Annotated in this window: 56 protein-coding genes, 1 pseudogene and 3 riboswitches (1 of these 60 only partly in view); of the genes and pseudogenes, 19 read left to right on the forward strand and 38 right to left on the reverse strand. The window is 52.7% G+C overall.

The features are described 5' to 3' along the window. The 5 genes from MHH82_RS27580 to MHH82_RS27600 form a co-directional block, all read right to left on the reverse strand. Positions 1-214, reverse strand: the 5' portion of a protein-coding gene (locus tag MHH82_RS27580) for a DMT family transporter (RefSeq protein ID WP_009594607.1). Its footprint begins 146 nt before the window's first position; only the first 214 of its 360 coding nucleotides appear in the window; it begins with the start codon at positions 212-214; its stop codon lies off the left edge, out of view. Between the two features lie 4 nt (positions 215-218). Beyond that, positions 219-788 carry a TetR/AcrR family transcriptional regulator gene (locus tag MHH82_RS27585; protein WP_009594579.1) on the reverse strand — a complete coding sequence of 190 codons (570 nt, stop codon included), beginning with the start codon at positions 786-788 and terminating at the stop codon, positions 219-221. A gap of 148 nt (positions 789-936) precedes the next feature. After that, positions 937-1,743, reverse strand: a complete 807-nt coding sequence (locus MHH82_RS27590; protein WP_192570610.1) for an energy-coupling factor transporter transmembrane component T family protein — start codon at positions 1,741-1,743, stop codon at positions 937-939. Beyond that, complete coding sequence (locus MHH82_RS27595; protein WP_340968834.1) at positions 1,740-3,416, reverse strand: ABC transporter ATP-binding protein; 1,677 nt, start codon at positions 3,414-3,416, stop codon at positions 1,740-1,742. Before MHH82_RS27595 ends, MHH82_RS27590 begins: the two co-directional genes overlap by 4 nt. Next, positions 3,409-4,038 carry an ECF transporter S component gene (locus MHH82_RS27600; protein WP_015737384.1) on the reverse strand — a complete coding sequence of 210 codons (630 nt, stop codon included), beginning with the start codon at positions 4,036-4,038 and terminating at the stop codon, positions 3,409-3,411. The genes MHH82_RS27595 and MHH82_RS27600 overlap by 8 nt, the downstream gene beginning before the upstream one ends. 91 nt (positions 4,039-4,129) lie before the next feature. Continuing rightward, positions 4,130-4,242: riboswitch (TPP riboswitch) on the reverse strand. 165 nt (positions 4,243-4,407) lie between these two features. Here MHH82_RS27600 and asd point away from each other — a divergent pair. After that, on the forward strand, positions 4,408-5,211 hold the full coding sequence (gene asd / locus MHH82_RS27605) for an archaetidylserine decarboxylase (protein WP_015737385.1): 804 nt from the start codon (positions 4,408-4,410) through the stop codon (positions 5,209-5,211). A gap of 63 nt (positions 5,212-5,274) precedes the next feature. Here the strand turns inward: asd and MHH82_RS27610 are convergent, their stop codons facing one another. The 3 genes from MHH82_RS27610 to pdxR form a co-directional block, all read right to left on the reverse strand. Then, positions 5,275-6,171 (reverse strand): SDR family oxidoreductase, encoded by an 897-nt coding sequence (locus tag MHH82_RS27610; RefSeq protein WP_340970171.1) that lies wholly within the window; start codon positions 6,169-6,171, stop codon positions 5,275-5,277. A gap of 684 nt (positions 6,172-6,855) precedes the next feature. Beyond that, the gene (locus MHH82_RS27615) at positions 6,856-7,641 is read right to left on the reverse strand and encodes a helix-turn-helix domain-containing protein (RefSeq protein WP_009594561.1); all 786 of its coding nucleotides are present in this window, start codon (positions 7,639-7,641) and stop codon (positions 6,856-6,858) included. A gap of 59 nt (positions 7,642-7,700) precedes the next feature. After that, entirely contained in the window at positions 7,701-9,167 is a 1,467-nt protein-coding gene (pdxR, locus tag MHH82_RS27620) for a MocR-like pyridoxine biosynthesis transcription factor PdxR (RefSeq protein WP_015737387.1), read from the reverse strand. A gap of 127 nt (positions 9,168-9,294) precedes the next feature. On the opposite strand from pdxR, the gene MHH82_RS27625 reads away from it, so the two are divergent. The 3 genes from MHH82_RS27625 (at position 9,295) to MHH82_RS27635 (ending at position 11,624) form a co-directional block, all read left to right on the forward strand. Next, positions 9,295-9,909 (forward strand): pyridoxamine 5'-phosphate oxidase family protein, encoded by a 615-nt coding sequence (locus MHH82_RS27625; RefSeq protein ID WP_340968839.1) that lies wholly within the window; start codon positions 9,295-9,297, stop codon positions 9,907-9,909. A gap of 125 nt (positions 9,910-10,034) precedes the next feature. Beyond that, entirely contained in the window at positions 10,035-11,333 is a 1,299-nt protein-coding gene (locus MHH82_RS27630) for an aminotransferase class I/II-fold pyridoxal phosphate-dependent enzyme (protein WP_009592117.1), read from the forward strand. 168 nt (positions 11,334-11,501) lie between these two features. Next, positions 11,502-11,624: a hypothetical protein gene (locus MHH82_RS27635; protein ID WP_009592125.1), complete on the forward strand. Its 123-nt coding sequence runs from the start codon at positions 11,502-11,504 to the stop codon at positions 11,622-11,624. Between the two features lie 139 nt (positions 11,625-11,763). Here MHH82_RS27635 and MHH82_RS27640 read toward each other — a convergent pair whose 3' ends face one another. From MHH82_RS27640 to MHH82_RS27655, 4 genes are all read right to left on the reverse strand, one after another. Next, positions 11,764-12,987, reverse strand: coding sequence for an ABC transporter permease (locus tag MHH82_RS27640; protein WP_340968842.1), 1,224 nt, complete (start codon positions 12,985-12,987; stop codon positions 11,764-11,766). Next, entirely contained in the window at positions 12,984-13,736 is a 753-nt protein-coding gene (locus MHH82_RS27645; RefSeq protein WP_015737390.1) for an ABC transporter ATP-binding protein, read from the reverse strand. The genes MHH82_RS27640 and MHH82_RS27645 overlap by 4 nt, the downstream gene beginning before the upstream one ends. A gap of 127 nt (positions 13,737-13,863) precedes the next feature. Further along, complete coding sequence (locus MHH82_RS27650; protein WP_015737391.1) at positions 13,864-15,210, reverse strand: DEAD/DEAH box helicase; 1,347 nt, start codon at positions 15,208-15,210, stop codon at positions 13,864-13,866. 253 nt (positions 15,211-15,463) lie between these two features. Beyond that, positions 15,464-16,348, reverse strand: a complete 885-nt coding sequence (locus MHH82_RS27655; protein WP_340970174.1) for a LysR family transcriptional regulator — start codon at positions 16,346-16,348, stop codon at positions 15,464-15,466. A 217-nt stretch (positions 16,349-16,565) separates the two neighbouring features. On the opposite strand from MHH82_RS27655, the gene MHH82_RS27660 reads away from it, so the two are divergent. Beyond that, positions 16,566-17,846: an adenylosuccinate synthase gene (locus tag MHH82_RS27660; protein WP_340968845.1), complete on the forward strand. Its 1,281-nt coding sequence runs from the start codon at positions 16,566-16,568 to the stop codon at positions 17,844-17,846. Here MHH82_RS27660 and MHH82_RS27665 read toward each other — a convergent pair. After that, complete coding sequence (locus tag MHH82_RS27665; protein ID WP_015737394.1) at positions 17,833-18,594, reverse strand: alpha/beta fold hydrolase; 762 nt, start codon at positions 18,592-18,594, stop codon at positions 17,833-17,835. The two genes, MHH82_RS27660 and MHH82_RS27665, sit on opposite strands and share 14 nt — an antisense overlap. A gap of 147 nt (positions 18,595-18,741) precedes the next feature. Between MHH82_RS27665 and MHH82_RS27670 the strand changes: the two genes are divergently transcribed. Next, complete coding sequence (locus MHH82_RS27670) at positions 18,742-19,683, forward strand: helix-turn-helix transcriptional regulator (RefSeq protein WP_015737395.1); 942 nt, start codon at positions 18,742-18,744, stop codon at positions 19,681-19,683. Positions 19,684-19,727: 44 nt separating this feature from the next. Then, positions 19,728-20,561, forward strand: coding sequence for a nucleotidyltransferase domain-containing protein (locus MHH82_RS27675; RefSeq protein ID WP_015737396.1), 834 nt, complete (start codon positions 19,728-19,730; stop codon positions 20,559-20,561). Positions 20,562-20,573: 12 nt separating this feature from the next. On the opposite strand, the gene MHH82_RS27680 is transcribed toward MHH82_RS27675, so the two are convergent. After that, the gene (locus MHH82_RS27680) at positions 20,574-21,347 is read right to left on the reverse strand and encodes an SDR family NAD(P)-dependent oxidoreductase (protein ID WP_313958358.1); all 774 of its coding nucleotides are present in this window, start codon (positions 21,345-21,347) and stop codon (positions 20,574-20,576) included. Between the two features lie 94 nt (positions 21,348-21,441). Then, positions 21,442-21,900: a chemotaxis protein CheX gene (locus MHH82_RS27685; protein WP_009593072.1), complete on the reverse strand. Its 459-nt coding sequence runs from the start codon at positions 21,898-21,900 to the stop codon at positions 21,442-21,444. A 419-nt stretch (positions 21,901-22,319) separates the two neighbouring features. On the opposite strand from MHH82_RS27685, the gene MHH82_RS27690 reads away from it, so the two are divergent. Both MHH82_RS27690 and MHH82_RS27695 read left to right on the forward strand, forming a co-directional pair. Then, positions 22,320-23,222 (forward strand): LysR family transcriptional regulator, encoded by a 903-nt coding sequence (locus MHH82_RS27690; RefSeq protein ID WP_009593067.1) that lies wholly within the window; start codon positions 22,320-22,322, stop codon positions 23,220-23,222. A 53-nt stretch (positions 23,223-23,275) separates the two neighbouring features. Beyond that, entirely contained in the window at positions 23,276-24,085 is an 810-nt protein-coding gene (locus MHH82_RS27695) for a histidinol-phosphatase (protein WP_090908850.1), read from the forward strand. Positions 24,086-24,328: 243 nt separating this feature from the next. Here the strand turns inward: MHH82_RS27695 and MHH82_RS27700 are convergent, their stop codons facing one another. Then, the gene (locus tag MHH82_RS27700; RefSeq protein ID WP_036665082.1) at positions 24,329-25,237 is read right to left on the reverse strand and encodes a metallophosphoesterase; all 909 of its coding nucleotides are present in this window, start codon (positions 25,235-25,237) and stop codon (positions 24,329-24,331) included. Positions 25,238-25,334: 97 nt separating this feature from the next. Between MHH82_RS27700 and MHH82_RS27705 the strand changes: the two genes are divergently transcribed. Continuing rightward, positions 25,335-26,714: an aldehyde dehydrogenase gene (locus MHH82_RS27705; protein ID WP_340968849.1), complete on the forward strand. Its 1,380-nt coding sequence runs from the start codon at positions 25,335-25,337 to the stop codon at positions 26,712-26,714. A gap of 74 nt (positions 26,715-26,788) precedes the next feature. On the opposite strand, the gene MHH82_RS27710 is transcribed toward MHH82_RS27705, so the two are convergent. The 5 genes from MHH82_RS27710 to MHH82_RS27730 all read right to left on the reverse strand — a co-directional run bounded on the left by MHH82_RS27710 (position 26,789) and on the right by MHH82_RS27730 (position 31,834). Further along, positions 26,789-27,475: a potassium channel family protein gene (locus MHH82_RS27710; RefSeq protein WP_015737401.1), complete on the reverse strand. Its 687-nt coding sequence runs from the start codon at positions 27,473-27,475 to the stop codon at positions 26,789-26,791. 213 nt (positions 27,476-27,688) lie between these two features. Then, entirely contained in the window at positions 27,689-28,489 is an 801-nt protein-coding gene (locus MHH82_RS27715) for an aminoglycoside N(3)-acetyltransferase (RefSeq protein WP_015737402.1), read from the reverse strand. Between the two features lie 132 nt (positions 28,490-28,621). Continuing rightward, a complete protein-coding gene (gene sdhB, locus MHH82_RS27720; RefSeq protein WP_015737403.1) occupies positions 28,622-29,386 on the reverse strand; it encodes a succinate dehydrogenase iron-sulfur subunit in 765 nt (254 codons plus the stop codon). A 19-nt stretch (positions 29,387-29,405) separates the two neighbouring features. Further along, on the reverse strand, positions 29,406-31,148 hold the full coding sequence (gene sdhA / locus MHH82_RS27725) for a succinate dehydrogenase flavoprotein subunit (protein ID WP_340968851.1): 1,743 nt from the start codon (positions 31,146-31,148) through the stop codon (positions 29,406-29,408). A 17-nt stretch (positions 31,149-31,165) separates the two neighbouring features. Then, on the reverse strand, positions 31,166-31,834 hold the full coding sequence (locus MHH82_RS27730) for a succinate dehydrogenase cytochrome b558 subunit (RefSeq protein ID WP_145040738.1): 669 nt from the start codon (positions 31,832-31,834) through the stop codon (positions 31,166-31,168). 275 nt (positions 31,835-32,109) lie between these two features. Here MHH82_RS27730 and MHH82_RS27735 point away from each other — a divergent pair, with 275 nt between their 5' ends. Continuing rightward, positions 32,110-33,027: a LysR family transcriptional regulator gene (locus MHH82_RS27735; RefSeq protein WP_015737406.1), complete on the forward strand. Its 918-nt coding sequence runs from the start codon at positions 32,110-32,112 to the stop codon at positions 33,025-33,027. A 36-nt stretch (positions 33,028-33,063) separates the two neighbouring features. Here the strand turns inward: MHH82_RS27735 and MHH82_RS27740 are convergent, their stop codons facing one another. Together MHH82_RS27740 and MHH82_RS27745 are read right to left on the reverse strand one after the other, a co-directional pair. Next, positions 33,064-33,738 carry a potassium channel family protein gene (locus MHH82_RS27740; protein ID WP_009592874.1) on the reverse strand — a complete coding sequence of 225 codons (675 nt, stop codon included), beginning with the start codon at positions 33,736-33,738 and terminating at the stop codon, positions 33,064-33,066. Between the two features lie 16 nt (positions 33,739-33,754). Beyond that, entirely contained in the window at positions 33,755-35,095 is a 1,341-nt protein-coding gene (locus MHH82_RS27745) for a TrkH family potassium uptake protein (protein WP_015737407.1), read from the reverse strand. Between the two features lie 63 nt (positions 35,096-35,158). Then, a riboswitch (cyclic di-AMP (ydaO/yuaA leader) is annotated at positions 35,159-35,303 on the reverse strand. 290 nt (positions 35,304-35,593) lie between these two features. On the opposite strand from MHH82_RS27745, the gene MHH82_RS27750 reads away from it, so the two are divergent. Further along, the gene (locus MHH82_RS27750) at positions 35,594-37,282 is read left to right on the forward strand and encodes a CPBP family intramembrane glutamic endopeptidase (protein WP_036665072.1); all 1,689 of its coding nucleotides are present in this window, start codon (positions 35,594-35,596) and stop codon (positions 37,280-37,282) included. Here the strand turns inward: MHH82_RS27750 and uvrC are convergent. Together uvrC and trxA are read right to left on the reverse strand one after the other, a co-directional pair. Further along, entirely contained in the window at positions 37,254-39,257 is a 2,004-nt protein-coding gene (uvrC, locus tag MHH82_RS27755) for an excinuclease ABC subunit UvrC (RefSeq protein ID WP_015737409.1), read from the reverse strand. The genes MHH82_RS27750 and uvrC overlap by 29 nt on opposite strands. 137 nt (positions 39,258-39,394) lie before the next feature. After that, positions 39,395-39,712, reverse strand: a complete 318-nt coding sequence (gene trxA / locus MHH82_RS27760) for a thioredoxin (protein ID WP_009592891.1) — start codon at positions 39,710-39,712, stop codon at positions 39,395-39,397. 251 nt (positions 39,713-39,963) lie between these two features. Between trxA and MHH82_RS27765 the strand changes: the two genes are divergently transcribed. Further along, entirely contained in the window at positions 39,964-40,119 is a 156-nt protein-coding gene (locus MHH82_RS27765; protein ID WP_006212594.1) for a hypothetical protein, read from the forward strand. A gap of 126 nt (positions 40,120-40,245) precedes the next feature. Here MHH82_RS27765 and dnaI read toward each other — a convergent pair whose 3' ends face one another. The 3 genes from dnaI to MHH82_RS27780 form a co-directional block, all read right to left on the reverse strand. Next, complete coding sequence (dnaI, locus tag MHH82_RS27770; RefSeq protein WP_009592849.1) at positions 40,246-41,199, reverse strand: primosomal protein DnaI; 954 nt, start codon at positions 41,197-41,199, stop codon at positions 40,246-40,248. 34 nt (positions 41,200-41,233) lie between these two features. Continuing rightward, entirely contained in the window at positions 41,234-42,739 is a 1,506-nt protein-coding gene (locus tag MHH82_RS27775) for a helicase DnaB (RefSeq protein ID WP_015737410.1), read from the reverse strand. Positions 42,740-42,939: 200 nt separating this feature from the next. Beyond that, positions 42,940-43,239 carry a YuiB family protein gene (locus MHH82_RS27780; RefSeq protein ID WP_015737411.1) on the reverse strand — a complete coding sequence of 100 codons (300 nt, stop codon included), beginning with the start codon at positions 43,237-43,239 and terminating at the stop codon, positions 42,940-42,942. Positions 43,240-43,489: 250 nt separating this feature from the next. On the opposite strand from MHH82_RS27780, the gene hemQ reads away from it, so the two are divergent. Further along, complete coding sequence (gene hemQ / locus MHH82_RS27785; protein WP_015737412.1) at positions 43,490-44,239, forward strand: hydrogen peroxide-dependent heme synthase; 750 nt, start codon at positions 43,490-43,492, stop codon at positions 44,237-44,239. A gap of 69 nt (positions 44,240-44,308) precedes the next feature. Here hemQ and MHH82_RS27790 read toward each other — a convergent pair whose 3' ends face one another. Continuing rightward, entirely contained in the window at positions 44,309-44,569 is a 261-nt protein-coding gene (locus MHH82_RS27790; RefSeq protein ID WP_009592851.1) for a hypothetical protein, read from the reverse strand. After that, positions 44,570-45,763 (reverse strand): NAD(P)/FAD-dependent oxidoreductase, encoded by a 1,194-nt coding sequence (locus MHH82_RS27795; protein WP_009592911.1) that lies wholly within the window; start codon positions 45,761-45,763, stop codon positions 44,570-44,572. It lies immediately after the preceding gene. Between the two features lie 479 nt (positions 45,764-46,242). On the opposite strand from MHH82_RS27795, the gene MHH82_RS27800 reads away from it, so the two are divergent. Continuing rightward, positions 46,243-47,244: an NAD(P)/FAD-dependent oxidoreductase gene (locus MHH82_RS27800; protein WP_015737413.1), complete on the forward strand. Its 1,002-nt coding sequence runs from the start codon at positions 46,243-46,245 to the stop codon at positions 47,242-47,244. A 193-nt stretch (positions 47,245-47,437) separates the two neighbouring features. Here MHH82_RS27800 and MHH82_RS27805 read toward each other — a convergent pair whose 3' ends face one another. Together MHH82_RS27805 and MHH82_RS27810 are read right to left on the reverse strand one after the other, a co-directional pair. Then, on the reverse strand, positions 47,438-47,581 hold the full coding sequence (locus tag MHH82_RS27805; protein ID WP_006212600.1) for a sporulation histidine kinase inhibitor Sda: 144 nt from the start codon (positions 47,579-47,581) through the stop codon (positions 47,438-47,440). A 297-nt stretch (positions 47,582-47,878) separates the two neighbouring features. After that, entirely contained in the window at positions 47,879-48,541 is a 663-nt protein-coding gene (locus MHH82_RS27810; RefSeq protein WP_009592895.1) for a YheC/YheD family protein, read from the reverse strand. A 222-nt stretch (positions 48,542-48,763) separates the two neighbouring features. On the opposite strand from MHH82_RS27810, the gene MHH82_RS27815 reads away from it, so the two are divergent. Next, positions 48,764-48,973 carry a hypothetical protein gene (locus MHH82_RS27815; RefSeq protein ID WP_009592898.1) on the forward strand — a complete coding sequence of 70 codons (210 nt, stop codon included), beginning with the start codon at positions 48,764-48,766 and terminating at the stop codon, positions 48,971-48,973. Positions 48,974-49,136: 163 nt separating this feature from the next. Here MHH82_RS27815 and MHH82_RS27820 read toward each other — a convergent pair whose 3' ends face one another. Beyond that, positions 49,137-49,496: a HesB/IscA family protein gene (locus MHH82_RS27820; RefSeq protein ID WP_009592872.1), complete on the reverse strand. Its 360-nt coding sequence runs from the start codon at positions 49,494-49,496 to the stop codon at positions 49,137-49,139. A gap of 392 nt (positions 49,497-49,888) precedes the next feature. On the opposite strand from MHH82_RS27820, the gene mqnE reads away from it, so the two are divergent. After that, a complete protein-coding gene (gene mqnE / locus MHH82_RS27825) occupies positions 49,889-50,995 on the forward strand; it encodes an aminofutalosine synthase MqnE (protein WP_009592862.1) in 1,107 nt (368 codons plus the stop codon). 155 nt (positions 50,996-51,150) lie between these two features. Then, positions 51,151-52,209, forward strand: a complete 1,059-nt coding sequence (locus MHH82_RS27830) for an NAD(P)/FAD-dependent oxidoreductase (protein ID WP_009592908.1) — start codon at positions 51,151-51,153, stop codon at positions 52,207-52,209. A 65-nt stretch (positions 52,210-52,274) separates the two neighbouring features. Here the strand turns inward: MHH82_RS27830 and MHH82_RS27835 are convergent, their stop codons facing one another. Then, positions 52,275-52,523, reverse strand: coding sequence for a YuzB family protein (locus MHH82_RS27835; protein WP_015737415.1), 249 nt, complete (start codon positions 52,521-52,523; stop codon positions 52,275-52,277). 118 nt (positions 52,524-52,641) lie between these two features. Here MHH82_RS27835 and MHH82_RS27840 point away from each other — a divergent pair. Then, positions 52,642-52,851, forward strand: a pseudogene (locus tag MHH82_RS27840) (NifU family protein); the annotation flags it as partial. 184 nt (positions 52,852-53,035) lie between these two features. Here the strand turns inward: MHH82_RS27840 and MHH82_RS27845 are convergent. From MHH82_RS27845 to MHH82_RS27860, 4 genes are all read right to left on the reverse strand, one after another. After that, positions 53,036-53,809, reverse strand: a complete 774-nt coding sequence (locus MHH82_RS27845) for an SDR family oxidoreductase (RefSeq protein WP_015737416.1) — start codon at positions 53,807-53,809, stop codon at positions 53,036-53,038. A 206-nt stretch (positions 53,810-54,015) separates the two neighbouring features. Then, the gene (locus tag MHH82_RS27850; protein ID WP_015737417.1) at positions 54,016-54,858 is read right to left on the reverse strand and encodes a MetQ/NlpA family ABC transporter substrate-binding protein; all 843 of its coding nucleotides are present in this window, start codon (positions 54,856-54,858) and stop codon (positions 54,016-54,018) included. Between the two features lie 66 nt (positions 54,859-54,924). Next, the gene (locus tag MHH82_RS27855; RefSeq protein WP_009592866.1) at positions 54,925-55,593 is read right to left on the reverse strand and encodes a methionine ABC transporter permease; all 669 of its coding nucleotides are present in this window, start codon (positions 55,591-55,593) and stop codon (positions 54,925-54,927) included. Beyond that, a complete protein-coding gene (locus MHH82_RS27860) occupies positions 55,593-56,609 on the reverse strand; it encodes a methionine ABC transporter ATP-binding protein (protein WP_015737418.1) in 1,017 nt (338 codons plus the stop codon). Before MHH82_RS27860 ends, MHH82_RS27855 begins: the two co-directional genes overlap by 1 nt. A gap of 107 nt (positions 56,610-56,716) precedes the next feature. Next, positions 56,717-56,863: riboswitch (SAM riboswitch) on the reverse strand. Positions 56,864-56,898: the final 35 nt, after the last annotated feature.

Here is a 56,898-nt window from a genome sequence, read left to right on the forward strand (position 1 = left end):
GCGTAATGATCATGATGCCGAGTCCCGACCAGATCGCGTAAGCCACGGATATTTCAATCTGCTTCAGGCTCAATGTCAGGAAGCTCAAGCTGCAAATATAGAACACGACCAGCAGCACGCTTGGCAGCGGTTTGCTGAATCCTTCCGACAGCTTCATGTTCAGCGTGCCCGCCACCTCGAACAGAATAGCCAAACTTAGATAGACCCAATGCATAATCTCAAGACCCCTTCCGTTTCTCAGCGGCAATGCCGAACAATAAAATATCCATGACGGACTGCAGCAGCTCCCCCAGCGGCAGTTGATGCTTCACCGTCGCCCTCGAATCGTAAATCTGATGGAGCGACCCAAGGTACAGGTCGATGAACAGCGGCATATGAATCCGTTTGATGCTGCCCTCGGCCATGCCCTGCTCCATCAGCTCGGTGACAATGCCCCATTCTTCTCGGAAAAAGGTGTCCAGCTTCTCCCACTGCGGATAATGCGACCGCTTCAGATCCGGCAGCATCCCCAAATCCATCTTCTCCATCTCCTGAGGCAGGCAGATCAGGATCTGATGGATTTTCTCCAGAACGGTAAGTGTCTCGTCCGCCGCAATTTCGCGTTCGCGCTGCTGGATGTGACGAATCATCCCGTCAATGATATGCTCAACGATTTCTTCCTTGGATGAAAAATGCTCATATATCGTCCGTTTGCTAATCGCAAGGCCGCGGGCCAGATCACTGACCGTAAACGTAAACCCCTGCCGCTGAATCAAACGGATCGTTTCATTCAATATTCGCTCGCGCAAGTGACCAAACCCTCCTTTTGGTACTGAAAATACTTCATCGGTACCATTAGTATTATAACGCCTCAATCAGTATAAAATCCAGAGTTTTCTATAAAAAAAGAGCCTGCTTACAAGCCGTAAGCAGGCTCTTTATCCAGAGAACAACCGTTTAATCAAACCGCACGTCGCCAATGCCGAACCAAGGAAAATATCCGGCCGCAATATAGGCGCAGCAGGCGGCGGCTGCCAGTAAACCGACGACCAGAAGATCGTAGCGGGAATATCGTGACGGGTAATAATACGTTCGGGCCTTCGCCCGGTCCCCGTCAAATTGCTTCGCCTCCATCGCAGCAGCCACCCGGTGTGCCCGGCGGATGCTTTGCGCCAGCAGCGGCACCACATACATGCCTGCGCGGTTCACCATGCCGCGAACTCCCCGAATCGGGCGGACTCCCCGTACCTTCAAAGCCTGGCGGCGGATCACATATTCCTCCCAGACCATGGGCAGCAGCCGGATCGAGGCCATGAAGCTGTACGCATACTTCGGCGCAAGCCTCAGCTTCTGCATCAGGCTGTAGAACAAATCCACCGAGGACGTTGTCGTGACGAGCAGCAGCCCCTCCGATGCAAAGGCAATCCCCTTAAAGCCCAGATGCAGCCCCCGATAGAAGCTTTCTTCCGATACCCGGAACAATCCCCATTCCCACCAGATCGTCTCCCCCTTACCGAACAGCATCATGGAAGAGGCGGACGATATAAAGGCAAGCAGGAACGGAATGAAGAACAACAGCATCTTCCACGGCTTCACCCCGCTGAGCACCACGAGGCAAATCATAAAGATAAAGGCCTGATACATGACAAAATCAAGATCATGGGTCAGCACCGTCATAAAAAACAGCGCACAGATCAGTCCCAGCTTCACCACCGGATTCGCCCGGTGCAGCCAAGTGATCCGCACAGGATTCCATATATTCATGCGTTCACCCCCGTATGGAGATGACCGGATGCAGCCAGCGTATCCCGCGACGCATCGGCGTGATTCGCTTTGCCCGTCTCCCCTCCGGATTCCGTCCCGCTACACCAGCGCGGGGAAGGCAAACTTGACGTCAACCGCCCCTCCCGAATCTCCCAGATGTGCGTGGCCGCCCGCTGCGCGATCTCCATTTCATGGGTCACCATGAGAATGGCGGTTCCGGCGCGGCGCAGCCGTTCGCACATCTCCAGAATCGCGAACGTGTTCCGCGCATCCTGTCCGAAGGTCGGTTCATCCAGGAGCAGGACGGCCGGCTGCCTTGCCATGGCCGTGGCAACGCTCAGCCGGCGCTTCTGGCCTGTCGACAGCTGGTACGGGTGCCTGTTATCCATGCCGTCCAGCCCAAAGCGTTCCAGGCAGCGGTCGGTCCGTGCCTTCGCTTCATCCGGCGGCATATGGTCCACCAGCAGCGAGTACATCACCTCATCGCCGATACGTTCCGTCAGAAACTGAAGCTCCGGATTCTGAAACACGAATCCGATTGGGCGAAGCTGCCGCTCTCTCTTCTTCCGCACTTTCCTGCGCTTGCCCTGGATGACCTCCTCCCCGCAGAGCACATAGGTCCCTTCGGCACGCAGGAGCCCCATCAAACTGAGCAGCAGCGAGCTTTTGCCTGCGCCGTTCGGCCCGATCACCGCAATGAAATCTCCGGGGTATACCTCAGCCGAAGGAAGAGAGACGACCGGTTTCTCCCATCGCAGTCCCCGGAAATCATCTAACCGAATGACAGGCTCCCCAAGGTGGGCATACGATGAGTCTGCCTCAGGTATGAGACTTCCCAGCTCATCGCCTGGCGCGTCTACCGGAGCAAACAGCTTCCGTCCTGCCCGAGACTCCGCATAATCCTCCCATACGCCGGGATACCAGATGCCATACGCCTGAAGCTCGCGCGCATACTCGGCGAATATCGCTGCCGGCGGACCATCGCCCAGAATGGCGCCATCCGGGGTGAACAGCACCACGCGGTCCACGTATTGGGCCATTTCTTCAATCCGGTGCTCCACGATAATCAGCGTACGCCCTTCCGATACGGCCTTCACCGCTGACCAGATTTGCTCCCTGCCTTCCGGGTCGAGCAGGGCGGACGGCTCATCGAGGAACAGCACCTCCGGCTCCAGCAGAAGGGCCGAAGCCAGCGCAAGCCTCTGCTTCATCCCCTGCGACAGATGACCGATCGGCATATGCAGCTCCTGAAGGTCAAGCCCAACCTCATGCAGGACGGCTTGCATTCGCTCCTTCATCTCGTCGCGGGGAACGCTGAGGTTCTCCAGCACGAAGGCCAGCTCTTCATCCACGTACGGCATGCAGAACTGGGTATCCGGATCTTGAAATACATACCCCCAAGAGCGAGGCACCAGCTGGGCTTCGCATTTCATCGGCACCTCCGTGGCGCGGGGAATCATCCCGCTAAGCACCTGAAGCAGCGTGGATTTGCCGCAGCCGCTCGGACCGAGCAGCAGCACCTTTTCCCCGCGGGCAGCCGAGAAGGACAAGTCCTTAAACATCAAACGCTCCTCGCCCGGATACTTCAGGCGCAATCCCTCCACATGCACGGCCTGCTCCGTAACCACCTCGGCGGTTGAAGACGAAACCAAGCGGGCGGCGGTTTTAGACATGGCGCGGATCATCCAGTGCTTCATAATCCTTCTTGGACGCAGGGCGCAGCAGGGATGTGACGCCCGTACGGTCCAACGCTTTGGCCAGCAGCAGCATGAGCAAGCCGGCAATGACGGCGCCGCTGAGAATCCGCATGCCATACTTGGCGAGGAACATCCAGGTCTGCAGATCATCGGTATAACTGTAATAGAAGTCCATCACCATCGAGCCGACCGCCGCGCCGGCCCCGGCAATCGCCACCGTCCACGCCGAGGTGCTCCGGTAACGGAACGCCGCGAATACCAATTCCGCGCCCAGCCCTTGAATGAGACCGTACAGCAGCAGCGTCAGTCCCCAGCCGCTCCCGAACAGCACTTCCACGTGGGCCGCCGCCACCTCCGCGATGATGGCCACTCCCGGCTTGCGGATCAGCAGGTAAGCGAGCGTGGCCGCTGCGAACCACATGCCGTATAACAGTTCATCCGCTTCGAAGAACAGCGGTTTCAGCAGATTGTAAACCGATCCCCAGAAGTGATAAATGACGCCAAGCACCAGCGATACCAGCACCGTCACCAAAATATCGCTTAAACGCAGCCCTTTTCTAGGCTGTACCCCCAATTTCTCTTGCACTGACGTTCCCATAACAACACATTCCCCTCTCCACCGCTATTTTTGTATAAACACAACAAAAAACCGTCTGGAAAAACGCGCAGACGGAAAAATAGGCCCTATGTAGGCAGGGTCGGATATTCTCTACGCTGGCATTACCCAGTTCAGATTAACGGTCAACAGCGGATAGCAGCTGCAATCTCAGCCTGATTCACTCAAGCCCCCGTATTCCCTATTCGGTTTCATGTTAATCTTAAAATACACATTCGTTCCCCAATTAGCAAGAACCTTTTTTCAAAAATGGCTATTTATTGATTTCCGGCTCATTCTATGTCAATATCAGAGTGATTGGCTTTTCCACCAACGTTTTATTGCCGACACCTATGCACAAAGGAGAATGACATGGCTAAACAATTGCTGCGTCTGATGACCGAGCTGTCCTCCCGCAAGTGGCTGTCCCGCATCATGGGGCATTGTTCCCACAGCCGGCTGAGCCGTCATCTAATACCTGCATTTATACGAATCTACCAAATCCCGGCGCATGAAGCGGAGAAGGAGATCCACGAATACCGTTCGCTGAACGAATTCTTTTCCCGCCGGTTAAAAATAGGCCTCCGCGCCATAGACGACACCGCCGATGCCATGGTAAGCCCCGTCGATGCCACGATTTCGGCGATGTGCGCCGTCAACGCCGGCACCATCCTCAGCGTCAAGGGACAGGATTATACCCTGAGCGAGCTGCTCGCCAAGTCACCGAGAATGGAGAATTATATCAACGGTTATGCATTCGTATTGTATTTAAGCCCCACCGACTATCATCGCATACATTCCCCGGTAACCGGCATTCAAGCGGAAAGCGAGCATTTGAAGGGCCGGGTATACCCCGTGAACGATTTTGCGATGACCCATATCCGGAACGTGCTCAGCCGCAACGAGCGCCTCATTACCTATATTGCCCATGAATTCGGCGAAGTTGCGGTCGTGAAGGTCGGAGCCATGAACGTAAGCAGCATCCGTTATGCCGACGAGAGCGTGAAGAAATACGACATTGGCGACGAACTTGCGTACTTTGAATTCGGCTCTACCGTCGTGCTCTTGACGGAGAACGGCACGTTTACACCCCGCGGTGACTTGGAACCGGGCTCCAAGGTGAAGATGGGAGAACTGCTCGGTTTGCTGCACCCTTCCACAGCCCGAAAAGGGTAATTCCTTTCAGCTTCCAAGCATGCGCTTTAAGCTAAGTCCATGAAACATTCGACGGATGAAGGATTACCGCCTGCTCAGCAGCCGGTAAATGATCCGCTGAAACAGCCGATCCGGCAGCAGTCCCTTGATCCGCGCGGTCAGCCGCGTGCCTCGGGGCAGCGTATAGCGGAACCTCGGTTTGGTCATGGACGATATGCTTGCCACAAGACGGGCTACCTCCTGCGGATCTCCGCTTTCCCTGGCCGTCCGCTCGGAATAGTCCAGCACGCCCTTCAGCAGACCGCTGTAGGGTGATCCTTCCTTGACCGCCAGCTCCCCAAAACTCTTATTCCAGATCGGCGTGCCGTAGGCACCGGGCTGGACCAGCACGACATCGATGCCAAAGGGCATCAACTCCATGGACAGGCTCTCGCCGAACCCCTCCAACGCAAATTTGGACGCCGCATAGGGACCATAACCCGGAAAGCCGACCCTGCCGCTAATGCTGCTCATGAGAATGATTTTGGACCGTCCGGTCTTGCGCAGCAGCGGGAGCATATGCTGCGTCACCGATACGGTCCCGAAGAAATTCGTCTCCATCTGCTTTCGCCAGCCCCCCAGCGGCACTTCCTCCACCATGCCGCCCACCGCCTCGCCGGCGTTGTTCACCAGCACGTCCAAGCGGCCGAACTTCTGCTCCAGCGCCGAAGCAGCAGCCTTGACCTGCTCCTCGGCACATATATCCAGTCGGAAGATGTGAATACGCCCGGTAACATCTGCTTGTTCAGCCTGAGCCAACAGCTCTGCCGCCGCCTCAGGTCTGCGAAGACCCGCGGCCACGTCATAACCTGCTTTTGCCAGCTCCAGACTGATCAGCAGTCCGAACCCGCTCGACGCGCCCGTGACCAGCGCAACCTTCCCTGCTCCCGCCGTTACCACCGGATCACCGCCGATGCCGTTATTCCTCTCACATGCCAACATCCTTCCTTTATCCAAAATGCCTAATCTCTTACTTTTTCGAGCTCTGCTCTTAAGCGTTTTATGTATATTCCCAATATAACAAATGTTTGCAATGTCAACAGAGTCTATCGCAGCTGCATCCCTTTACAACGTAATCAGACAAACTCCCTGTCCGTATAGGCACCCACTAAATAGCCCCACAAAGCGGAGCCTATGCTTCGATGCTTATTCCAAATACTTTGCGGGGACTCCAAAACATATCGAAAAAAAGGGAGCTTGTCAGCTCCCTTTTGCGTGTTTCCAGCGAAATGCGTATATGATAACGGGATTCAACGTCACCCGTATGTAGGCCAAGGTCCTTTAAAACCAAACGTCCTGATGATTCGGATTCGTTGTCTTCATGCGACGCAAGCGATTTCTGAAAATACCGCAGCCGCCACGACTGAAGAAACGTCCACGCACCCGTCTTCTTGGGCTCATTCCCCTCTCCCCCCTTCATAAGAAAAACGTCTATCGACGTACTCGCATAGAAGACAGACCGCATTTAGCGGAAGTTTTTCTTGCGATATCAGGAAGGCTCATGCTTCGAATTTATACTTTCTGATATCTTAAAATGAAACTGTACGTCGTTTTTACCCTAAATCGCTTGCTATGAAACCCATAGGCCCCTTCCACCAAGCAGGTAAGTTATGGAAGGGCGGGGAATCACCGAATTTCGGATGGGCTCTTGCCCGTATACTGCTTAAATTGTCGGCTGAAGAAGAAAATATCCCGATAACCCAGCGCGTCGGCCACTTCCGTTACGTTCATCCCTTGATGCAGCAGCAGATGCTGCGCCCGCTCGATCCGCATCTGAATGATATAGGATTGCACCGGCGTGCCGATCAGCTCCTTGAACTTGATCGAGAAGTAGCGGGGAGACAACCCCGCTCTGGCCGCCAAATCCTCGACCCGATGGGGAACCCCCGGGTGCTGGCGGACGTAATTCGCGATTTCATGGATCGCCTCGGACAGCTGATTGCTTGCTTTTTTGACCACCGGCGCATCCAGATCCGAGCGCAGCAGATGAATCATCAGCTGCTTCAGAATGAGCTGGCCCTCTTCCAGTGAACCATAGGGCTTGTCCAGATACAAACGCACATAGCGTGCAAGCAAATATTCGAAATCCATCGTTTCCGTCAGCTTGCGATAAGATGCCGGAATCTCTTCGACCGGGTCGGTCACGTCAAAATGGATATATGTCAATACGAGCGGCTTCTGCGGATTGTGCGTCGCGCTCGTATGATCTCCGGGTCGGAACAGGAAGCAGCTTCCCTTTCCCACGGTAAAGGGCTCGTCATTTAGCTCGACCGTGCCTTCGCCGCTCCATACATAGAACAAATCGTAGTTCTGCATGGGCCTTTCGCGTTTTTGCCATTTCCAGCCCGGCTCGCAAACGATTTTGGCAAGCGCAGGCATGATTATAAACGAAGACGGCGATGCATTCAGCATCTCGTCATAACCCCCTCATCTCATTCAAAAATTGACCTCTTTCCCATCATACCCGTTTTTTATGTTTTTTGCATGTCCCGCCATGCCTGCGCCATCCGGGCAACCCCTTCTTCGATGCTGGATATGCCGAGATGCGAGAAGCCGAAGCAGGCGGCAGGCGGCCCGGGCGTACGATGATAGGCCGCCGCATCCCGAAACATGACGCCGCGCTTGCGGGCAGCCTCCTGGAACAGGGCGTACTCTTCCGCGGAGCGCAGCCAGTTCGCGTAAACGTGCAGGCCGGCATCGCCGGGGTGAAGGCGAAACAAGCCCGAGGCGTGGGTTTCCATCCCATGGCGAAGCGCCTCATACCGCGCGCCGTACAGCCGGGTCATTCTTCTGAGATGCCGCCCGTAACCTCCCCTTACAATAAAGCGGGCCAAGGCACGCTGCTCCAATACGGCTGGCGAGATCGGCTCGTACAGAGCCTTGGCCTGAACGACCGCCTCAACCAGGCTCGGGGGAAGCACGGCATAACCGATGCGGAGGCCGGTGAACATCGTTTTGGAGAATGAACCGACAAAGATGACGCGCCCCTCGTCGTCCAGCATTTTCAGAGGTTCGATCGGCTTGCCGCCCCAGCGGAATTCGCTGTCGTAATCATCCTCGATAATGAAGGCCTGGCGGCTTCGCGCCCAATTCAGCAGCGCCCTTCTTCGCTCCAGCGGCAGCACCGCGCCGGTCGGGTATTGACGGCTGGGGCTTACGACAAGCAGGCCGGCGTCCCATTCGCACGGAATCAATCCGGCATCGTCGACAGGGGACGGCAGCGGAATCCCGCCGCTCAAGCTTATGCCCCGGTGGATTCCCTGATAACCCGGATCCTCCATCACCACGTGATCGCCGGGATCAACCAGCAGCTGAAACATCAGGACAAGCCCCTGCATGGAACCGCTGAAAACCACGATATGCTCGGGATCCGCCTGTATGCCCCGCGTGAACCGGAGGTGTCCGGCTATCGCCCGGCGCAGTTCGATATCCCCCTCCGGCGGCGCTCCGTTCTGCAGCTCGGCTCCCCCGCTTCCGCCTGCATAGGATAACGCGCTCCGCCACTCCGAATAAGGGAAATCCTCCATGGGCATCCTCGCATTCGCGAAAGAGATCGTACCCGGGGGAGGCTCCTTCAGCAGCAGCTGTGCCGAGACATATTCCCCGCTCTGGCTCATCAGTCGCTGCCCCCAAGCGGAGAGCGCCGGCGCCCGCTCGGCCAATGGCGGCTGGCCTGCCGTGGCAGCTATTCCCTCGGCCACGTATGTTCCGCTGCCCTGCCGGGATACGACGTAGCCCTCGGCCATGAGCATGTCATAACACTGCGCGGCCGATCCCCTGGACACCCCGTAGAGCCTGGCCAGCTCGCGGGTTGCGGGAAGCCTCGTGCCTTCCGGCAGCTTGCCGCTATGAATCGCGGCGCGAATCGCGTGGTACAGAGCCAAATATTTATATCGATATTGTTCCACATAGGTCTCGAACGGCAATCCAAGCTCCATGACGATGTCTCCTCTATTTTGGGATTACGATCAAATTGGACTATACAAATTACTCTAAATTGGCGCTTTTTCCTTGTCAATGAACATCGTATGCTGTTATTCAAAATGATAGGGGGAGCATGTAACCATGAGAAGAGACGAATTTGCGATGGAGGATCCCCAAGAGATCGAGGACTTCCTTCGCGGGATGAGCTTTGGTTTCCTTGGAACAGCCGATGAAGAGGGAATCCCGCGTGTAACGCCTTTGAATTTTGCCTATGTCAACGGAGCGTTCTATTTTCACGGCAGCCGGATGGGTGAGAAAATGGACCATCTCCGCCGGACGCCCGCCGTATGCTTCACCATTGCGGATGAGTATGCCCTCATCCCTTCCTATTTCTCCGACCCCGAGATGGCATGCCCGGCCACGGCCTATTTCAAAAGCGTAACCGCTATCGGCGAGGCCGTGATCGTAGACGATCTGGAGGAAAAAGCGCTTGCGATGGAAGAGCTGATGCAAAAGCTGCAGCCTGAAGGCGGATACCGCGCCATCGACGCGAACGACCGGGCTTATATCTCCAGGCTGAAAGGGGTAGCCGTCATCCGGCTGACTCCGCAGCGAATGAGCGCCAAGTTCAAGTTCGGCCAGAACCTGAAGCCCGATCGGCTCCAAGCCGTCATCGAAGGCCTGGAATGCCGCGGCAAGAATCGGGACGAGGAGACGGCAGGACTGATTTGCAAGTATCACCCTGGACCGCGTTAAAGCATTACATTTATCCGTGACGGTTCCTGGGGTAGGTGGTATAATGTTAGGCAATGAAAACGTAAAGGCAACTTGTCACCTGCTCTTACCTTAACCAAAAGTATTCGGAAGGAAGGAATCAGTTCATGAACCCATTGGTTGGTCAATTGAATGGAAAAATGCAAGCTGGCAATCCGCATGTGTACGACATGCTCTCCACACTCGGCAGGGAAATCTACTTCCCGAAGGAAGGCATCCTGAGTCAATCCGCGGAAGCGACGAGCCATGCGAAAAAATATAACGCTACGATCGGCATTGCAACCGAGGGCGGAATCCCGATGCATCTGGGCGTCATCCAAGACAAACTTTCGGCATACCAGCCGAAGGATCTGTACCCGTATGCCCCTCCGGCCGGCAAGCCGGAGCTTCGCTCCGTATGGCGGAACAAGATGATCCAGGAGAATCCTTCGCTTGAAGGCAAGAGCTTCAGCAATCCGATCGTCACGAATGCGCTGACGCATGGACTTAGCATCGTAGCCGATTTGTTCGTGGATGAAGGGGATGCCGTCATTTATCCCGACAAAAACTGGGAAAATTACGAGCTGACCTTCGGCATTCGCCGCCATGGCATTCATGTAACCTATCCTCTCTTCACGGACGATATGAAATTTAACGCCGACGGACTTCGTCAGGCTCTGCTGAGCCAGAAGGATAAAGGCAAAGCCGTCGTTCTGCTGAACTTCCCGAACAACCCGACGGGTTACACGCCCGGCGCGGAGGAAGGTGCGGCCATCGTGTCCGCGATTCAGGAAGCTGCCGAGGCCGGCATGAACGTTGTCGTCGTAACGGATGATGCGTATTTCGGCTTGTTCTTTGAAGATTCGCTGAAGGAATCGCTCTTCGGACGCCTGGCGGGCCTTCATCCTCGCGTGCTTCCCGTGAAAGTCGACGGTGCTACGAAGGAAGAATTCGTATGGGGATTCCGGGTCGGCTTCATTACGTATGCGGCTGAAGATAAAGACGTGCTGGACGCTCTGGAGCAGAAAACGCTCGGCATTATCCGCGCAACGATATCCAGTGCCTCCCACCCTTCGCAGACCTTTGTTCTGGAGGCGCTGAAATCGCCGGAATTCCACGAGCAGAAGGAAGAGAAATTCGTCATCATGAAGGGCCGAGCCAACAAAGTGAAGTCCATCCTCGACAGCGGCAAATACGGCGATGTTTGGGAGTACTATCCGTTCAACTCCGGCTACTTCATGTGCCTTAAGCTGAACACGGTAAACGCCGAGGAGCTCCGCTCCCATCTCATTCATGAGTATGGCGTAGGAACCATCGCCCTCGGCGAGCATGATCTCCGGATCGCCTTCTCTTGTATTGACGAGGAGTATTTGGAGGATCTGTTCGACCTGGTCTACAAAGGGATTCAGGATCTGCAGAAGGCTTGATGATCCATGCATCCGAATATATAAACGTTTAGGTAAAATAAAGACCGGGAATTCTCCCCGGTCTTTATTTTTTCTTCTGCCATATCTAAACGCTCGCCCATACACATAGACCAATAGCTACATACAATACCGTGTACTATAAATCATCGAACTGAAAGGGGAATGAACATGGGTGCAGTTGAAGAAGTAAGACACGGTGGATACGGCGGATACGGCGGTGGATACGGAGTCGGAGCAATCCTGGTTCTCTTTATCCTGCTCGTTATCATCACTCGTTCTTTCTGGGTGTAATGACAACCAGATAACAGCTATACTAGAAATCGCAGGTCGCCAGACGACGCACTGCGATTTCTGCAGCCAACCCTAACCCATACGATAACCACCGATAGAAGGCCGGGACGCTAACGTCCCGGCCTCTTCCCGTTATATTCTATTCGTCGTCGTCATCGTCTTCGCGCCGGCTCTTTCGGGCAGCGGCGCTTCGGAACAGGAACACAATCGCGATGCCTGCAGCCATCGTACCGAGTATCCGCCCTGGCGCGCTAAGGATGCCCGGAACGAGCGGAAGCCACAGCAGTACGGCCCAGAACAGCTGTACCTGGAAGATCAGCTTGCCTTCATTGTCGCGGCGAGTTCCTTCCGGAAGCGGATAGACGTGCAGCCAGAACGATTCCGGATGCAGCTTGCGCAGCGCAGACAATTGGAGCCCGACAATCATCAGGCTGATCAGATATACAAGCGCAGATACCAGGCTATCCCGGGTGGCCCATACGATAAAGGCTCCAAGCAGTCCGACACGGATCAGAATGCCCAGAATATCGCTGCGTGTCAGGCTCTTGATAAGAAGAAAGCGATAGGCGCTCTCCTTCTTCCACGCCAATCCTTTCCCCCATCCGGACAGCCATTTCCGCGCATGGACGCGCTGCTCCCGCTGAGGCACATTCACGAACCAGCTCAGCACCATCATAACCCGGCTTGCCTGCCGCTGCTCAACGGCGATTAATCGCTCCCAGGCGACCAAGTGTTTGACGGGAACGGATAACGCGGCAACATACGTGAGGCCGAGCAGCGCCATGAACAGGAGGGCACGGCCCGTTGGATGCCATAGCCAGGCAGCCAGGCTCAGTGCCGGAACGATCCAGCGGAGTGCCCGATAGGCTGCTGCCGCGTTCCGTGACACCATAAGCTGCTCCTTCCAGCTGCCATAGCTGGACAGCAGCTGGAACACGGTCAGGACAGCAAACGTAGCCAGCAGCGTCTTTGGCGAAACATCGCTGCGTATGTATAGAGGCCATAGAATGAGCAGGACCAATCCCAAGCCGATGATTTTATATATGACTCCGCTAAACCATGCTTTGCGGAAATATTCCTTCATTCGGGATTCCAGCGGAATGAGGAACACCGTATCCGCCGTGCGCAGATACGTGCGAATGCTGCTGTTGATCATGAGGGGCGCAAGGAAAATCAGCATGATCCAGCGTATCGGCAGATCTGGCGGAACTTGCTGCAGAAGTGCGGTATACCATGCCGCGAATGCAATCAGCAGGAACAGGAATACGACGGCGACCCCGCTCTGTATGACATAACCCAGATAGGGAAGGATTTCACCCCAGAACTGCCCGCGTCGTTTGACATACAGCTCACGCAGATTCATTCGCCCTTACCGTCCTGAATCAGCACATTGAACAGCTCTTCCAGGGACATGCCCGGTCTTCCCGCTTGATCCTGGATTTCCTTCAGCGTCCCCTGAGCAATGATGCTGCCGCGGTGCAGCACGATGAACCGGTCGCAATAATTCTCGATCGTCGAGAGAATATGGGAGCTTAGCAATACGGAAGCACCGGATGCTTTCAATTCCAGCATAAAGTCAAGCAGCGAGCGGATCCCGAGCGGATCAAGCCCAAGGAAGGGCTCGTCGATGATGTACAGCGACGGTCTCGCGACGAATGCGCACATGATCATCACTTTTTGGCGCATGCCCTTGGACAAATGCGTGGACAGGCTGTCCATCTTTTCTTCCATTCGGAACATCTTCGACAGCTGCGCCGAGCGCGTCTCATAATCCTCGCGGGACACGCCGTAGGAACGAGCCGTAAATTCCAAATGCTCGCGCACCGTCATTTCCTCATACAGCAGCGGGGATTCGGGAACGAAAGCCAAGGCGCTGTGATACGCTTCCGAATGCTCCGAGCGGCTCTTCCCCTGGACCTGGATGATCCCCTTTTGCGGATTCATCAGACCCAGGATATGCTTCATCGTCGTACTCTTGCCCGCGCCGTTCAGGCCGATCAAACCTACCATTTCCCCCGGTTCCACCTGAAAGGTTACGTCATGCAGAACCGGTCGGTTTATGCTATATCCGCCGCTTAATCCTTGAACAGACAATACCGGCTGTTCGCTCATTATCGATCACCTCTTATTCTGAAAAGAGTCCAATCCACACGGATGATGACCTTACCGAATCCGCATAAATCGGACCCAAAAAACAACATCATCGCTGCAAGCCCCTACGCTCGCGGAGGCCTCAGCTTTAGCCCCGTGGAGGCTTGTTCTTCAACCATTTCGGAGCGCCCTTGTTCTTGCGGTCACGCTCCCGTTCACTTTGACGCTCGCCCGATGCCTTGCCGTTTCCGGACTTGCCATTGACGCTGATGGAAGCGGGCTTTCGGGCAGGCTTGTCTTTGCGGGCAGCCCCCGCAGCCGACCCGCGGGGACCTTGACCCCGATCGGTTGGAGCGGAACGCGGGGTTCTTACCTTGCCGCCATACAGGGCGCGTTCTTCGATCGATATGCCCAGCTCGCGATTGAACTTGCGCATGATGAACGTTTGACGGTCCGTGACAAGCGTAATCGCCATGCCGCTCCGCCCCATGCGTCCCGTGCGGCCTGCGCGGTGCGTGTAATGCTCGGCATCAATAGGCGGATCGTAATTGATCACCATGCCGAGCCCTTCAATATCGAGCCCCCGGGCGGCGACATCGCTAGCCACCAGAAGCTTGGTGCGCCCTTCTCTAAACGCGTTCAAAACCCGACTCCGGGTCATCTTGTCGGCGTCCCCGTATAGGGCAGCTGCGTTTAATCCAAGGTAATTCAGCTTCGCCTCCACCTCTGCCAAGTCCTCGGTGGCATTGACGAACACGATCGCACGGTCGGGATTGTAATGCCGTACCACGCGGCGAAGCATGTCCAGCTTGTCGCGCTCTTCCGAGACGAAATAATAATGCTCCAGCGCGGACGGCGTCCGACGCTCCGGATCGATCCCGATTTCAACGGGCTGATCCATCTCCTTCTTCACGAGCTCGGCCGTCTCCGGACTCACCGTTGCGGATAAGAATACCAATTGACGGTCGCGCAAGGCACTGCGCAGGATGCGATCCACATCGCCGGCGCCGCCCAGATTAAACACCTGGTCCACCTCGTCAACCACGATCGTGGTCACTTGGTGCATTTTCAGCTTCCGGATTTCGATCAGTTCCCGCACGCGTCCCGGCGTTCCCACGATCAGCTGCGGATGCAGCCGCAGCTTCTCAATCTGACGCTTGGCCGCGGCACCGCCGATCAGGCCGAGCACGCCGATTCCGCGGGCTTCCCCGTAGCGCTCGCTCTCTCTCACGATCTGAACGGCGAGCTCCTGCGTCGGAGCGAGAATCAATTTCTGGGCTCCCTTGATCTCCGGATCGATGCCCTGAAGAACGGGCAGCAAATAAGCAAGCGTCTTTCCCGTGCCCGTCTGGGAAGTCGCCAGCACGTCCTTGCCTTCGAGTATGGGAGGAATCGCCTCAGCCTGAACGGGAGAAGGCGTGGCAATGCCGAACTCCGCCAATCGGGAGGACAAATCCTCCGCTATTCCTAATGTATGAAATGTAGTTCCAGTCATATGTTAGTCCATCCTTTTTTTAGATATCAGAAGTCTATGATTCCAAAGCGCGTCTGCCTGATATCGCTGGAGAAACTTCCGTTACGTGCAGTTTGTTTGCTTTATTGAAAGTACAGCAGGCGTTTTTTCGAACGAGTCTTGTTCACTCTTTCTCATTATATGCCAAAACAGGAGTTGCCACCAAATCAAACATGAGAAATGGCCTTACTCTGCGTTTCATGCAGGTTATTTCTGCTATGCTTGATGGTCATGCCTAGGGCAGTAGAGCGAGAAACGACTTGGCCGCTGCAGATAGCGGAATGCCTCGAAGCGTTGCAATTCCGATGCTGCGCTCGGGAATCGGCGGATCGAGCGGCACCTCGATCAGCTGGCCTGTTTGCATTTCGTCTTTGGCATAGTCGCGAATGACAAAAGCCAGTCCGAAGCCGCTTCGGGCAAACTGTACCAGCAGCTCGATGCTGCCAAGCTCGAACTCCGGTTTTAGCTTTACGCCCTGGAGCTCGGCGTATTGATCCACGTACATCCTCGTGCTTCCGCCAGTCTCCAGCATAAGCAGCGGGTAGTTCCCGATATCGTGAAGGGACAACGGGTGCGGTAATCCGGCCCGCTCCGCATACGACCTGCCAGCCACTAAACAATCATGGATCGGCGAGCTTGGGCGAAAGTCGATTTGTTTATCGGAAGCCGGTAAATGGACGATGCCGAAATCAATCTTCCCTTCCTTAAGAAGCGACAGCGTTTCCGGGGTGGTGCGGTTGGTGATGCGGATGCGAATATCCGGATAGGCGGCGTGGAAATACTCCAAATGAGGCAGCAGGTAATACTTGCACAGCGTATCGCTTGCCCCGATATTGATTTCGCCGCTGTGCAAATTATGCATGTCCGCGATCGCCTTCTCGCCGATTTCGATCAAACCGAAGGCTTGCTCGATATAGCGAAACAGCACATCGCCCTCGGACGTGAGTTTCACTCCCTTGGTGGTCCGAAAGAATAGCGGACCTCCGATCGTTTCCTCCAAATGCTTAACGGTATGGCTGACGGCTGGCTGGGTGATATGCAGATGATCCGCTGCCCTCGATAAACTGCCGAGCCGCGCAGTCCAATAAAAGACGCGATACCACTCCATATTGATTTCCATCATGATGACCTCGATTTTATCAAATGATAACAGGAACCTTGGATCGAAATTCGAGAGTTCATCTTCGAATCCCTCCGTTACCCGTATTCTTCTCTAAAGAATCGTATAACATAAGTGAAACTAATGTCTACTATTACAAATATCAATTTTATTTATAATCAAGCAGCTCATATAATGAGCCATGTACAAGAAAATGATCGTAGGAGGCGAACATGTTTTGACAGTCACAGCCATTGTAGGAGCCAATTGGGGAGATGAAGGCAAAGGTAAAATGACGGATGTTCTTGCGGCGCAATCGTCGTATGTCGTTCGATTTCAGGGAGGGAGTAACGCGGGGCATACCATTATCAACGATTACGGGAAATTTTCGCTGCATATGCTGCCATCGGGTGTATTCTATCCAAACGTAACGAATATCATCGGTCCGGGAACGGCTTTGGATATGGAGGTTTTGATCGGGGAGCTTCAGGAACTGGAAGCCAGACACGTTCCCGCTCCGAAGCTGTTTATATCCGAGCGCGCCCAGGTCGTGCTTCCCATTCATCGGCTGCTGGATGAACTCGAGGAAGAACGGCTCGGCGCCCGGGGATTCGGTTCCACGAAACGCGGAATCGCGCCCTTCTACGCGGATAAATATGCCAAGCTGGGCATTCAGGTCGCTGATCTGTTACACCCCGATCGGCTTCGTGAACGGCTCGAGCAGATGCTTGACATCAAGAATGTGCAGCTGCAGCATCTTTACGGAAGGGACCCGCTGAACGTTGATGAGATGGTCAAGCAGCTATTGGAGCCCTTCCAGTTCCTGTCCCCGTATATTCAGGATACGACCACGCTGCTGCAGCAAGCTTATATGAAAGGCGATCCGATCCTTGTGGAGGGCCAGTTAGGAGCCCTGCGCGACCCGGATCACGGGATCTACCCGTTTTCCACCTCCTCCTCCACGCTGGCAGGCTATGCACCGGTCGGGGCAGGACTTCCGCCGTACGCTATCAGCCAAGTCATTGCCGTTGTTAAAGCATACTCAAGCTGCGTCGGCGCAGGCCCCTTCGTGACCGAACTGCATGGGGATGAGGCGGATGAACTCCGCCGCCTTGGCGGCGATGCAGGCGAATACGGAGTTACGACCGGCCGGCCAAGACGAATGGGATGGTTTGATACGGTAGCCACCCGTTACGGCTGCATGATTCAGGGAGCTACCGAAGCCGTTCTCACCAACCTTGACGTACTGGGGTATCTGGATGACATTCCGGTATGCGTCGGCTATGAATTAGAGGATGGAAGCATCATTGACCATTTTCCGGTAACGGCCGATCTGCATTCCGCAAAGCCTGTCCTGCGAACGCTGAAGGGCTGGAAATGCGACCTGTCGCACATCCGCTCCTTCGACGAGCTCCCGGAAGCCGCGCAGCGATACGTGCAGTTTATTGAATCGTCCATTGGCGTACCCGTCAAGACGATCTCCGTCGGCCCGAGACGGGATCAGATTATGATGAGATAGCTGATTCACGGCTTGTTTTCACTTGGCCAACGAAGCCTTCCAGAATCCGCCGGACACCAAGGGGATCGCTCAGCATCGGCAGATGGCCGGTGCTGAGGCTCTCCACCCTGTCCGCCGACAGATTGGCTGCCATGCGCTCTTGCAAGGATTCTCCGAACTCCTTGTCTTGGGTGAGCTTCACGTAAAGCTTAGGCACTTGGGGTGCGGATGCTTGAACGCGATCCGTATAGACCCTACGGGATTCCGGGATGAACTCTGCTGCGATGCGGGAGGCCTGCTCCTCCGGCAAATCGCTGCACAGCCCCTTGCGGATCACGGATTCAGGCGGCTTCGTTCCGGCCATTTTTAATAAAACCGGCATGATGATCCTCTGGGGAAACGGAAGCGCCGAAACAAACGAACCGCCGCTCTTAGGTATGGCGGCACCGATGGCAACGAATCCGGCTACCCGTTCGGATAACCTGGCAGCCAGCTCCATGGCCAACACCCCGCCCAGGGAATGCGCCACAAGGACGAACTTGTCCGTATCCCATCTTCTCACCTGCTCCGCCATATGGGTTACATAATCCTCCAGCGTCAAATGATGCCCGGGCATCCCTGCAGCCTCTTCCCGCGACGGGTAATCAACCTTCAAACACGGATAGCCCAGTCCTTCCGCAACGATATCCCACACGCCTCCGTTCATTCCGGCCCCATGTAAAAAAACAAACCCCAGTTCTTCCTGCATCATTTTTTGTTGTTTAGTCATGCATATTCCCCTTTCATAATGTACCTCTGTTCCAAGGATTCAATGGAACCCTTGCTGCTTGAGAACATCATATCCGTTAAATAAGACAAATGTTGTCTTATTTAGAGAATAAGATAAAATAAATAATCAAGAGACTGGGGGTTCGTAATGCAGAAATCGCAGCGCCTGATTCAATTAATGATGATGATCAATGCAAAAAAGTCGTTTACCGTAAGAGAGCTGGCCGACGAATTCGGACTCTCCGTTCGAACGATATCAAGAGATCTGGATGAGCTGAGCGGGCTCGGCGTCCCCATTTACTCTGTGCAAGGACGAGGCGGCGGCTACAGATTGCTGCAGGAACGGATGCTGCCACCGATCAGTTTCACGGAAAGCGAAGCGATTGCCGTCTTTTTTGCCTGCCAATCCCTGAGCTACTTCAGTACGCTGCCCTTCGGTGAGGGAGCCGCCACGGCGCTCCATAAGTTCTATCATTACTTGCCGGCAGATATTAAGGAGCAAATCGAACGTCTTAAGGATCGCGTCATGATTCACAGCCCGTTCCGGCCGATGTCGGCCGATATTTTACAAACGTTAATGCAAGCCGTCATGGTCCGGCAAGCGGTCACGATCTCCTATCGTTCTTCCGCCGGAAGCAGCCAGCGGCATATTCAGCCGATCGGGCTGTATGCAAGCTCGGGGTACTGGTATTGTCCCGCCTACTGTTTTACGCAAGAGGACATCAGGCAATTCAGGGTAGACCGGATGACGGCGGCCAGCCCCAATGAATCCTTATCGATCCGTGAAGATATCGCGAGCCAAACGCTGCAGGACATGCCCGGGATCGGGGATGTCGAGATGAAGTTTTTTGAGGTAGAATTAACTTCCAAAGGGGTCTGGCTGCTTGAGACGGATACACGGCTCGGTCCCCATATCCATCGGAACACGGACGGCAGCGGCGTCGTTCGGCTTGAAATACCGGCAACCGACGTCAACTTTTATGCGGACTATGTGTGGCGTCTCGGAGAGGAGGCAGTCATCACCTCGCCAGCCGAAGCGGTTCAATGGACCCGGGAGAAAATTGAATCCATGAGATTAAGGTATACATAAGGACAACTCAATCCCAGTTGGGAGAAATGAAGGAGAGAATATGCATGACTTCACAAGTGGATCACTTAATTGAGCGGATAACGGAAGAGCTTCGCGGGGTACCCGGCGTTACAGGAGTCGTTCTCGGGGGATCCAGGGCCAAAGGAACCGCCAGACCGGATTCCGATATCGATATCGGCATTTATTATGATGAAGCCCAAGGTTTCAAGGTGGAGGACATCGCCAAAATCGCGAAGAAATTAGATGATGAGCATCGGGACGGGATTATCACTTCATTGGGCGAATGGGGAGCCTGGGTTAACGGGGGCGGATGGTTAGTGATCGAGGGGTATCATGTGGATTTCTTATTCCGGGATGTGCACCGCGTGTCTAGCATCATCGACGACTGTTCGGCAGGAAAGGTGTCCGCGCATTACCAAACCGGACATCCGCATGCCTATCTGAATGTAATGTACATGGGGGAAATTGCGATCTGCCGCATATTATGGGACTCGGATAACCGCATACAGACTCTGAAAGCCAAAACGTCTCCCTATCCGAAGCCTCTGCAGGATGCGATGATCGGCTATTTCACTTTCGAGGCATCTTTCTCTTTGATGTTGGCGAATAAAACGGCTTCCAGCGATGACATCACGTATGTTACAGGTCACTGCTTCCGCTCCATTTCGTGCTTGAACCAAGTGCTCTTTGCCAAAAATGAAATGTACTGTATCAATGAGAAGCGTGCGGTGGCCATGATCGAGACCTTCTCCCGCAAACCGGCGAATTACAAGGAACGCCTGGACCAAGTGATCACGCTGCTCTCATCGGATACAGAAAAAACAAAACAAGCCACTGCGCTGCTTCAGGACCTTATAGCTGAAACGGAAGCTTTGTAGCGCGCATAGTCCTCATTTCTTATTCATCCATTTGTAAGACACACGGTCTGCAAACCGCGGAAACAGCTGATACAGCCTTATGCCAAAGGAGGCCAGTCTCGGAAGATTCAGTTCTTCCTTGCGTTTATGAACCAGCTTTACTACCTGATCCGCAACATAATCCGCCTTCATCATGAACCAGCTTACATTCTTGACATACCCGCCGGTCGGATCGGCCAAGGAAAAGAACGGCGTATCGATCGGCCCGGGGTTTACGGTCGATACGGTTATGCCCGTGTTCCGCAGCTCCTGGCGGAGTGAATTGCTGAACCCTAGCACGGCATGCTTGGTAGCCGAATAAGCCGTGGATTTGGCCGTTCCGATCTTCCCCGCCATGGATGCAATGTTGACGATTTGACCGTCCCCTTGCTTCAGCATGCCCGGCAGCACCGCTTGCGTACAGCGTACAATGCCCATATAGTTGACGTCCATCATATCCTGAAACTCTTCCTGTGGCATGTCCATAATACTTTCAAACTTGCCGTATCCGGCGTTGTTAATCAGCACATCGATTCTGCCGTGCCGATGAAATACGGCCTCCATGACAGACGATACCTGATCAGAGTTCTGAACATCCATGGTTGCCAGCTCGTGGGGACCGGATAAACGCGCACCTACCTCCTGCAGACGATCGGCCGAACGGGCGCACAGAACAACGTAAGCCCCCTGAGCGGAGAGCTTCTCCGCGATCAAGGCACCGATTCCGCTGGATGCTCCCGTAACAACTACAACTTTATGATTCAGCATGATTTCATTATCCCTTTCCTCACCGGCGCAGCCCTCCATTCTAAAATATCCATAGAGCAGCTTTACGCACGGAATTGGGTTCATTACTTCTATTTTATGAAATCATGACTTGAATATCCAGCTCTCCGATTCCTTCCATTCGAAGCGGAATACATAGCGCCTTCTTCTGAATAAGACTAGAGGTGCTATCCGACTTCATTACCTTGGGAGGTGTGATATCCACGCTGACGCCCTGGTTCGATAAAATGGTGCTGGCATTGCCGCTGATCATGTTGCCGAGCTCTGAAATCGCGCTTTGCCCCATCTCATCCATTTCGGTAATGACATAGCCGCCCATCATCACCGATACCATCTGCAGCGCTACCTGCTCCTGAATTCCAAATACGATGTCACCGTTCATTTGGCCTGTCATGCCGATTTGGATCCAGATATGATTCTCCATATATCCGATCTCTTTGACCCCAAGATTCCCCGTGGAGGGTGAAACCTGTATGACTTGTTCGATAACGTGTCGTGCGGACTCTAAAAAAGGATTGATGACTTCCGCTTTCATTCCTCATTACGCCCCTTTCACTGGGTTGTTGGTCAGGGTCCCAAAGTCCCACCTATATATTTAAACATTATAATGGATACCTTGTAATAAATCATCACAAAATAGCGACAGCACTCATTCCGACCACTGTCTTACAATGTCAGCTATCGCTTGAAACGCTTTAGTACGAAGATATTCCTTTCGCTTAAACGGGCCTTAGGTCTCACCTTTTTTCTATGTCTACTTTACTATTATCGGATGGTTTCCCCATCTTTTAATAATAATTAAAATGAAAATAAAAATGTTTTTCATCTTTTTCGGCCGAAAACCATCCGGTTTGCTCCCTTCGTTGCTCCACCGGGGAGAATAACCTATAATTTATAACATACAGGTTGCACGCGATAGATGAGCGGAAGAATATATCAAGAAGGAGGAAGGCTATGAACATCAGCCAATTGGAAACGCTTATTACCATCTCCAAAACGATGAGCTTTCGCAAAGCGGGAGAGCTTCTTAATCTGACACAACCGGCGGTATCCGCCCAGATCAAGAGCCTGGAAGAAGAATTTAAGACGGTGCTGGTGGACCGGAGCCAACCCGTGACGTTAACGGACCGGGGCCAGGTCTTCGTGGATCATGCCGAGCAGATCCTCGGCATCGTGGATGAGTTGAAGCAGCGGCTGTCCGACCTTGATCAAACCCCCCAGGGTCATATCCAGCTGGGCACAACCACTTCCATAGCGATTCAGATCCTGCCGCGGGTACTTTCCTACTTCCAGGATCAATTCCCTCACATAAAAACAACCATTCAATCCATGGCCTCTTCCCAAATCTACCACAGCGTGGAGAACGGGCTCATCGACATCGGAATCGGCTATCTGATCGAGCGCAATCCCAACTTAAGCACATCCGTTCTGTATTACGATACCTTTGAGCTGGTCGTATCACCCCAGCATCCGCTGGCCAAGCTTTCCACGGCCAACATGGATGTGCTGGCCGGAACCCCCCTTATTTTGCTAACGCGCGACACCGTCGGCCGCCGCTTCGCCGATGAAGTCATGAAGAAGCACGGCGTCGATCCTCAGGTAGTCATGGAACTGTCCAGCAGCGAAGAAATCAAGCGGATGGTCGAGATCAATCTGGGCGCAGCGATTATTTCGAAGCAGTCCGTCGCGACGGAGCTGCGCAACGGCACCCTGCAGATCGTTCCCCTAAGCGAGCTTGAAGTCAGCCACCCTGTCGGCGTAATCTATAAGAGCGGGCGTTATGTCAGCTCGGCCATGCGCCAATTCCTTAGCGATCTGAAGGGCATGCCCGAGACCCAATTCATCAGCAGTGAATAATGCCGACCGTCCCATAGAACCATAACCAATCAAGCGACATGAAGGAGGTCAATATGAAATTCGATCTGCATACCCATCACTTTCGCTGCGGCCACGCCGACGGCAATATCCGGGATTACATCGAGGCTGCGATCGCAGCAGATTTAAAGGTCATCGGGATCTCCGACCATACGCCATACTTCGGAAGCCCGGAAGAACAGCCCTTCCCGGCCATCTCCATGGCGAAAGCGGACTTTGCGGCCTACGTGCAAGAGGTTCTGGACTTAAAGCGGGAATATGAGGGGAAAATCAAGGTCCTGCTGGGCATCGAATCCGATTATTTCCCGAACCATGCCCAGGTTTACCAGCAGGCGTTATCGGCCTATCCTTTTGACTACATCATCGGCTCCATCCATCACGTCAGGGATGTCAGCATCTTCAACAAGAACCGCTGGAAGAAGCTGACGCCTCAGCAGCAGGTTGCGGATAAAGAGGAATACTTCAATCTGATCCGCCAATCCGCCCGAAGCGGAATGTTCCAGATCATTGCACATATGGATGCAATGAAGGGCAATTATCCGCTATTCTCCGAGATCAAAGCCGATGAAGCGATTGAGGAAACACTGAAAGTCATTGCGGAATCGGGCCTTGCCATCGAAATCAACACGTCCGGCAAAACCAAGCTGTGCGGCGGCTGGTATCCGTCGAACGCCATATTGGAAGTAGCGCACCATCACGGCGTCGAGGTCACCTTCGGCTCCGATGCCCACAAACCGTCCCGGGTCGGAGATGAATTTGACGAAGTGGCCAAGGTGCTTAAGGAAATCGGATACACGGAATGGGTCTATTTCGAACAAAAACAGAAGGTGCCCGTACCTCTTTAACGGGGTACTCCTTCTGTTTTTTTGCATTTACATGGGTATTGGCGGCAAAATGGGCAAAAAAAGTGGACCCGTTACCGGGTCCGAAACATAATATATATTCTCAAAAGGGGGTCATGTGATAAGTTTAACCCGCGGCTGTTAGAGTTTGATAACAGGTATATTTCAATTGTGTAACAAATTCCTAGTGATCCTTTCAACTTGAAATTTTCAGATTACATATCAGATTACATATCCCGCTTTCGCTTAAACCATGGACCGCAGCGTAAGCACGGTAAGCTCCGGCTTGCATAGGAAACGAAAAGGCAGATGCGTCGTGCCGATTCCCCTGTTTACATAGAGCTGCATGCCTTGGGAACCCACGGTGTACAGGCCCTGCACGTAACGTTTGGCTCCAGGCGGCGTGATCACCTCGCCCATCCAAGGCAGGCGGATCTGTCCTCCGTGGCTGTGTCCGGATAGCTGAAGATGAAAGGGATAGACTGCCGCAGTATCTGCATAATCCGGCTCGTGCATCAGCAGCAGCTTGAACATGCCTTCAGGCAGATCCCGAATGGCAGCTTCCGGATCCGGCGTTCCCCAGATGCCATCGTCCAAGCCCGCAACGGCGAAGACGGCACCCTCCCGCCTAAGCTTCACGGCGTCGTTGCGCAGCACCTGAAACCCGGCCTCCTCCTCCAGAGCAATCAGCTTCTTCACGTCCCCGTAATCATGGTTGCCTAATATAGAGAATAAGCCTAACGGGGCTTTCAGCTGAGCGAGCGGTTGAATGGCAGCCCTCATATCTTCCGCATTGCCGTCCACCATATCTCCCGTAAAACAGATCATATCCGGTTTTTCATGATGAATGGCTTGCACCACACGAGCCGCGTTGTCTGCCCCTGCATGAAAGCCCAGGTGCAAATCGCTAAACTGGACGATCTTCATGCCATCAAAAGCCTTGGGCAGCGAAGGAAACGTTAGCGTGTGTCTCGTAATATCCAATTGACGAGGCTCCCATAACGACGCATAAGCACCGCCCGCAAGGCCAGCTGCGGCCAAGACGGAAACGCCGATCTTCAGAAATCGGCGGCGCGACATCCTCTTCTGTTTAAGTTCTCGCTTCGCCTCGCCGCCGGCTGTACCCTGGGGCATCTCCGAGGATAGATTTCTCATAGGGGGACATCCTCCTATATAATAATGAAAGAATTCAAGTATTAACGCTCTTATGTTTATTCATATACATGAAATAACAAGAGAAAGGGGTTTATGTATGACTGTTAACGATTCGATCGCAGCCATAGTTTCGGCACAGCGGCATTTTTTTCATAAAGACATCACCAAGGAAGTGGATTTCCGTCTCCAGCAGCTGACCAAGCTGCGCCAAATCCTGATTGCCAGAGAGAACGATATCATGGAGGCGCTGCGCAGGGACCTGAACAAGAGTGAACAGGAAGCCTTCACGACCGAGATCGGAATCGTCTACAAAGAGCTCTCCTTTATCATAAAGAATTTGAAGCGCTGGGCCAAGCCGCAGCGCGTCAAAACCGCGCTCACGCATGTGGGCAGCAAGGGAATGGTCTATCCTGAGCCCTATGGGACGGTTCTGATTATCGCTCCCTGGAATTATCCTTGGCAGCTGGCCATCTCCCCGCTGATCGGAGCCTTGGCCGCCGGAAACACGGCCATTGTGAAGCCATCCGAACTGACGCCTAATGTATCCGCACTCATTACGGCCATCATGGAAGAGACGTTTGAGCCGGAATACGTGGTTTCTGTAGAGGGAGGACCCGAGGTTAGCACGAGCCTGCTGGAGCAGCCTTTGGATTATGTCTTTTTTACCGGCAGCACCCACGTCGGCAAAATCGTCATGGAAGCCGCCGCCAAGCAGCTGACACCGGTAACGCTGGAGCTGGGGGGCAAGAGCCCTTGCATCGTCCACGAGGATGCGCCCCTTGCCCTGGCGGCTTCGCGTATCGCATTCGGCAAGTTTACGAATGCAGGCCAGACGTGCGTCGCTCCCGATTATGTGCTCGTGCACAGCAAGGTGAAAGAGAAGTTCATCGCGCACCTGAAAGATGCCATCACTTCATTCTACGGCGAGAACCCGTTAACCAATCCCGATTATGGGCGCATCGTTTCGGAGAAGCATTTTGACCGGCTTTCCAACTTTCTGGACAACGGAACCCTCCGCCACGGCGGGGGCACGTCGCGGGATAAATTGCTCATCGAGCCCGCCGTGCTGGACGATATCACCTGGGATATGCCGATCATGGAGGAAGAAATCTTCGGCCCGCTGTGTCCGATCCTGACTTATGAGGATCTGCACGAGGCGGTCCAAGCGATTCAAGCCCGTCCCAAACCGCTCGCGCTTTACCTGTTTACCGAGAATGAAGATGTACAGGATTACGTGCTCTCCTCGGTTTCTTTTGGCGGGGGTTGCGTCAACGACACGCTGATGCACCTCGCAACCCCCTTCCTTCCGTTCGGAGGCGTCGGGGAGAGCGGGATCGGCTCGTATCACGGGGAATACAGCTTCCATACGTTCTCCCATAGAAAAAGCGTGCTTAAGCAAACCAACCGGTTTGATTTTAAATTCCGTTATCCTTCCAAGAACGGGCTGGGCATTTTAAAAAAGCTGATGAAGCCTTAGCTTTCATCCAGCCTTCGCTTTCCTGCCCCGTTAGCTATAACTAATAAAGGCGCACCGTTGTCGGCGCGCCTGTTTCACTTGGATGAATGTTTTCTGCGATGCGGCATATTGCCCTTTGTCTTCACTTCGCCGCCTTCCGTCTCCAGTCCGTCGTCGCCGGGCTTAAAGATCCGGCGCAGCGTCCCCAGCATGGACAGCGCATAAGCAACGGTAACGAAGCTGAAAGCAATCTCCAGCACCACGACAAGCCGGGACGTATTATCGACAGGGGCTACATCGCCATACCCGACCGTGACAAACGTCGCCATGCTGAAATACAGGAAGGTAATGAACTGGCTCAGCAAATCCTGACCGAGGTTCTCGCCTTCGAAGGAAACGCCTCCGAACAGCTTATAAATCGACATATACACCACCGTGAAAAATAGAATGCACATCCCCGCCGCCATGCTGATCCGAACCAGGGTCGTTTTCATATCGACATGCTGATGGACAGAGTCTGCAATCTTATCGAAGATATACAGCACATAGAAAATAACGGAACATAATGAAAACAGCAGGATCAAGGCCCGCATGCCACCTTCGCCGGGTACGACATGCATGAGATCAATCCAGCCGAGCAAATCCTCGACCGATATCAGGACATAAATGAGCAGCGGCGCCAACAGCAAAGGCCTGCTGGACCACTTCTTGTCCATGCTGTAAAACAGATAGATCAACGACAGCAAGCCCGCCAAATTGAGCAGCCACATCCACCAAGACATCTCTAGTCCCTCCTTGAGGCCCGCAACCTGCAGGCCGTGCCATTACGTCCTATTACCCTCGAAACGGCACCTCTGCACCTGGAGGTCATTGGCAGCTTGGCAGCTGGCAAGAGCTGACTTTAGTCCTGGTCGAAGTCTGGATATCTTGTGCTGCGTCGGCTCCAACACACGCCTGCGGTAATTCCGAAAGCTTGTGCGATGCGCCGCTAACATTTAACGGTTCTTCTCCATCCACGACACGGCATAATCCACCATGGCCCGCTGTTCAGCCAATATGCAGTCGGCCTTTCCTACGCGTCCATGGATATACGCATCGGGGCACTGCGCTTCGAACGAAGCCCCTAATGCCTCGAAGTCGTCCGAATGATAGTTGATATCCTGAAACGCCTCCCACACTGTCACTCCCTGCACCCTGCGGACTGGCGCGTGGGCGGTGACCGCCTCCTTGCCCTTCCAATTCGCGCGGTATTCGCTGAGGTGGAACGACGTATTGTTGCCATAACCACTGCCCAGAATAAGCACGTACGCGCCCGCCTCATACAAGCGTGCCAGCGGAGAAGCTTCGCCTAAGCTATGGTCCAGCGGATGGGATTGCATTAGGGCCCTGGCCTCCCTGCCGCGTGCCGCAAACGACACATGCGGATGAGCGCTTCGGATAACCCCTTCTTGTTTACGGAACACTTCCGGAATGATCCCCATCCCCGAAGTGACCGTCAGATCCGGATCATAGGGCGGCATGCCCTCGCGAATCAGATTCCACCATTTTGGATCGGCCGGCGGATTTCCCCATGTCTTTGGATCGGTTAAGTTCGCGGATTGGGTCGGCATCACCAGCGTCCCTTCTTCCCCCAGCACGTCTTCGAGTGCCAGTATGACGGCCTCCGGACCGCCGACGATCCACCCGCCCACACTCTTGAGCGAAGAATGGACGAGCAAGGTCATGCCCTTCCGGACGCCCAAAGCGGCCAAATCATCGCTAATATCCTTTATCGTAATCGGTCTTTCTATGATCAAGTGACTCACCTCAGATTCAATTCGAAGATTTCCTATCCTATAATAAAAACACATAAATTATAGCACACAACAAAAAGCGCCTGTACCGAAGCCCATGCCCCGGTCAGACGCCTTGGTATTGAAGTTAACCGATTAAACGCCAAGCCAGCGCTTAAACAGGTGTTTGGTCGTATCCTTGTTCATTTCCGCAATGGACGTTGTCAGCGGAATGCCCTTCGGACAAGAACGCACGCAGTTCTGCGAGTTGCCGCAGCCCTCGATGCCTCCGTCCTGCATCAGCGCTTCCAAACGCTCCTCCTTGTTCATCTCGCCTGTCGGGTGAGCATTGAACAAGCGAACCTGGGAGATCGCGGCCGGTCCGATAAAGTCCGTTTTTTCGTTGACGTTCGGGCAAGCCTCCAGGCATACGCCGCAGGTCATGCATTTGGACAGCTCGTAAGCCCACTGACGCTTCTTCTCCGCCATTTTGGGGCCGGGACCAAGGTCATAGGTGCCGTCGATCGGAATCCACGCTTTCACGCGCTTGAGGGCCGTGAACATGCGGCTGCGGTCGATCACCAAGTCTCTCACGACCGGGAACGTCTTCATCGGCTGAATCCGAATCGGCTGCTCCAGCTTATCGATCAAGGCCGCGCATGCTTGGCGCGGCTTCCCGTTGATGACCATGGAGCAAGCTCCGCACACTTCTTCCAGGCAGTTGGAGTCCCAGCATACGGGGGCGGTGGTTTGGCCCTGCGCATTTTTGGGATTGCGCTGAATTTCCATCAGCGCACTAATGACGTTCATGCCGGGACGGTACGGAATTTCGAATTCCTCGGTATAGGAATTCGTCTCCGGATTGTCCTGACGTGTAATGATAAATTTAACGCTCTTTGAGGCAGCTGCCGTTTGAGACATCGTAAATCCCCCTTCCTTCTTACTTGTCTTTCGAATAGTCGCGAATCCGCGGCGGGATTAAGGAAACATCCACTTCTTCATATGAAATCTGTGGTCCATCCGGCGTCCAGGTTGCTTTGGTTGTCTTGAGGAAGTCTTCATCGTTACGATCCGGGAATTCCGGCTTGTAGTGAGCGCCCCGGCTTTCGTTCCGGAGAAGCGCACCCAGCGTCATGGCCTCGGACAGCTCCAGCATGTTCCACAGCTGACGCGTGAACGCCACGCCCTGGTTGTTCCAGCGGGAGGTATCCGTCATATTGATATTGCGGTAACGCTGCTTCAATTCCTTGATTTTGCCGATGGTTGCTTCAAGCTTGTCATTGTAACGAACAACCGTCATGTTGTTGGTCATCCATTCACCGAGCTCTTTATGGATCACGTAAGCATTCTCGGTTCCTTCCATCTTGAGCAGGCCTTCGTACTTGGTGGTTTGCTCTTTCGCTGCGCGGTCAAATACCGTGGAGTTTACATCCTCTGCGGATTTCTTCAGTCCTTTGACGTATTCGATCGCTTTCGGTCCGGCCACCATGCCGCCGTAAATGGCGGATACCAGGGAGTTGGCTCCCAGACGGTTCGCGCCGTGATATTGATACTCGCATTCGCCGGCTGCGAACAGCCCAGGAATGTTGGTCATTTGGTTGTAATCGACCCACATGCCGCCCATGGAGTAATGGACTGCCGGGAAGATTTTCATCGGGATTTTGCGCGGATCGTCGCCCATGAATTTCTCATAGATTTCGATGATGCCGCCGAGCTTGACGTCCAGCTCTTTCGGATCCTTATGGGAGAGGTCCAGGTAAACCATGTTCTCGCCGTTGATGCCGAGTCCCATATCAACGCAGACGGAGAAGATTTCGCGCGTAGCGATATCGCGCGGCACCAGGTTTCCGTAAGCAGGGTATTTCTCTTCGAGGAAATACCAAGGCTTGCCGTCTTTATAGGTCCAAATCCGTCCGCCTTCGCCGCGTGCCGACTCGGACATCAAGCGGAGCTTGTCGTCGCCCGGAATGGCCGTCGGGTGAATCTGGATGAACTCGCCGTTCGCATAATGAACGCCTTGCTGATACACGGCACTGGCCGCTGTTCCCGTATTGATAACCGAGTTGGTTGTTTTTCCGAAAATAATGCCAGGACCGCCGCTGGCGAGAATGACGGCTTCAGCCTTGAACGACTTGATCTCCATGGAGCGCAGATCCTGGGCGGCAATACCGCGGCATACGCCTTCATCGTCGATGACCGCATTCAGGAACTCCCAGTTCTCGTATTTGGTCACAAGACCCGCGGTTTCCCAGCGGCGAACCTGCTCGTCAAGCGCGTACAGCAGCTGCTGGCCGGTGGTCGCCCCGGCAAACGCGGTACGGTGGCGCTTCGTTCCGCCGAAGCGGCGGAAATCGAGCAGGCCTTCCGGCGTGCGGTTAAACATAACGCCCATGCGGTCCATCAAGTGAATGATGCCCGGCGCCGCTTCGCACATCGCTTTGACCGGAGGCTGATTCGCAAGGAAGTCGCCGCCGTAAACGGTATCGTCAAAGTGCTCCCAAGGAGAGTCACCTTCACCTTTCGTATTTACGGCTCCATTGATGCCGCCTTGCGCGCACACGGAGTGAGAGCGTTTAACGGGTACAAGCGAAAATAGATGAACGTGAGCGCCTGCTTCCGCCGCTTTGATGGTTGCCATCAGCCCGGCGAGGCCGCCGCCCACTACGATAATATTAGATGCCATTTTTCGTTCACTCCCCTTTAACTTAAGACTGTCTTAACTAGATCGATCGCTGCCGTCGCCGCCTGGAATTCGGAACCGCGGAATGCTGTCATGGCAAGAACGAACAGCACGCTCATCAATACGAACAAGCCCATGCAGATGTAAGTGGATACCTTCTGCGCACGCGGACCGACGGTGATGCCCCAGCTGACGAGGAACGCCCACAGGCCGTTAGCGAAGTGGAAGGTAGCGGAAACAACGCCGATGACGTACAGAATAAACAGAACCGGGTTGTTCATGATGCCGTGCATCGTGGCGCCCAAATCGTCATGCGTGATTTTGCCGATCATGATTTGGAAGCGCGTATCGTACATATGCCAGATGACAAAAACGAACGTAATAACGCCGGTGATCCGTTGGATGGTGAAGCGGATGTTCCGTTCATAGTTGTAGTTGCCCACGTTGTTATTCGCCTGGTAAGCGATGTATAACCCGTAGACGCCGTGATATAGCAATGGCAGCCAGATCAGGAACAGCTCGAGGAAAAAAATCAGCGGCATGCTGTTCAAAAAATGCACCGCGCTCGCGAAGCCTTCCTTTCCACCCTCGAAAGCCTTAAAGTTGGAAATCATATGGCTGAGCAAAAATGCCCCAAGCGGTATGACACCGAGCAAAGAATGCAGCTTTCTGGAATAATACCCTTTCATCAGTTGACGTTCCCCTTTCCAATGTACAGCGTTTTCATTTTCAATCTTTCCTATTTTCAGAACAATTACACTTCCCCTGCCCTAAAAGAGGTTGTTCAAAAAGCCTTGCAACGACAAAAAGTTGCCTATTTCAGCAATCGTGTGAACAACTTGTGTCATGTTTCATGTTACTCCTTTTTTTCTTATAATGGAATTGCAATATAATTATTAATCGTTATAATCTATACGCATAAGCAACGTTTTGCACGCATGTCTATTTTAATAGGAGGATTTCCATGTTCGAAGAACTGGACGTGTTCGCCGTCGTCGTGGAGCAATCCAGCATCAATCAAGCCTCTAAGCTGCTCAACCTGTCACAGCCGGCCCTGTCCCGAAAAATAGCCAAACTGGAGGACCAGCTCGGACTGCAGCTGTTCAACCGCCGCGGCAAAAGGCTGGAGCTTACCTCCATCGGACAGATTGTGTATACCTTCGCCCTGGAGCAGCGCCAGCAGCAGATCAAATTCTTGCAGACCTTGGCCCATTACCGGGAAGGGGACCAAATCTCGATTAACCTGGGCGCCAGTCTGACCACGCTGCAGACCACCCTGCCCCCGCTGGTCAATGCCTTCATGGAACGTCATCCGTCAGCCGAAATCAAGCTCATCACCGGCAAGACCCACGAAATCGTGTCTTATGTAAGGGATAAACGGGTGGATGTCGGCATTGTTGCTTCGTCCATCAATCAGCCGGGCTTGAACTGCATCCCGCTGTTCGATGACCATCTGGAGCTTGTCATCCCGTCTTCACATCCGCTGGCGGAAATCGAGGATGTGGGCATCGAACAGCTTCAAGGCTTGCCGATGATCATATTTTCGACCGGAACCTGGTACCGCAAGCTGACGGACGATCTGTTTCACCGCTGGGGCATCATGCCCGATATCCGGATGGAGATCGACTCCTTCGAAGCGATCGTCAGGCTGATCCCGACCTGCAAGGCGGCCGCGCTGCTGCCCAAATCCTATCTGAGGCCGCAGCTGCTGTCCGATAACGGGCTCGTCGACATTCATATTCCGGCACTCATCGAAACCCGGCGAACGACTTCGCTGATCTACGGTCAAGCCTCGGAGCTGAGCAAGGCGGCCAGCCGCTGGATCGAAGAAACGGAGATCCTGTTCCGCAAGCTGGAGGAAGATAAATCGAAAAAAAACTGACGATATTTCGCAATCGTCAGTTTTTTTCTACTATATTTATTTTTCGAGCATATTCACGACTTCGGACTCAAAGCGGTCCACGTTGTCATTGGAGCCGATGACGACCATAATATCGCCGGAGTTCACGACGTCCATGGCCGTCGGAGCAACGATAATGCCGGACTGTTTATTCAGCGCCACCACGCTGACGCCGTACCGGACCCTCGTATTAAGCTCGCTCAGCGTTTTTCCGTCCATGCAGTCCGTGACCGTCATCTCCACAATCAGATAATCCTTGGATAATTCGATATAATCAAGCAGGTTTGGCGTCACGAGCTGGTGCGCTACCCGGATCCCCATATCCCGCTCGGGAAAGATGACCCGGTCCACGCCAAGCTTCTCCAGCGCCCGGCCGTGCAGCACCGATATCGCCTTGGCAACGACCATCGCGACACCCAGCTCTTTCAACAGGATGGCGGAGAGGATGCTCATCTGAATGTCGTTCCCGATCGCAACGATTCCGCAGTCGAAGTTGCGGATGCCGAGCGATTTAAGCACTTCCTCATCCGTCGCGTCCGCCACCACCGTATGCGTCAGCAGCTCGCTCATATCCTCGACGACCTCTTCGTTCCGGTCGATGCCGAGCACCTCATATCCCTGTTCCATCAGCTCCAGCGCCAGACTGGCGCCAAATCGCCCCAAACCGATGATTGCAAATTGCTTTGGTTTCATGTCTCTCCTATACCCCTTATCCAATTATCATTTTGCCTTCCGGATGACGATATAATTCTTTACCCTTTTTCGGCCCCAGTGCATAAGCAAGCGTCAAAGGCCCCAATCGACCCGCAAACATCGTAAGGCTGATCAGGATCTTGCCGAACACGGTCAAATCGGGCGTTAAGCCCATGGAGAGACCTACCGTACCGAAGGCGGATGTCGTTTCGAATAGAATCTCCAGGAAGTCCCCTTCCTCTGTCGTCGACAGAATCATCGAGACGGTTAGAACGAGCAGCAGGGCCAGCAAGGCAATGGTCAGTGCCTTCAGCACCCGCTCCTGGGCCAGGCGATAACGGAACATGACGATGTCTTCCCGCCCGCGCATCATCGCAATGACCGCCCCTACCATAATGGTAAAGGTCGTGGTTTTGATGCCGCCGCCGGTTGACCCTGGAGATGCTCCGATAAACATCAGGATGACGATAAAAAATTGCGTTGCCTGTCTGAGCCCCGTAATATCTATAGTATTCGCGCCCGCCGTACGCGGCGTTACGGATTGGAATAACGCGCCGAAGAATTTTCCGCCCCAGTTCAGGGAACCCAGCGTTCTCGGATTGGTAAATTCAAATATGAGAATGACGATAAATCCGACCGCAAGCAAGGCAGCCGTCATCGTGAGCACCACCTTGGAGTGCAGGGAGAGCCTCCGCTGTTTTCGATAATCGATCAGATCGGACAGCACAATAAATCCAATGCCCCCGGAAACAATCAAGAACATCACAACGAAGTTGACTACCGGATCGTATACATACCCGGTCAAACTCCGAAAATCGCCAAACAAATCGAAGCCGGCGTTGTTAAACATCGTCACCGCATGAAAAACACCGTAATAGATCGCCCGGCCCAACGGCATATCAAACGCCCAACGAACCGATAAAAGGACTGCGCCGCAGGCCTCGATGACGAGCGAGTACAGCAATACTCTGCGTATCAGCCTTACGATACCTTCCATCGAGGACTGATTCATCGCTTCCTGTAAGATTAGACGGTCTTTGAGCGATATGCGTCTCTTCAGAACCAAGGCGAATAAAGTAGCCATCGTCATGAATCCGAGCCCGCCGATTTGAATCAGCAGCATGATCACGACTTCTCCGAAGGAACTGAATGTCGTTCCCGTATCCACTACGACCAGGCCCGTTACGCACGTTGCCGAGGTCGAAGTGAACAAGGCGTCAGTAAATCCAAGCGGTTCGCCCGTCGTCGTCGAGATTGGCAGCATTAACAGCCCGGTCCCGATGAAGATGATGGCCGCAAAACCAAGCACGAGAATTTGGGGCGGAGACAATGTAAGCCAGTTTAATTTAGCGTTCAATCGGACACCTTCTTTAAAAAAATCAACGAAAAAAGACACTGGAAAACGCAGTGCCTTTCGGTCTGGTTCCTGTGCAACAGCCTACGAGGTTAGCTGACGGATTCGGGCATTTCCACAGGTCGCCCTATTCATTATTCCGGGAATAATGAAATTCACCCCAATTACATGGTTCCCCCATTTTCATTACGAAATTCGGCTGGAATATTCGGTTCCTTCAAGCATGATGTGATTATAACTCAATCCGTTACGTAACCCAATGCCGTTTTTCGCCCGAAATATCTTTAAAAGAGCGCGAATTGGGCATATTCAAGAATACAAGCGTAGGGTTCTCTAACGTTTTCGAAACCTTTCATTCATTTTCATCGATTTATTTCAATATTCCGATAATTGGGATAAGCTGCTTATGGCTTTCATACTATGTTATATTGACTCTATGCGTTCTTAATCAGGCATATCGAATACCAGTGGGAGTATCAACTTTCTTAGAGGAGGAATTTCATGAATCGTGCAAGAGAGCCCTTGAAGCTGAAGCCCAATCTGAAGCAGCTCATCGCGCCTGCCGCAGTCGGCCTGATTCTGTTCCTATTATTTCAGGTATTTCCGTGGGCGAATCCGGACGATGCCGAGATGGCCTCACCGGATATCATTTCCAAGGAGCAGGCTCGGCAGGCAGCTTCAAGGTTTGCTCAGGAGCATCTGCAGTTTGCGGCTGCGGACACGGACGAAGCCTTGGTTACATATCAATCCAAATCGGAACTTTACGGATATCTGGCGAAGGAGAAGAGACTTTCGGAATATAACAAAACCTATGAAGCCAAATATCCCTATGACGTATACCGCGTTCGCTTCAGCGAGCCTGGAGGCGATGCCCTCAATGTGGACGTGCACATGCAAAATTCCGGCATCGTCGGATTCTCGTATGATTATGCCCGTTCCAGCTTTGATCGGATCGAGCTGAACAAGGGCGAGATTCAGAGGCAGATGCTGCTCGTCGTTGAGGACGGCATGACATTGGCCGAGAAGCAGGCGCTGGCGGAGCCATGGCTTCAGCGGGCGGGTTATGACCTGTCGAATCTGGAGCTGGTTACGAAGGAGGGGGATCCCCGTCTCAAATATGTGGACCCTGAATCCAGGATCGGGGACTCCAGGCTGGAGCACCGCTTCACCTTCGAGCAGGGGAAATTGCGCTCTTATGAGCCCTCCTTCTCGGTGCCAGCCGCCCACTCTGCTTATGTCAACAAGCAGACGCAGGATGCCACCCTGCTGACGCTCGCAGGGTACGGCCTGTTCACCCTAATCCTGGGCATTCTTGCGATTGTGTACAGCGTGAAGACCAGGGCCTACACCTCGTTTAAGCGCGGCCTGTTCTTATCGGCGCTGCTGTTCGTCATTCAAATGCTGAATACGTACAATCTGATTCCCGTTTTCAAATCCGAAGGCATGTCGCAAACCGGCGTGCTCGGGATGATGATTTTCTATGCCGTCTATTCGCTCGTCTTCTCCGCCCTGCTCTATTTCTCCCTTGTCGGCGGCAGCGGGCTGTGGCATAAAGAAGACGGGCTCAATCCATGGCCGCGCGCCAAAGAACCCGGATACGGGCATTACGTGCTGGACAGCATGAAGCTGGGGTATATGTGGGCCTTCATCCTGCTTGGCGTCCAATCCGTCATCTTTATCGGTCTTGGTCTGACCCTGAATACATGGTCCACCACGGATGCGACGCAATCGCCTTACAACATGCTGTATCCTTGGCTGTTTCCGTTGATGGCCTGGCTGGCCGGCATATCCGAGGAGGCCGTGTACCGGCTGTTCGGCATCAAGATGGTGAAAAAGATCGTCCGCAATACCTTTGTCGCAAGCTTGATCACCTCGCTCATCTGGGCGCTGGGACATACGCTCTATCCGATATACCCCGTGATCTCCCGGCCGATTGAGCTGGTCATCATCGGTTTGCTGTTCAGCTACATCTTTTTGAAATACGGGTATTTGGCTGCGATGTTCTCCCATGTCATCTTCAACAGCATCCTGATGGGCATCAGCCTGATCATGCTCAAAGATGCCGCCAACCTGCTGACCGGCGCTTTTTACATGGTGCTTCCGGCGATTGTCGCCTATGCGATTTACCGTTTCAACCCGACAAAAAAAGAGAAGCCGTATGTCACGACTCCTCCTCACGAAGTGCATTAAGAATATCCGTTGCTAATTTTTCACCGATGGAAAGGGGCTTGAAGTCTTCGACTGAAGCCTCTTTTATTTTTTTGACCGAGCCAAAATGCTTCAACAGCATTTTGCGGCGCTTCTCCCCGATGCCCGGAATCGAATCCAGCTTGGACGTCACCATCGATTTCCCGCGCTGCTCGCGGTGGAAGGAAATCGCGAAACGGTGAACCTCATCCTGAATGCGCTGGAGCAAATAGAACTCCTGACTGTCCCGAGGCAGCGACACCGGCTCCGGCGGATCTCCGACCATCAGCTGCGCCGTTTTATGCTTGGCATCCTTCACAAGCCCGCAGACCGGGACGAACAGCCCGAGTTCATTCTCCAGCACGTCGATGGCTGCTGAGATCTGTCCCTTCCCCCCATCGACGACAATGAGGTCCGGAAGCGGCAGGTTCTCCTTCAATACACGCTCATACCGCCGCCGGATCACTTCACGCATCGTATCGTAATCGTCCGGCCCCTGCACGGTACGGATCTTATATTTGCGATATTCCTTCTTATCCGGTTTTCCGTTGGTGAATACCACCATGGCCGATACCGGGTTGGAGCCCTGAATGTTCGAGTTATCAAACGCCTCGATCCGGTTAAGCGACTGGAGGCCAATCACCTCGCCCAGATTGGCCGCTGCAACCGAGGTCCGTTCTTCATCGCGCTCAATCAAGCGGAATTTCTCGTCCAGGGACACCTTCGCGTTATCCGACGCCATGCCGACCATCTGTTTCTTCAAGCCCCGCTGCGGCACGTGAACCTTCACGCCCAGCCATTCCTGCAAGGCAGCAGCGCCCCCGGCAGCATCCACGAGACCCGCGGCCTCCGCCTGCTCCGCCTGGGCTTGGACAAGGACTTCATGCTGTTCTTCGGATATATCCGTGGTCAGCTTCTTCTCCGTTTCCGCGGCTTCGCCTGCGTTACGGGCACCTTGTTCCCCGGCGCTTCCGGTTGCCGTCTCGGAGCCGGCCTCCTCTGCCAGCAGCGGCCCCGGCAGCAGAATTTCCTGCGGCAATGCGGGATTATCGCTGTAATACTGGGCTATGAACGACATGAAATCACTGTGCGCATCCCCGTAGAACGGAAAAACGGACTTGTTGCGCTGCACCATTTTGCCTTGGCGCATGTACAGAATCTGCACGCACATCCAGCCTTTGTCCACGGCATAACCGAATACGTCGCGATCCCGGGTATCCGTTGTCGTGATCTTCTGTTTCTCCATCAGGGTATCGATATGGATGATTTGGTCCCGCAGCTCCTTGGCACGCTCGAAGTACAAATCCTCCGCGGCCTCCTGCATCTTTCGCTGCAGTTCCTTCTTGATCTCTTCGTGCCCGCCGCTCAGGAATGAAGTAATCTCTCCTGTAATCTGTTCATAGGCGGATTTCGGCACTTCCTTCACGCATGGAGCCAAGCATTGTCCCATATGGTAATACAAGCAGACCTCTTTGGGCATAACGCCGCATTTGCGCAGTGGATACATCCGGTCCAGTAGCTTTTTGGTCTGCTGCGCCGCATACGCGTTCGGATAAGGACCGAAGTATTTGGCTTTATCTTTAAGCACCCTTCTGGTCACTTCCAGGCGGGGATGCTCTTCATTCGTTATTTTAAGGTAGGGATAGGTTTTATCGTCCTTCAGCAGCACATTGAATCTCGGCTGATGGGTTTTGATCAGATTGCACTCCAGAATTAACGCTTCCATGTTGCTGCCCGTCACGATGTATTCGAAATCGCGGATTTCCGAAACGAGCATCTGGGTCTTCCCGTTATGGCTCCCGGTAAAATACGAGCGCACCCGGTTCTTCAGCACTTTGGCCTTGCCCACGTAAATAATCGTGCCTTCATGGTTCTTCATCAGGTAGCAGCCCGGCTGATCCGGCAGCAATGCCAGCTTGTGGCGAATATTCTCCTGCGCCTTCTCTTGCTCCTGAAGCCGTTTGGCAGAATCGTCCATGCTATTCCTCCTCTCCAAGGAGATTTATAATATTAACGTTATAAATATATACCATGATAATGAACCACACAAAGCGCCTCCGGGTTACACCGAAGGCGCTGTATGAAAGCGGATTGCAGTCTATGGGCAAATCCTGCTTATTGATGTTTTGCAATGATGCCCTTCAAGGCTTCTTTGGAGTTCAGACCTACGACTTTATCGACAGGCTGGCCGTCTTTAAAGAAGATCATGGTCGGAATGCTCATGACGCCGAAGCGTGCTGCGGATTCCGGATTCTCATCCACGTTCACCTTTGCAATTTTTACATCATCGCCGAGTTCTGAAGACAATTCGTCCAGAATCGGAGCAAGCATTTTACAAGGGCCGCACCATGGCGCCCAGAAATCAACTACAACCGTGCCTTGTCCTTCTACTTCATTGACGAAGGTTTGGTCGGTAACATTGACGATAGCCATTGTATTCTCCTCCTCACAGGATAAGATCGAGTAAAGTGCGAATCATAATTGTCGAATGGGTCGACGAATTTAGTATACCACAATCGGCCGGAAAAAGTGAAATATACTCACCTAAAGAAAGAGGTTTTCACGGGATTTTTATGCAATCTTTACAAATGATTTGCGCATTGGGTATACTACTAGTAACAAGTCGGGTGACTGTCAAGTTTTTCGTTCGCACGGCATGTTCACCTTTTGAGGAGGCAAGCACCATGGATGTAAACGTACGCGTTAACGATCCACGGGAGCACATCAATGAAGAACCACGCAATGACTTTGGCGATTTGATGATGGGCTTCGTGGGGATGTTCGGTTTCATGACCATCATCTTTTTCGGATTCGTCATTATCAAGTTCTTGGTCGGTTAATATTTGATGATTCCTTGTGCACAGATAAAAAGTCTGATCCTGCCGCGCTCCATGCGCAAGCGGGATCAGACTTTTTACGCTTCAAGGGACGTTTGTCCACTCTGTTCATGTGCTCGTTGCAAACGTCTAGAACTTCCCTCTCTGGTTCTCTCCGAACAAATGAACGACATCCACGAAAGGCGCGATCCGGTTCATCAACCGCTGCCCTTTGTGAAGCTCCTCGCCGTCCTTGCTCGTGAAGCTGAGATGCTGCTCCAGCCCGTCGAGCGGATAGTTCGACGTATAAAAGGTCGGCAGCCGGTTCATCCTGAAATTCAGAATGGAGCCGAGGACATGATCCCGTACCCACGGATTCAAATTCTCCGCTCCAATGTCGTCAAAGATCAGCAGGTCGCAATGCTTCATCGTCTCGACCATGTCCTTCAGCTTCTGGCCGTCCTGCATCATGGTTTTCAGATCTTCCACGAAATCGGGCATATAGACGATCACGCCGGAGTGGCCCGCTTTGGCAAGCTCATGCATCAGGTAGCCCATCAGGTACGTTTTCCCGGTACCGAACGAACCGGTCAGATACAAGCCGCGCGGGGACAAGCCGTTCTCCTTCGTATCCCGGATATATTTGAAGACCTGGTGCACCGCAGGTGCCCGCAAGCGGTCCTTCGCCATAATCTCCATGTTGTCGTACCCTTCGCTCAAGGCATGCTCGTCAACATAAAAGCTGCGAATCCGCTTCTTGATCTGATCCTCATTGGTTTTTGCAATCTGCAGGGAGCACGGCGCCTTCCGTTCATAGATCTCCACCGTGCCGTTCATCCGCTGGATATCCAGCTTGCTGAAATGTCCCTGGAAATCATTCGGACACCGGTCCAGACCCGGGCATGCCTGGCAGTGGGCCTGGTCTCCCGCATATTGATACAGCTTGCTTAAATTCAATCGTATGACCCGGTCATCGATCTCCGGATATTCGCTTCGCAGTGCTTGAATCAGCGGATTCCTGAGCAAATCCTCCGTAATCTGCTCGGTTCTGCGCAGGAGCGCAGTACTTTTCATGCTTTCCAGCAGTTCACCAAGGGACTCCATCACCTGTTCCCTCCTCTCTTAAGCGGGATTTTCCTTATCCGCCCTTCTTGTTGCCAGCCTGCATTTCTGCCGCAAACCGCATCATCTCTTCGAACTCCTCATCCGATACGGCCTCCGCCTGATCGGTCTCCAAAGCCACTGGAATTTCCGGCTTCGCCTTTCCGCCTTTAGCGTATGTACGCGTGCGCTGCGAGGCTGCCTTCTGCTTGCCTTTCATTTTGGCTTGATCCCGTATATACTGAACGGCTTTCTCATAGCTGTTTACTTGCTTCAGCAGCATGTTGGAAGCGATGGCTTCCACAAAGTTGCGGTTGATCCGCTGCTCTCCGCCTGCGGCAATGAGCGACATCAAATAATGAATGAGCACGTTGATGACTTCGCCCGGCAGCTTGTAGCTCAGGTCAATCTTTTCGAAGATGTCCAGAAACTGCGCGGGAACCGAGCCCGGGAAGAACGTCTGCAGGAGCCGTGTATAAGGCTCGTTGCGAAGCATCATATTATATTGGTGAATATCGCATTTGGATTGGAACTGGGCCGGAACCTCGACATAATATTCCATCTGTACGGCATGCTCCTGCGCAGGCTCGTCCGGATCGGCCGTCATCTCCTGATGCAGGGCAACCACCTTGCCCGCCGTAATCTGCCGCTTTTCCTGCATCTTCATTCCCTGCCTAAAGTGAAGGCTGGCTTTGTGCTGCAAATCGTCCAGGACAACCTCGCCGTGCTCGGTAAAGATGCCGTCCTCGTCAAGCAGGCGGCACAAATCCTGCGTGCTGAGATCGTACTTGCGTACGACGTAATTCACGATGCCCATCTGTTCATGGTCATAGCGAAGACGCTCCACAAAGACGCGATTGCGGGATTCGCGCGGGAATCGCAGAATAATGTCCGCGTAGTTCAGACCTTCTCCCTGCGGATTCGGCGGCAGCACCGACTTCCTTGATACCGCTACCTCTTCCAGCGCCTGCTCCAGTTCATAATCAATGACATGCGTGTTCAACTCGAAAATATCGTAAAAGGGAACCGAGATGTTCTCCTTGTTCAGGGAAATGCCGGACCATTCCAGGGGTTCCTTGCTCCAAAGCTCTTCCCTCAGCGACAGGACGGCGAATTTCCCCACCTTGTCGCGAAGCAGCAGCGTCAGATGCTGGGTATTGAAGAACTCCGCCGGACTGAGCGGCGCCTGCAGCTCATATTCATAGACATGGTCGTCCGTTTCCGGGACGAACATCCGGCTGGTCTGCAGCAATCCTACCGCTTCCAGCTTGGAGGTTTGCTCAATGAGATAGCGGCGTCCTTTTTCGCTGGGCTCAAGCCCTAATGTCAAGAATAATCTTCGCTGCTGTTCAATGGCCGAATAACCCACCTTCTCCAGCGGCACATGCGATACGAGAAGACGGTACAAGCTGACCGCAAACGCGCCGACCATCGGTTGATATATCGAACCAAGCATTTTGTCGTCCAGGCCGCTTAAGCAGAAGTCACGGTATACGCAGTAACGGTGATTCTCTGTAAAATGTAAAAAATTAGTCATGCGCATCGTTTATGCTCCCCCTGTCGCCCAAAAATAGACTTCCTCTATTCTATCATAAATCCGATGCTCAGAAGTCGGTTCTTTCGCATCAAAAATTATGGAATTCTTGCGTCTGCCTTTTGGCAGAGCTTCCATAAATATAAATGACGGCCCCCAGGTATCGAAGAGCCGCCATTAACATTCCATTCAATTTGCGCCAAGCGCGATTAAAACATTCTAAACCCTTTAATACGCAATGTCTTAATGGTCCATCCGCTCATGTAAGCCCCGATCAGACCCGCAACTCCCGTTAAGTAATCCACCAACTGGAACGATCCGACGTGAGTCCAGAACGACATTTGGCCCCGATCCCACAAGCTGTATACAACGACCGGCAGAATGACAATCACGAACAGAAAGCACGGAAACCAGGTCGTCTTCATCAACATATTTAGGATAAAACCGATACCGAACATCATGACAAAAAACAAAATCATCAGCACGAGCACAGGAATAAATTGAAGCATGATCGCTGTTTTCACCTCTTCTTTATCACCTACGCATAGCAGCTATCCTACTTTATTGCAGCAAGAAACAGCACACCAAGCTTTAGCTAATAGCTAGTTTACTAAAAATCATGTCACAGATCAACGAACAATCGTGAATACATTGTGTCGGCGTTTGCCCTTCCGACTGCGCTTACAGTACAATATAGGAAGTTAATGCAAGCGGCCATCCGCTTCAATTATAACGAACATAATGTTTAGGAGTGATCACATGAACGAAGCTGCAATGACGCTCGAGGGCTGGTATGCGCTGCATGATTTCCGCACCATCAATTGGCCGGCCTGGAAAGCTGCAGACGAAGAAGTACGCGCATTTGCGCTGGACGAGCTGAATGCGTTCCTTGCGGAATGGGATGCCGTCGAGACCGCCAAGCAGGGCAGCACCGCCGTATATACCATCGTCGGCCAGAAAGCCGATTTTGTTTTCATGCATTTGCGCGAGACGCTGGAAGAGCTGAACGCGATCGAGAACGCTTTTAACAAAACGACGTTCGCCCAGTTCACCACCAAGGCTTATTCCTATGTCAGCATCGTCGAGCTGAGCAATTACTTGGCCGGCTCCTCCGATGAGGATCCGATGCAGAACCCGCATGTCATCGCCCGACTGAAGCCGGTCCTGCCAAAATCGAAGCATATCTGCTTCTACCCGATGAACAAAAAGCGGGATTTGGCGGACAACTGGTACATGCTGAGCATGGATGACCGCAAATCCATGATGAAGAGCCACGGGATGATCGGCCGCGGTTATGCCGGCAAGGTCAAGCAGATCATCACCGGTTCCGTCGGCTTCGACGATTGGGAATGGGGCGTTACCTTGTTCAGCGACGATGCGCTTCAATTCAAAAAGCTCGTGTACGAAATGAGATTTGACGAAGTGAGCGCGCGCTTCGGCGAATTCGGTCCTTTCTATGTCGGCAACCTGCTCGACCAAGCTTCTTTCACCGACTTGATGAAGGTATAATTCCTTCTGCACATAAATGGCATATCAAAAAAAGGGATGCTCTTCCGAATGAGAGCATCCCTTCTTCTGTTATTCGCCGTCTTCCTCATCTTGCTCTTGCTTGCGCAAGGTTTCAAGATATTCAGCGGTGGCCCGGTCCCGGGCCCGCCCTTTATCCTTGAGGCGCTCAATGGCAGGAAGAATGAGAATGTCGACTTCCTGCTGAACGGTATAAGCCAGATCGTACCGCTCTTGCGACTCCAGGTAGGAGCCGACCTCCATCAGGGCGTTGTAGCGATCCAGTTCATCTCTTGTGAGCAGCCCCCGTACTTGAACGCTGCAATGTCTCATTTATAGGAACCTGCCTTTTTTCAGGACGAGCGGAATGCCTCCGATAATGAAGAGGTAGCGAAGATCAACCAATTTTTTCAGCTGGGCCGCTTTCCATCCCTGATATTTCTTATCCCCTACAACCGCAATGCCTTCGCCCCGGCCGAGGGAAGCGACCGTGCCTTTATTATGGAACTCGAATTTGCGCATGGACTTGTCCCGGATCGCCGCAACGATATTCTGGGCACAGCATACGCCCTGCTGCATCGCCATTTGGGCGGTCGGCGGATAAGGTCTGCCTTCTTCGTTAAAAATGAGGGAGTTATCGCCGATAATATAAATGTTCTCGTATCCCGGAGCGCGTAAATATTCATCAACTTTCACGCGGCCCCTCATTGTTTCGAAGCCGGCCGACTCAACCAGGCGGTTCCCGCGGATGCCGCCGGTCCATACGACCGTTGCCGCCCGGATTTCTTCGCCGTTGTTCAGCACGACCCCGCCCGGCAGGCATTCCTTGATCGCAATGCCCATCTTGAAGGTAACGCCCTTCTTCTCGAGAACGTTCATGGCGTACTCCACCAGCTCGGGGGCAAACCCCGGCAGCGCCGACGGCGCGGCTTCTACGTTATAAATGTTCACCAATGTCGGATCGACGTCATACTCCTTGCACAGTCTCGGAATGCGGTCCGCCAGCTCGGCTACAAACTCGATGCCGCTGAACCCGGCTCCGCCAACCACGAAGTTGATGCGCTCTTGCGGTCTGCGTTCATTCTTATATAAAGCAAATTGATATTCAATATGCTCTCGAATCAATCGTACCGAGTTGATGCTTCGGATCGTCATCGCATGCTCTGCGAGTCCCGGGATCCCGAAGGTCTCCGGCTCGCCGCCGAGTCCAATGACAAGATAGTCATAGGATAACGTTCCATCTTCAAGGATAACTTTCTTATCGTGAAGGCGGATTTCCTGAACCGAGGATTTGACCAAATCGATTTTGAACTCGTCTATCAACTTGGATATGGATACCCGGGTATTCTCAATGCTGTCGGTTCCTGCTGCCGGCATATGCAAATGCGTTGTAATATAATGATAATCATGGCGATTCACCAATGTAACATCGGCCTCATTATAATTCAGCTCTTTTTGCAGCCGCTGCGCTGTCAATATGCCCCCGTAACCCGCGCCAAGGATTACGATCTTCGGTATGCTGCTCATTCTACTGCTCCTTCCAGCTTACTCTTTATATATACAGTATGGTACACATGTTAACATTCTGTGAAATTGCATCCAAAAAAAGAGAAGAGCCCTTATCAGAGCCCGTTTCATCATTTGACCTGATGGTTCATTACGGTTCAAAAACAGCTGTAATCCTGCGGTTTCCTTATGATTGCTGCCGTAACCAATCGATATGAGAACCCTGCAATGAACACAAGTTATCACGTTAATCATATGCATAAACCATGCAAATATCAAGAATTTTTTTGCCATTAAATATGCAAATCATTCCGCCATTTCCCCCCTTGCTTGCTAAGTAAGCGCAACCATTCCAATGTTAGGTATTTTAACTCAATTCTCGTCTTTTCATGCCGGTTCGGGACGATTATAATAGGTAAGGAATTCATGAATCAGCTTTATCCGGACAAGAACGTCTGTCTGATTCGAATATAAACTCATTTTATGGAGGTGCTTACCGCATGACAACGATGCCACAAGACAACAATATGACGGATCTTTTGATTATCGGTGGCGGACCTGCAGGCATGTTTGCCGCTTTTTACGGCGGAATGCGCCAAGCCTCGGTTAAACTTATCGAGAGCATGCCCCAGCTCGGAGGCCAATTGGCTGCGCTGTATCCCGAAAAATATATCTATGACGTAGCAGGCTTCCCAAAGGTTACCGCTCAGGAGCTTGTGAACAATCTGTCCGCGCAAATGGAGCTCTTTAAAACGGACATCCGTCTTGAAGAGAAAGTCCAAGCTGTGGAAAAGCTTGAAGAACGTCATTTTGTCGTGAAAACGAATCTGGGGGAACACCATGCCAAAGCCGTCATCATTACGGCCGGCGTCGGGGCGTTCCAACCCCGCCGACTGGAGATAGAAGGTGCCGAGAAGTACGAGAAGGCGAACCTTCATTATTTCGTCAACGATCTCAGCCGCTTTAAAGGCAAGAAGGTTCTCATCAGCGGCGGCGGCGATTCCGCGGTAGACTGGGCGCTCATGATCGAACCGATCGCCGAGCAGGTTACGCTGGTTCACCGCCGCGACAAGTTCCGTGCCCACGAGCATAGCGTGGAGCAGCTGATGGCCTCGAAGGTGAACATCGTGACACCAACCGAAATCACGGAACTGCATGGTGAAGATGCCATTACGAAGGTGACGCTGTCGCATATTAAGACCAAAGAGACGCAAGAGATTGAAGTTGACGATGTCATTGTCAATTTCGGTTTCGTTTCCTCCCTTGGTCCGATCTCCGAGTGGGGCATCGCCATCGAAAGCAACTCCATCGTCGTGGACTCCCGCATGGAAACCAGCATCCCGGGTATTTTTGCGGCGGGCGATATCACGACCTATCCTGGCAAGGTCAAGCTCATTGCCGTCGGATTCGGCGAAGCGCCAACCGCCGTCAACAATGCCAAAGTATACTTTGATCCTGAAGCCAGATTGGCTCCGGGACACAGCAGCAACATGAAATTGTAGAGGTACTCGGAATTTCCTAACACTTCGACATACAGAAAAAAAGGTATCTAACGTTCCAGAGGGCGATGCGCCGCTCAGAACGGAAGATACCTTTTCTAATTCTTCTTCAAACCATATGTAGAACTTGGTTGAAAGCTCCCACATTATATGCGTATCATGTCGTAAGTTATCTATTCTATATACGAAAATCTGATTAATGCAGGATGCTGCCGGAATCGGTGTCCAAGTTCCGTTTATGAATTTCGGCCAGCAGTAGAGTGATGAACTCTCGTTCCAACTTCAATTCAACAGCCATATGATAGGAATCGAGAAGCATCTCATCCGTCAACATAGCCATCCCCTCACACCCCTTCCTCATATTTCCTGAATCTATCATATCAGACATGCGAAAACGGAACAACTGTTCGCTTATCCACAACCTCTTGTGGAAATCCTGTGTATAATTTGTTGGTAAGTGTAAGAAACAAGGTCATATCAAAGTGGATTATGGGGATAAATGTTATACACAGGATATGGGGTAAATCTACCATAAAAAAAATTGATCAATTATTATATCGGTAGATTACGGTTATTTTTTTATTACCCTATTAAAAAATCATATAAACGACTTCTGTTGGGAATATTAAACAAAAATTCAGCTCGGTCTTGTATTTACTTCCAAAATCCATATCTTTCCTTCGACGTCGAGTCCGTAATCGAATCCCAGTTCCCCGATCCCGGGAAAGCGCGATTCCAGGATCGTGATGCACTGTCTGGTTAAGTGGCGCATTTCATTACGCTTCTCCCTGGCATTGATATGGGGCAGCGACAGCCTCAGAGCATGGCGGCAACGAAGCAGCGTCCCCCCTTTGCAAATGTTCGTCACAAACAGCCCGGGGTTCGCGAGCCGTCCTAGCATGGCCCGGAATTCCCATCTTCCTCTTTCCTTGACTACCTTGACGCGGTAATCCAGCGGACGTCCCTGAATTTTAGCCAGATGAATCCCCTGTTGTATCATGTAGCGCCGTTTCAGTTTCATTCTGTTCAATACGTGCAACAGGGAATTCAATGTATCTACATGAACAGTACGCCTCTTATGGGTTACCAAGTATCCCGTTCCGTCTTTCTGTATTCGGATGACTCCGTTACCACCGGTGCCTACAATCGGCTTGATCACGACCATTTCGTGTTCATCCAGCATTGAGACCAGGGTATCCCCTCCATACGACTGGGTCGCCGGAATGTAGGGAGCAACCTGCGGATCGGTCAGCAGCGCTTCCGTCTTCAGCCACTTGCTGGCCAATTGTCTTCCCGCCATGCTGCTTTCGCCTCCTTTTATTCATGACATACGTTATCCTATTCTCTTATCCGCACTTTGTCTTGGATGATTGTCCGGGATCGTTATGCCTAATAATTTGACGTATTCATGGCCGCGAAGCGAGCTTCCCTTTGCAAATGAGGTGATCTATCGTATAGTAAGGGCAGAGCTTTGTCCGTAATAAATCCATCCATGGATAACCATAAAGGAGGCTTTGTCACCTTGGCAGCATTGTTTGAAGTTTTGTACTGGATTGCCATTGTCGGCATGTCGGTTGCCCTTGCAGCCATCACCGTTCTGATCTTTGTCATGGGCTTCAAGTTCATCAAAGACAAGCGCCGCGGACTCGGGGCCGGCTGCATCGTGTTCTCGCTCGTAGCTGCCGGCATGATCGTGCTGATGCTGAACGATACCTTCTTCTTCCCGGTCTGATCGGATAGGAAGAACAACAAAATGCAGCTGCCCCCGTTTGGGAGTCCGCTGCATTTTTTCATTTTCTTATGGGCGGCAGCAAAAAAAGGACCCCCGCGACAACAGGGTCGCAGAGGTCTTTTTATTGGTTAGATTCAGAGCACAGTCCCCGAAAACCCGCTGCTTAGCAAGGCTCTTCGTTCGGTTTGCCCGCATCCGTTGCCGTGCGGAAGGAAGATCCGCAGCCGCAAGTTACGGTCGCGTTCGGGTTGTGGATGGTGAACCCGCCCGTCATGCCGGATTCCTCGAAGTCGATTTCGAGACCGTTCAGGTATTTCAGATCGTCCTTCTCGACAACGACTTTCATATCCTGCAGGTCCATATATACGTCCGCTTCCGTTTCTTGATCGTCGAAGCCCATTGCATATGAAAAACCACTGCATCCGCCGGCAGTGACACCCAGTCGAAGGAACATATTGGGCGTTTCCTGTTCAGCAAGCATTTCTTTCAAACGTTCTGCAGCTGTTTCGCTGATTGATATCATAGGTCACCCTCCTTTTCGTTCATTCTTTAAGTATACTCCTCTTCGCGAATTCGCTCAAGGTTGAGATGATGGCCATTTTACCATATGGTCAATAACCTATTTCAATTCCTCTATATGTATTGCTACCCCGAGGGGTCAGGTTTATAATAGGGAAGGAACATGGGCGGCAACTGTTGGATAATTGTCACATCCCCCGGCTAAAATGCGGCAAAGGTTATGGCTGGTCCACAGTTGTATATTTTTTCACAAAGTTATTTATTTATTCAGCCCATTCATTGATTTCGTTGTTACACGACTATAAACGGACCGTTCCCCGCGGGGAGTGATCCACTTTATGATCACTTGATCTGCCGAATATTCGGCAAGTCAAAGTGTGAACAGGAGGATTGAACATGTCCACGATTGTGACACCATTTACCGATCAGAGAATGGCCGAGATCGTTGCGAAAGTCCAGCGCGGCGAACGCCTGAATCTTGAAGACGGTGTGTATTTGTATCAAACCGATGACCTGCTGACCCTCGGGCAGCTGGCTAATGAAGCCAATTTGCGCAAGAACGGGAAAAAAGTTTACTTCATTGAGAACATGAGTCTCTATTTTACCAATGTATGCGAATCCCGCTGCGCTTTTTGCAATTTCCGGAAAGACCAAGGCGAGGAAGGCTCCTATACCCTCTCCGGCGCGGAAATGATCGAGTATGTGGAACAGCATATTCACCCCGGCATCCGTGAATTTCATATCGTTGGCGGACATAATAACCATGTCCCGTTCCAGTACTATGTAGATTCGCTGAAGGCATTGAAGGAACGTTTCCCTGAAGTTACCCTGAAAGCCTATACCGCGGCGGAGATCGAATTCTTCACCCGCATCAGCGGACTCAGCACGAAGGAAGTGCTGCAGGAGCTGCAGAAGGCTGGTCTTCAATCCTTGACGGGCGGCGGAGCCGAAATCTTGTCTGACCAGTACCGTCAGAAGATGAAAGTGGATAAAGCCAACGTGGATCAATACCTCGACGTTCATCGTACCGCGCATAAGCTCGGCATGAAGACGCACACGACCATGCTGTACGGCTCGATCGAGAGCCATGAGGACCGGATCCGCCATATGCTGCAAATTCGGGATCTTCAAGATGAAACGAACGGATTCATGGTATTCATTCCGCTGTCCATGCAGCCGAAGAATAAGAATGCGGGCATCATGCGCCGCAATTCGGCTTACGAAGATTTGAAAACCATTGCCATCAGCCGATTGATGCTGGATAATATCGACCACATCAAGGCTTACTTCATTAATATCGGGCCGCAATTGACGCAGGTCGCTCTCAGCTTCGGCGCATCGGACGTCCATGGCACGATCCTGAAGGAACGCATCAGCCATGCCGCAGGAGCGCTGACGCCAGAAGGGCTGACCCGCAAAGAGCTTGTGTGGCTCATCCAAGGCGCCGGCCGCATTCCGGTCGAACGCGATACCTTCTATAACGAGATCAAGGTTTACGAATAAGTCATACCAGCAAAGACGCAAGCAAAGCAGACGTTCCAAAAAACGGAAAACAGGTTAAAGAGATAATATAGCGTGGGTAACCTAAGCCGCTTTCAGCGGCGTTTTTCTTGCGAATCGGCGCTCACCTTCTTATCTCTTGAGAAAGGAAGAAATTTATGAAAAAGCTCGTCATTCTCGGCGGAGGCTATGGTGGTCTTGCCCTAATTCAAGAATTGTTCAGCGGCTATCTTCCTCCGGACGTGGAGGTCGTGCTCATCGACCGCATGCCGTACCAAGGACTCAAAACCGAATATTACGCGCTGGCAGCAGGTACCGTGGCCGATACCGCTGTTCGTGTTAAATTCCCGGTGTATGACCGCCTCCATGTTGTATACGGTGAAGTCCTATCCATTGATCTTGAGAAGAAGCTTGTGAACCTGACGAACAACGATCCGGTGGAATACGATCAGCTGGCCATTGCCCTGGGATGTACGGACCGTTATCATGGGGTACCGGGCGCTGAAGAATTCACGTTCAGCCTGCAATCTTTTGCGGCATCCCGGGAAACCTATTTGAACCTGAACAACCTCAGACCATATGGTCAAGTTCATATCATTGGCGGAGGCTTAAGCGGCATCGAGCTCGCTGCCGATCTTCGGGAAAGCCGGCCTGACCTGAATATCGCCATTTTGGACCGGGGACAACGGGTGCTTTCTTCTTTTCCTAACCGTTTGTCTGCTTATATTCATCGCTGGTTTGAGGAACACCACGTGGACATCCACAGCGGCGTATCCGTATCCCGAGTGGAGAAGGACGCCGTGTACAATCTGGATGTGCCGATCGCAACCGATCTGGCGGTATGGACGGCCGGCATTCAGCCCGTAAAGGTCGTGCAGGATCTGGATCTGCCAAAAGACCGCAGCGGACGCATTCTGCTGAACGAATGGTACCAGGTTCCGTCCCATCCCGAGGTATATGTGATCGGCGACTGCGCCAGCCTCCCCTTCGTCCCGAGCGCGCAAGCGGCAGGGGCTCAGGCCGAGCAAGTGGGACATGTCATGAAAGCTTTATGGCGCGACGATACGCCTAAGGTATCTCCGCTGAAGCTGAAGGGAACGCTGGGTTCCCTCGGCAAACATGCGGGCTTTGGACTCATGGGCAGCACGTCGGTCATGGGCCGGGTACCAAGGATATTAAAGAGCGGCGTGCTCTGGAAATCCAAGCGTCATTACTAGTCGGACGGTTATGGGCGCTTATGATGCTCCTGTGGAGGGGGACGACAGTGGAGGAGATCGGAAAGTCAGCTTTCCTCTCCGCCGTCCCGAAAGCTTTCGAGCTTGCGGATGACAACCTCAAGCAGCTCTTCAGCCGTAGGGGCTTCAACCCAATCGCCATCCACGTAAGCGAAGGGCATCAAATAGCACTGGCCGCAGCTGGTCAGGCAGCCATATTCGATGACTTGGCAATCGTACTTGCCTTCAAGCGTCTGCAGCACTTTATCCGTGCCGAAATAGGAATTGCTTGTGCAAAACTCAATGATAATGGACATTGTTATTAGACCTGCCTTAAGATTGGCATTTTATTTTGCCGGTTTATGTACTATAATATAGGGAGGAAAGGAGTTGAACAAGATGAGTGAAAACACGCAAACCACTGTATATGATGAAGTGGCTGAAGTGCTTGATAAACTTCGTCCGTTCCTGCAGCGCGACGGCGGTGACGTGGAACTGGTTGACGTTGAAGACGGCATCGTTAAGCTGAAATTGATGGGTGCATGCGGTAGCTGCCCAAGCTCCACCATTACTCTGAAAGCAGGGATCGAGCGCGCCCTGGTTGAAGAAGTAGAAGGCATCCAAGAAGTAGTTCAAGTATTCTAAATCTTCTTTAACTATAAAGAGTCTTGGTTTCCCTCGCGGGACCAAGACTCTTTTTTTGAGATTAAAGAAGGTATAAGTTTTCAGCGAAGCGTTAGCAATTCTTGAGTCGCATTTATATGTTATGGGTCTCCGCAAAGTATTGGGAATAAGCATCGAAGCATAGACTCCACTTTGTGGGGATGTTTTATTCCGGCTTGATTAACGGGCGAATCGGGTCCAGCCCGCCGGATATATCCATAATATTGCCGGTAATGAAATCCGATTTATCCAGGCATAAATATTCGATCACCCTGGCAACGTCCTCGCCGCTGCCCGATCGTCCACGAGGAGTCAACCCGTCCTGAATGCCGGATACTTCATCGATGGTTTTCTCTTTGTTGGCCCCGCGGATATCCCCCGGACAGATCATATTCACGGTGATCCCATACGGCCCTTCTTCCACGGCCAGCGTCTTCGTAAAGGAGACCAGGCCCACTTTCGCAGCCGCGTAGGCGGAGCGTTGAGGCCATGCGCGGGCTTCACCGGCATGCCCGAAACCAAAGTGGATGATGCGCCCCCATTTTTTCTCCCGCATGGCAGGCAGAACGCGATGGTCCAGCAGCATGACGCCGGTTAAATTGCCATTCACCATATGTACGATTTCGTCGCGGCTGTACTCCGAGAACAGACGGCGTTCCCGAATGAACGGTCCTGCATTGTTAACCAGGATATCGACGCTGCCCAGCCGCTCCTCCGTCTGATCCACCAATGAATACAGCTCAGGCTCGCTGGCGATATCGGCTTTAATCGCGATGGATTTCACGCCAAACCCCTCGATTTCACGGGAAAGCGCCTCCGCTTCATCCTTGCTGTTTACATAATTTATGGCTATATGACATCCCTGCCGGGCTAACGACAGTGCCGTCATTTTCCCCAAACCTGTCGCACTGCCTGTAATCAGCGCCACTTTTCCCTTCAAGGCTTTCCCTCCTCAGATGGATATCCTTCCTTCAGTATAAAAGATTTGATAAGGCCGAACAACTTGCTTCCGACCAGGAATGGCCCTTCGACAGAAAAAGAAAGAAAAAAGGGCCTATCCGCAAAGACCGATGGGTCTCTTGGATAATGCCCTTTCTTTACATATACGATGAATTCATATACAGCATATCGAGCTTTACTGCTGAATTAGAATGCCGGGATGACGGCACCTTTGTACTCTTCTTCAATGAAAGTTTTCACGTCCTCGGAAGTCAGCGCCTTCGCCAGTTTTTGGATGGCGTCGGAGTCCTTGTTGTCCGGACGGGCTACCAGCAGGTTGGCATAAGGATTGTCCTTGTCTTCGATGAAGAGCGCGTCCTTCGTTGGGTCCAGTCCCGCTTCCAGCGCGTAGTTCGTGTTGATGACAGCCAGATCCAGCTCATCCAGCATACGAGGCAGCATGGCGGCTTCAACTTCCTTGAACTCCAGGTTCTTCGGATTTTCTACGATATCCTTGGCGGTTGCTTCCAGCTTGCTTTCGTCGTTCAGCTTAATCACGCCGTTCTTGGACAGCAGCGTCAATGCTCGGCCAGCATTAGAAGGATCATTCGGAATGGCTACAACCGCTCCATCCTTCAGCTCATCCACAGATGTAATGGTTTTGGAGTACGCACCCAGCGGCTCCACGTGCACGGCGATCACGGACTCCAGGTCCAGCTTGCGCTCTTTGATTTCGTTATCCAGGTAAGGCTTGTGCTGGAAGAAATTCGCGTCGATTTCTTTGGAATCCACTTGCGTATTCGGCAGCACATAATCCGTGAATTCTACGATTTCCAGGTTTACGCCCTCTTTTTCAAGCGCAGGCTTGATATGCTCGAGAATCTTGGCATGCGGTGATGGCGAAGCCCCTACTTTCAAGGTCACGGTCTCTTGACCGCCGCCTCCCGTTGTTCCCCCTGGCTCGGATGCGTTATCCGCAGGCTTGCTGCCGCATGCAGCCAGCAACGTAACCAAGGTCAAGCTGATCAATGCCAATGTCCATTTTTTCATTCTAAAACTCTCCCTCCGAAAAATATATTATTTATATATTGTCTTTCTTGAAGCCTCATCAATCCGTTATTTTCTTGTAAAATGCCGCACCAGACGATCTCCTGCCATCTGCAGCAGCTGGACCAGGACAATCATCAGCACGACAGCCAGAATCATGATCTCGGTCTCATAACGGTAATAGCCATACTTAATGGCCAAATCCCCTAAACCGCCGCCCCCGACTTGACCGGACATCGCGGTGTAAGATACCAGGGTTACAATCGTGATGGTCATCCCGGCCAGCAGACCCGGACGCGCCTCCGGAAGGAGCACCCTCCATACGATTTGGCTTGTCGAAGAGCCCATGGCATGAGCCGCCTCAATCACGCCTTTATCCACTTCATTCAAAGCCGTTTCCACGAGCCTTGCAAAGAATGGAGCAGCGCCGATCACGAGCGGCGGAATGGTGCCCAGCACGCCGTACGAAACTCCTACGATCGACTTCGTAATCGGGATCATCGCCACGATCAGGATGATGAACGGAACCGAGCGCAGAATGTTTACAATGAACGACAGAATCGTGTAGCCGAAGCGTACCAACCCGGACGTGGACCTTGCGGCCATGTAGAGCAGCACGCCGACAGGAAGTCCGATGATGAAGCTGAACAAGGCCGAAGCTCCCAGCATCCGCAGGGTATCCAATGTTGCCGTCCATATCTCTTTCCAGTCGATCTGGGTAAAATCAAGTCCGAACATCAATGAATCACCTCCACGTCTAGTCCTTGTTCAAGCAGCTTCCGGATCGTATCTTCAATCGCGCGCTCTTCCCCTTCGAAACGGACGATGAGCTGGCCGTACGGCGTATCTTTGATCGTAGAGATCGTACCCTGCAGAATCGCAAAATTCACGCCTGTCTCATGAACGGTATGGGACAGGATCGATTCGTACGTTTTCGACCCTAGGAACGTGATTTGAACCGCTCTTGAAGGGCCGTTTACCTGACCCTGCATAGCCAGCCGCAGCGCTTCGCCGCTGTCCATCTCCTGGCGGATGAATTCCTGCGTCACTTCATGCTTCGGCTTCAGGAACACTTCCGCTACCGGTCCTTGCTCTACGATGCCGCCCTGATGAATAACGGCGACCCGGTCGCAAATGCTCTGGATTACATGCATCTCATGGGTAATCAGTACGATCGTCAGATGAAACTTTTTGTTAATGTCCAGCAGCAGGCGCAGAATCGAATCCGTCGTCTGCGGGTCAAGGGCCGAAGTGGCCTCGTCGCACAGCAGCACTTCGGGATCGCTCGCGAGCGCCCTGGCGATGCCTACCCGCTGCTTCTGGCCCCCTGACAGCTGGGACGGGTATTTGTCGCGATGCGCCTCCAAGCCGACCAAAGCCAGCAGCTCGGATACTTTGCGCTCCAGTTCGGCCTTCGGCGTCTTGATCAGACGCAGCGGAAACGCAATGTTATCGTACACCGTCGCGGAAGACAGCAGGTTAAAGTGCTGAAAGATCATGCCGATTCTACGGCGCTCCGCCTGAAGCTGCTTCTTGCCGAGCGACGTCAAATTTTTGCCGTTCACCCACACCTCGCCCGAGGTGGGACGCTCCAGTAAATTGATGCAGCGGATCAATGTACTTTTCCCTGCACCGGAGTGTCCGATCACTCCGAAAATTTCTCCTTTTTCAATCGACAAATCCAATTCGGACAACGCAGTTGTTAATGACCCGGCTTTTCCGTACTGCTTCGTCAATTGCTTGAGCTCAATCAATCCGATAATCCTCCTTTTTCCTTAGCTTCATATCTATTTACCCAAAAGAAAAGAGCCTCTTTTTGTAGAATCAAAAAGGGCCCTCTTTACGTAAAAGTCAACGCCTTTTCTCATCTGTCAAAGCTGAAGGTATTCCATAGCTTTGAAGGAATTAGCACCATGTCACTCCAAGCGTCATCGCATTAAGCAATGGTGCGCAAGAAGTCGGTTGCCGGGCTTCATCGGGCCTGTCCCTCCGCCTCTCTCGATAAGAAAACATCGATATGAAATTTTTCCGATTAAATTGATC

This window comes from Bacillus sp. FSL K6-6540, from assembly GCF_038007545.1.

Bases quoted from the DNA above. Each gene is read 5' to 3' on its own strand.
- MHH82_RS27625 (WP_340968839.1), top strand. From the start codon at position 9,295: ATGAGAAGAGACGAATTTGCGATGGAGGATCCCCAAGAGATCGAGGAC.
- MHH82_RS27645 (WP_015737390.1), bottom strand. From the start codon at position 13,736: ATGAGCGAACAGCCGGTATTGTCTGTTCAAGGATTAAGCGGCGGATAT.
- MHH82_RS27675 (WP_015737396.1), top strand. From the start codon at position 19,728: ATGACTTCACAAGTGGATCACTTAATTGAGCGGATAACGGAAGAGCTT.
- MHH82_RS27730 (WP_145040738.1), bottom strand. From the start codon at position 31,834: ATGAAAGGGTATTATTCCAGAAAGCTGCATTCTTTGCTCGGTGTCATA.
- MHH82_RS27615 (WP_009594561.1), bottom strand. From the start codon at position 7,641: ATGCTGAATGCATCGCCGTCTTCGTTTATAATCATGCCTGCGCTTGCC.
- MHH82_RS27695 (WP_090908850.1), top strand. From the start codon at position 23,276: ATGAAATTCGATCTGCATACCCATCACTTTCGCTGCGGCCACGCCGAC.
- MHH82_RS27820 (WP_009592872.1), bottom strand. From the start codon at position 49,496: ATGATATCAATCAGCGAAACAGCTGCAGAACGTTTGAAAGAAATGCTT.
- MHH82_RS27830 (WP_009592908.1), top strand. From the start codon at position 51,151: ATGAAAAAGCTCGTCATTCTCGGCGGAGGCTATGGTGGTCTTGCCCTA.
- MHH82_RS27700 (WP_036665082.1), bottom strand. From the start codon at position 25,237: ATGAGAAATCTATCCTCGGAGATGCCCCAGGGTACAGCCGGCGGCGAG.
- MHH82_RS27680 (WP_313958358.1), bottom strand. From the start codon at position 21,347: ATGCTGAATCATAAAGTTGTAGTTGTTACGGGAGCATCCAGCGGAATC.
- MHH82_RS27805 (WP_006212600.1), bottom strand. From the start codon at position 47,581: ATGGCTATGTTGACGGATGAGATGCTTCTCGATTCCTATCATATGGCT.
- sdhA (WP_340968851.1), bottom strand. From the start codon at position 31,148: ATGGCATCTAATATTATCGTAGTGGGCGGCGGCCTCGCCGGGCTGATG.
- MHH82_RS27780 (WP_015737411.1), bottom strand. From the start codon at position 43,239: ATGCTTCAATTTATTCCTGTGCTCGTGCTGATGATTTTGTTTTTTGTC.
- MHH82_RS27690 (WP_009593067.1), top strand. From the start codon at position 22,320: ATGAACATCAGCCAATTGGAAACGCTTATTACCATCTCCAAAACGATG.
- MHH82_RS27750 (WP_036665072.1), top strand. From the start codon at position 35,594: ATGAATCGTGCAAGAGAGCCCTTGAAGCTGAAGCCCAATCTGAAGCAG.
- MHH82_RS27635 (WP_009592125.1), top strand. From the start codon at position 11,502: ATGGGTGCAGTTGAAGAAGTAAGACACGGTGGATACGGCGGATACGGC.
- MHH82_RS27640 (WP_340968842.1), bottom strand. From the start codon at position 12,987: ATGAATCTGCGTGAGCTGTATGTCAAACGACGCGGGCAGTTCTGGGGT.
- MHH82_RS27705 (WP_340968849.1), top strand. From the start codon at position 25,335: ATGACTGTTAACGATTCGATCGCAGCCATAGTTTCGGCACAGCGGCAT.
- trxA (WP_009592891.1), bottom strand. From the start codon at position 39,712: ATGGCTATCGTCAATGTTACCGACCAAACCTTCGTCAATGAAGTAGAA.
- mqnE (WP_009592862.1), top strand. From the start codon at position 49,889: ATGTCCACGATTGTGACACCATTTACCGATCAGAGAATGGCCGAGATC.
- pdxR (WP_015737387.1), bottom strand. From the start codon at position 9,167: ATGGAGCTTGGATTGCCGTTCGAGACCTATGTGGAACAATATCGATAT.
- MHH82_RS27595 (WP_340968834.1), bottom strand. From the start codon at position 3,416: ATGTCTAAAACCGCCGCCCGCTTGGTTTCGTCTTCAACCGCCGAGGTG.
- MHH82_RS27610 (WP_340970171.1), bottom strand. From the start codon at position 6,171: ATGTTGGCATGTGAGAGGAATAACGGCATCGGCGGTGATCCGGTGGTA.
- MHH82_RS27670 (WP_015737395.1), top strand. From the start codon at position 18,742: ATGCAGAAATCGCAGCGCCTGATTCAATTAATGATGATGATCAATGCA.
- MHH82_RS27835 (WP_015737415.1), bottom strand. From the start codon at position 52,523: ATGTCCATTATCATTGAGTTTTGCACAAGCAATTCCTATTTCGGCACG.
- MHH82_RS27795 (WP_009592911.1), bottom strand. From the start codon at position 45,763: ATGAGCAGCATACCGAAGATCGTAATCCTTGGCGCGGGTTACGGGGGC.
- sdhB (WP_015737403.1), bottom strand. From the start codon at position 29,386: ATGTCTCAAACGGCAGCTGCCTCAAAGAGCGTTAAATTTATCATTACA.
- MHH82_RS27790 (WP_009592851.1), bottom strand. From the start codon at position 44,569: ATGAGACATTGCAGCGTTCAAGTACGGGGGCTGCTCACAAGAGATGAA.
- MHH82_RS27600 (WP_015737384.1), bottom strand. From the start codon at position 4,038: ATGGGAACGTCAGTGCAAGAGAAATTGGGGGTACAGCCTAGAAAAGGG.
- MHH82_RS27850 (WP_015737417.1), bottom strand. From the start codon at position 54,858: ATGAAAAAATGGACATTGGCATTGATCAGCTTGACCTTGGTTACGTTG.
- MHH82_RS27800 (WP_015737413.1), top strand. From the start codon at position 46,243: ATGACAACGATGCCACAAGACAACAATATGACGGATCTTTTGATTATC.
- asd (WP_015737385.1), top strand. From the start codon at position 4,408: ATGGCTAAACAATTGCTGCGTCTGATGACCGAGCTGTCCTCCCGCAAG.
- MHH82_RS27650 (WP_015737391.1), bottom strand. From the start codon at position 15,210: ATGACTGGAACTACATTTCATACATTAGGAATAGCGGAGGATTTGTCC.
- MHH82_RS27810 (WP_009592895.1), bottom strand. From the start codon at position 48,541: ATGGCGGGAAGACAATTGGCCAGCAAGTGGCTGAAGACGGAAGCGCTG.
- MHH82_RS27775 (WP_015737410.1), bottom strand. From the start codon at position 42,739: ATGCGCATGACTAATTTTTTACATTTTACAGAGAATCACCGTTACTGC.
- MHH82_RS27735 (WP_015737406.1), top strand. From the start codon at position 32,110: ATGTTCGAAGAACTGGACGTGTTCGCCGTCGTCGTGGAGCAATCCAGC.
- hemQ (WP_015737412.1), top strand. From the start codon at position 43,490: ATGAACGAAGCTGCAATGACGCTCGAGGGCTGGTATGCGCTGCATGAT.
- dnaI (WP_009592849.1), bottom strand. From the start codon at position 41,199: ATGGAGTCCCTTGGTGAACTGCTGGAAAGCATGAAAAGTACTGCGCTC.
- uvrC (WP_015737409.1), bottom strand. From the start codon at position 39,257: ATGGACGATTCTGCCAAACGGCTTCAGGAGCAAGAGAAGGCGCAGGAG.
- MHH82_RS27765 (WP_006212594.1), top strand. From the start codon at position 39,964: ATGGATGTAAACGTACGCGTTAACGATCCACGGGAGCACATCAATGAA.
- MHH82_RS27655 (WP_340970174.1), bottom strand. From the start codon at position 16,348: ATGGAAATCAATATGGAGTGGTATCGCGTCTTTTATTGGACTGCGCGG.
- MHH82_RS27685 (WP_009593072.1), bottom strand. From the start codon at position 21,900: ATGAAAGCGGAAGTCATCAATCCTTTTTTAGAGTCCGCACGACACGTT.
- MHH82_RS27740 (WP_009592874.1), bottom strand. From the start codon at position 33,738: ATGAAACCAAAGCAATTTGCAATCATCGGTTTGGGGCGATTTGGCGCC.
- MHH82_RS27590 (WP_192570610.1), bottom strand. From the start codon at position 1,743: ATGAATATATGGAATCCTGTGCGGATCACTTGGCTGCACCGGGCGAAT.
- MHH82_RS27665 (WP_015737394.1), bottom strand. From the start codon at position 18,594: ATGACTAAACAACAAAAAATGATGCAGGAAGAACTGGGGTTTGTTTTT.
- MHH82_RS27710 (WP_015737401.1), bottom strand. From the start codon at position 27,475: ATGTCTTGGTGGATGTGGCTGCTCAATTTGGCGGGCTTGCTGTCGTTG.
- MHH82_RS27630 (WP_009592117.1), top strand. From the start codon at position 10,035: ATGAACCCATTGGTTGGTCAATTGAATGGAAAAATGCAAGCTGGCAAT.
- MHH82_RS27855 (WP_009592866.1), bottom strand. From the start codon at position 55,593: ATGTTCGGACTTGATTTTACCCAGATCGACTGGAAAGAGATATGGACG.